Here is a 57671-nt window from a genome sequence, read left to right as displayed (position 1 = left end):
AGGTGGAGGTCCTGCGTGCCGCAGATGAACCGGACGCTCGCCATGCCGTAGCCCCACCGGTCGAGGGCGTCCTTCGCCGCGTCGACGAGATCGCTGGAGTCGGCCAGCCCGAGGTAGTTGTTCGCGCAGAAGTTCAGCAGCGGAGCACCGTCCGCCTCGATCGCCGCACGCTGCGGACCGGCGATGCCGCGCTCCCGCTTCGTGAGCCCGGCAGCCTCGATGCCCGCCAGCTCGGCCGTCAGGTGGTCCTTGATCGCGCCGTACATCAGATCTCCGTCCAGTCGATGACGACCTTGCCGCCGTCCGCGCTCGCCGCCGCGGCGAACGCTGCCTCCCAGTCACGCGCCGCGAAGCGCCCCGAGACGATCGAGGCGATGCGGTCGCGCAGCACCTCGCTCGTCTGCAGCATCGAGCTCATGGTCTGCCACGTCTCGAACATCTCGCGGCCGTAGATCCCCTTGACCGTGAGCATGTGCGTCACGACCTTGCCCCAGTCGACCGCGATCTCGCCGGTCGGGAGTCCGAGCATGGCGATCCGCCCGCCGTGGTTCATGTTGTCGACCATCGCCGGGAGGGCGGTCGGGGCGCCGGACATCTCGAAGCCGACGTCGAACCCCTCGCGCATACCGAGCTGCTCTTGCGCCGCCCGGATCGGGTCACCGGCGGCACCGACGTCGACGCCGAGGTCGGCGCCCATCGCCTCGGCCATCCGCAGTCGGTTCGCGCTGACGTCCGTGCCGACCACGAATCGGGCACCGGCGTGCCGAGCGACCGCGATCGCCATGAGGCCGATCGGCCCGCACCCGGTGACGAGCACGTCCTCGCCGACGACGGGGGACGCGAGCGCCGTGTGGACCGCGTTGCCGAGCGGGTCGAACAGGGCGCCGACCTCGGGGTCGACGTCGGCGTGGTGCACCCACACGTTCGCGCCGGGCAGCGTCAGGTACTCCGCGAAGGCGCCGTCCCGCTGCACGCCGAGGCCCTTCGTGCGGATGCACATCTGGCGTCGGCCGGCCCGGCAGTTCCGGCACGTGCCGCACACGATGTGGCCTTCGCCGGAGACCCGGTCCCCCACCGCGACGTCGCGCACGGCGGAGCCGACCTCGACCACCTCGCCGAAGAACTCGTGTCCGGGGACCAGCGGGGCCGTGACCGCTGAGGCCGCCCAGTCGTCCCACCGCCGGATGTGCAGGTCGGTCCCGCAGATCCCGGTGCGGAGGACCCGGATGAGGACCTCGTCCTCCGTCGGGACCGGTACCGGCCGCTCGGTCATGATCAGTCCCGGAGCAGCGTCCGGCTTGTACAGCGCCCTCATCGGCGTCATCCGCGTCACCTCGTCGTGCGTGATGTGTGTCGTCGGCGGCTCGTGACCGCCGTCGTCCACCCTGGCACAGGTCACGCAAGTGGGCCGTGCATGTCGCATGCACGGCGTGGACACGGTCGCGTGCGCGGCCAGTGCGTGCGCATGCGTCGACAGAACACCCGTCGATCGACGGGCGGAACGTCGGAACATGCGCACGCAGACGGTGCGTGCGCATGCGTCGACAGAACACACGTCGATCGACGGGCGGAACGTCGGAACATGCGCGCGCGGGCAACGCGCGGCACGCGGCAGGCGCCCTGGAGGCACGGCGCGGGTCCGACGCGACGGCCCGCGCCCGGCAGCGCGCGGCCGGCCGGTCAGACCTCGCTGAAGGGCTCCGCGTCGTCGAGCCGCACCCGGAGCGCCGGCGCCGCCCGACGTCGGTTCCCCCCGGGCAGCACCCGCCGCGTGGACGCACGCCGGATCACCTCGGCCTTGAGGGTCGCCGCCACCTCGGCACCGTGCGCGTACGGGAAGCGCACGATCGCACGGACGGTGCCCGGGAGCGCGTCGTCCTCGACCGGCACCGGACCGAGCACGGCGCCGACCGTGAGACCGTCGAGCGCCTCGACCGCGGCCGTCACCGCCTCGTCCGTGCCGGTCAGCGTCGCGACCCGCACGGCCGGTGGGAAGTGCAGCTCACGGCGGTCGGCGAGCTCGTCGTGCGCCGGACCGTCGAGCCGCCACAGCGCCATGGCCGTCGCGAGCTTCCCGCCGATGCCCACGAGGTACGCCTCGGCGCCCGGGGCTCCCTTGGCGGCGGCGTTCGTCCAGAAGCGCAGCACGTCCTCCTGCACGCGGAGCCCCTCACGCGCGAGCATGCGCTCCCCGTCGAGCAGGAGCACGCACGCGTACCCGCCCGGGACGCTCGGCTCGGCTCCGCGGGTGGCGACCACGACCGAGGGGCGCGCCGGGACCTCGTCGAGCGGACGGGAGCCGTCGGCCACCACGATGCGCGTGCCCGGGAACGCCCGGCCGAGCTCGTCCGCGGTGCGCTGCGCCCCCTGCCCGACCGGCTTCACCGTGCCGTTGCCGCACGTCGGGCAGCGGAACCCGACCGCCAGCGCGCCGCAGAACCGGCACTGCGGCGTCGCGCCCCGGTGCGGGCTGCCGAGCGGACCGCCGCAGATCCGGCAGTGCGCGCGCTCACCGCACTCGGCGCAGACGAGCCCGGTGCCGAACCCCGGACTGGCGACCTGCACGAGGACGGCTCCGTGCTGGCTGGCCTCGCGCGCGGCGCGCCACGCCGAGCTCGGGATGCGGGCCTGTGCCGCGTACCCCTCGGCACCGGTCTGCTGGACGGTCGGGATGACCTTGGGTGTCTTCACCCGGTACGGCGTGACCTCCTGCAGCCAGTGCAGCTCGACGAGCCGTTGCACGTCGGTGCTCCGGGCGTGCGACAGGAACAGCAGCGCGGCCCCGGACTGCGCGGCCCGGACGAGGGCGACGTCCCGGGTGTGCACGTAGGGGGCACGCGGCTCGATGAACGAGGCGTCCCCGTCGTCCCACATGGCGATGAGTCCGAGCTCGGTCGCGGGCGCGTACACCGCCGTGCGGTTGCCGATCGCGACGACCGCGTGGGTCCTCGCCTGCAGCAGGGCCTTCGCCCGCTGCCCGTTCGTCTGCTTGGCGTCGAACCGGACGACCCGTTCCGGCGGCAGCACCGCGAGGAGCGCACGCTCGAGGTCGGTGACGTCGCGGAAGTCCGGCACGGCGATCACGGCCGACTGCTCCGCGGCGACCGTGTGCGCGGCCGCCTGGGCGAGCGTGGCCGCCCACCCGGCGACCCAGACCGGCGCGTCGGCTGCACCGAGCGCTGTCGGGTGGGGGACGGCGGCGACCGCAGCGCGACCGTGGTCGGCGACCAGCGCCTCCAGGACGCCGTCGGCGTAGCCGGTGACGGGCGGCGGCTCGACCGCCGGCGGCGACCATGCGGTGTCGCGGGCCAGCCAGGCCTTCTCGGCACGGACCTGGCGCGTCGGCACGGCGAGCCGGAGCACGTCGGACGCGACCCCCGCAGCACGGTCGGCCACGGCGCGCGCGAGCGACCAGATCTCCGGCGCGAGGACCGGCACCGGGGAGACGACCGTCTCGATGGCACTGAGCTCGCCCGGGTACTCACCCTCGGTGACGATCTCGACCACGTAGGCGTCGGACATGCGCGCACCGGTGCGGAGCGGCACCTTGACCCGCACCCCCGGCACGCAGTCGTCCTCGAGCCCGTCCGGCACCCGGTAGTCGAACAGACGGTCCAACTGCGGGAGCGGCGAGTCGAGGACGACGCGCGCGACGGTGGTCACGCCGAGGCCTCAGACGGCAGCGGCGACGAGTCCTGCGGCGGCGCGGAGTTCCTCGACGCGGTCGAGCTGCTCCCAGGTGAACCCGGGGAGCTCGCGGCCGAAGTGCCCGTACGTCGCGGTCTTCGCGTAGACCGGACGGAGCAGGTCGAGGTCGCGGATGATCGCGGCCGGCCGGAGGTCGAAGACCTGCAGGATCGCGGCCTCGATCGTGGCGTCGTCGACGTGTCCGGTGCCGAACGACTCGACGTAGAGCCCGACGGGCTTCGCGCGGCCGATCGCGTAGGCGACCTGCACCTCGAGCCGGTCGGCGAGGCCCGCGGCGACCGCGTTCTTCGCGACCCAGCGCAGCGCGTAGGCGGCCGAGCGGTCGACCTTCGAGGGGTCCTTGCCGCTGAAGGCGCCGCCACCGTGGCGGGAGGCACCGCCGTAGGTGTCGACGATGACCTTGCGTCCGGTGAGGCCGGCGTCGCCCTGGGGGCCGCCGATCTCGAACCGGCCGGTCGGGTTCACGATGACGTCGACGTGCGACGAGTCGAGGTCGACCTGGGCGAGCACCGGACGGATCACGTGCTCGGTCACCGCGGCGGTGAGCTCGTCGAGCGTGACGGACGGCGAGTGCTGCGTGGAGAGCACGACGGTCTCGACGGTCTTCGGCACCACGCCGTCGTACCCGACCGTGACCTGGGTCTTGCCGTCGGGACGCAGGAACGACAGCTCGCCGGACTTGCGGACCGCGGCCAGCCGCTCGGCCAGGCGGTGCGCCAGCCAGATCGCGACCGGCATGTACTCGGGGGTCTCGTTCGTCGCGAAGCCGAACATGATCCCCTGGTCGCCGGCGCCCTGGCGGTCGAGCGGGTCCACGCCGGCGCCGGAGCGCGCGTCGAGGGACTCGTCGACACCCTGGGCGATGTCGGGAGACTGCGCACCGATCGAGACCTCGACGCCGCAGGTGTGGCCGTCGAAGGAGACCTCGGACGAGTTGTAGCCGATGCCCGTGATGACGTCACGGACGAGCTTCGGGATCTCGACGTAGCCCGAGGTCGTGACCTCGCCGGCGACGTGCACGAGTCCGGTGGTGACCATCGTCTCCACCGCGACGCGTGCGTGCGGGTCGACGGTCAACAGCGCGTCGAGGATCGTGTCCGAGATCTGGTCGCAGATCTTGTCGGGGTGCCCCTCCGTCACCGACTCGGACGTGAAGAGGCGCAGGCTGCTACTGGTCACCGCGGTCAGTCGGTGGGCTGCTGCTGCTTGGTGACGGTGAGCTTGTCCTCGTTGATCTCGTGCAGTGCGACGGACAGCGGCTTGTCGTCGATCGTCGAGTCGACCAGCGGGCCGACGTTGTCGAACAGCGAACCCTCGTGCAGGTCGGCGTAGTAGTCGTTGATCTGTCGCGCGCGCTTCGAGGCGAAGATGACGAGCGCGTACTTCGACTCCACCTTGGCGAGCAGGTCGTCGATGGGCGGGTCGATGATGCCCTGGGGGTTGGCCATGGTGTCTCCAGTCGACGGAACGGGGGGACGCCCGGTCAGGGCGCAGTGAACAAGTCTACGACCTCACGCGCCGCGGTGCCGACATCGGAGTTCACGATGCGCACGTCGAACTCGTCCTGGGCGGCGAGTTCGACCTTGGCGGTGTCGAGCCGGCGTGCCTGTTCCTCGGCCGATTCGGTGCCCCGGCCGATCAGTCGGCGCACGAGTTCCTCCCACGACGGGGGCAGCAGGAAGACGAGCACCGCGTCGGGCATGGCGTCCCGGACCTGGCGTGCGCCCTGCAGGTCGATCTCGAGCATCACCTTGTCGCCGGCGTCGAGCGCGCGGTCGATCGGCGGCCGGGGCGTGCCGTACCGGTACGAGTTGTGGACGGTGGCCCACTCGAGGAGTTCGCGGTCGCGGATCATCCGGTCGAACTCGGCGTCGTCCACGAAGTAGTAGTGCACGCCGTCGACCTCGCCCGGACGGGGCTTGCGGGTCGTCGCCGAGACGCTGAGGTTGACGTCCGGGTACTGCTCGCGGATGTACGCGCTGACCGTGCCCTTGCCGACCGCGGTGGGGCCGGCGAGGACGACGAGCTTCGACGACCCGCGCTTGCGACCGCGGGCCGCGAGCCAGTCGGCGAGCTCCGACCGCTGCCGGGTGCCGAGGCCGCCGAGGCGCTTCGACGGCGCGATCCGCAGCTCGCCCATGATCGACTCCGCCCGTGCCGGTCCGATGCCGGGGAGGCTCGTGAGCAGGTCGCGCACCCGCAGGGACTTCTCGGCCGGTGCGTCGGCGTCCGACCAGGCGGTGCGGGCGACCTCGAGAGCGGAGCGCTCCCCCGACGCGACCGCGGCCTTGACCGCGGCCCGGGCACGACGGGCGGCCACCGCAGCGGCAGCCGCGGCGACCCGGTCGACCTCGGGTGGGTTCCGGTGTGCGGGCAGGCCGTCGCGGTCCGTCGTCATGCGGCGGCCCCCAGCGCGGCGCGGGTCCGGTCCGCACGGTCGGTCACGAGGGCTGCGACGCCGTCGGGACCGTCGGTGAGCAGACCGCGCGACTCGCTGACGAGCACCTGCTCGGCGCGGGCGCCGTACAGCGCGCGGAGGTCCTCGATGCGGGCGCCCTGGGCACCGAAGCCCGGGGCGAGGATCGGCGAGGTGCCGATGGTGCCCGCGTCGATGCCGAAGTCGTCGAGGTCGAGGGTCGCGCCGAGCACGAGCCCGACGTCGCCGAGGGGCTGGTCGCCGCCTCTCCGGTTGTCGTCTGCCACGTCCAAGACGATACCGGCAGCGACGCTCCGCCCCGAACGAGGTCCCTCGGCGAGCACCGCGGTCTGCAGCACGCGCGCCTCGGGGTTGCTCGTGGCGGCGAGCACGAAGACCCCGGCACCGTTCCGGCGCGCCACGTCGACCGTCCCGGCGAGGGAGCCGTAGCCGAGGTACGGCGACACCGTCATGGCGTCGGCGGCGAACGGACCGTCACGGTCCAGCCACGCGAGCGCGTAGTCGTCCCCCGTCGATCCGATGTCGCCGCGCTTGACGTCGGCGACGACCAGGAGGCCCGCATCGCGTGCCCGACGGATCGTCGCGTCGAGCGCACGGTAGCCCGCCACCCCCGCGGCCTCGAAGAAGGCGATCTGCGGCTTCACGACCGCGGCGCGGCCGGCGGCCGCGTCGACCAGGGTCGCGCCGAACGTGGTCAGGCCCTGCTCGTCGCGGCCGAGCCCCCACGCCGCCAGGGTGGCGGCGTGGGGGTCGATGCCGACGCAGAGGGCGGAACGCGACCCGATGGCGGACGCGAGCCGGACGCCGAAGGAGGCCGCGCCTCCCGTGCCCGGGTCGCTCACCAGGTGGCGCGCTCGAGCGCGTAGTCCTGCAGGCTCCGCACGCTGTGCGGCGACCCGATCGTCTCGATCGCCGCGACCGCGGCCCCGAGCTGCGCGATCGTCGTGAACAGCGGCTTGTCCGCCGCGACCGTCGCCGCACGGATCTCGTACCCGTCCGCACGACCGGCGGCACCCGACGGCGTGTTGATGACGATGTCGACCTCGTTCCGGGCCAGCAGGTCGACGACGCTCTCGCCGCCCTCGCTGTACTTGCCGACGAGCGTGACCTCGATGCCGTTGCGGCGCAGGATCTCCGCCGTGCCCTCGGTCGCCGTGATCGTGAAGCCGAGCTGCTGCAGCCGGTGCACCGGGAGCACGATGGCGCGCTTGTCGGTGTCGGCGACGCTCACGAACACGGTGCCGCTCGTCGGCAGACCGCCGTACGCGGCTTCCTGCGACTTGAGGAACGCGCGCGGGAAGTCGCGGTCGATGCCCATGACCTCGCCGGTGGAGCGCATCTCCGGGCTGAGCACCGAGTCGACGACCTGGCCGTCGTGGGTGCGGAACCGGCGGAAGGGCAGCACGGCCTCCTTCACGGCGATCGGGGACTGGATCGGCACGAACGCGCCGTCGCGGGCGGGCAGGAGCCCCTCGGCGACGAGCGTGTCGATCGTCGTGCCGGTCATGATCCGCGACGCCGCCTTGGCCAGCGGGATGCCGAGCGCCTTCGAGACGAACGGGACCGTGCGGCTGGCGCGCGGGTTCGCCTCGAGGACGTAGAGCACGCCCGCGCCGATGGCGAACTGCACGTTGAGCAGGCCCTGGACGCCGATGCCGCGCGCGATCTTCTCGGTCGCGTCCACGACGCCCTGGATCTCGGCACGGCCGAGGCCGACCGGCGGCAGGGTGCAGGCCGAGTCGCCGGAGTGGATGCCGGCCTCTTCGAGGTGCTCCATGATCCCGCCGATGTAGAGCCGCTCGCCGTCGAAGAGCGCGTCGACGTCGATCTCCACCGCGTCGTCGAGGAAGCGGTCGACCAGCAGCGGGAGCTCCGGGCCGATGATCGCCTGGTCGGCCATCCGGTCGAAGTAGTCCGCGAGCGACGGGGAGTCGTACAGGATCTCCATGCCGCGGCCGCCGAGCACGAAGGACGGGCGGACGAGGACGGGGTAGCCGATCTCCTCGGCCACCGCGGTCGCGCTGGCAAGGTCGTGGGCGGTGCCGTTCCGGGGCGCGAGCAGGCCCGCAGCGTCGAGGATGGCGGAGAACTGGCCGCGCTCCTCGGCGGAGTCGATCGCGCTCGGGCTGGTGCCGAGGATCGGGATGCCCGCAGCCTCGAGCGGCTTCGCGAGCCCGAGGGCCGTCTGGCCGCCGAGCTGCACGACCACGCCGACGAGCTCACCGGACGCCGCCTCGGCCTCGATGACCTCGAGGACGTCCTCGGTGGTCAGCGGCTCGAAGTACAGGCGGTCCGAGGTGTCGTAGTCGGTCGAGACCGTCTCCGGGTTGCAGTTGATCATGATCGTCTCGAACCCGGCGGCGCTCAGCGCGAAGGACGCGTGCACGCAGGAGTAGTCGAACTCGACGCCCTGCCCGATGCGGTTCGGGCCGGAGCCGAGGATGACGACCTTCTTGCGGTCGCTCGGGGCGACCTCGGTCTCGGCGTCGTACGACGAGTAGTGGTACGGCGTCAGGGCCGGGAACTCGCCGGCGCAGGTGTCGACGGTCTTGAACACCGGGCGGATGCCCTCGGCGTGACGGGCGTCACGGGCCTGCTGCTCGGTGATCCCGCGCAGCGACGCGATCTGCGCGTCGCTGAAGCCGTGCTCCTTGGCCCAGCGGAGGGTGTCGGCGTCGAGGGTCTCGGCGTTCTTGACCTCCAGAGCGACTTCGTTGATCAACACGATCTGGTCGATGAACCACGGGTCGATCTTGGTGGCCTCGAAGACCTCGTCGGCGGTGGCGCCCGCGACGAGCGCCTGCTGCACGGTGACGATGCGACCGTCGGTCGGGATCGCCGACTTCTGCAGCAGCGCGTTCTTGTCGAGCTCGGCCGCCGGGGTGTCCCAGTGGAACGACGAGCCGCGCTTCTCGAGCGAGCGGAGCGACTTCTGCAGCGCCGTCGCGTAGTTGCGGCCGATCGCCATCGCCTCGCCGACGCTCTTCATCGTCGTGGTGAGCGTGGCGTCCGCCGCGGGGAACTTCTCGAACGCGAACCGCGGGGTCTTCACGACCACGTAGTCGAGCGTCGGCTCGAAGCTGGCCGGGGTGACGCGGGTGATGTCGTTCTCGATCTCGTCGAGGCGGTACCCGATCGCGAGCTTCGCGGCGATCTTCGCGATCGGGAAGCCCGTCGCCTTCGACGCGAGCGCCGAGGAGCGGGAGACGCGCGGGTTCATCTCGATGACGATGACGCGGCCGTTCGACGGGTCGACGGCGAACTGGATGTTGCAGCCGCCGGTGTCGACGCCGACGCGACGGATGATGTCGATGCCGATGTCGCGCATGTTCTGGTACTCGCGGTCGGTCAGCGTCAGCGCGGGGGCGACGGTGATCGAGTCGCCGGTGTGGACGCCCACGGGGTCGACGTTCTCGATCGAGCAGATCACGACGGTGTTGTCGTAGTTGTCGCGCATCAGCTCGAGCTCGTACTCCTTCCAGCCGAGGATCGACTCCTCGAGCAGGACCTCGGTCGTCGGGCTGGACTGCAGCCCGTCGCCGACGAAGCGGACGAGTTCTTCCTCGTTGTAGGCGAAGCCGGAGCCGAGGCCACCCATGGTGAAGGACGGACGGACGACGAGCGGGTAGCCGAGGTCCTGCGCGTACTCCTTCGCCTCTTCCAAGGTGTGCGCGATGTGGCTGCGCGCGACGTCGGCACCGGACTCGAGGACGAGCTCCTTGAAGAGCTGGCGGTCCTCACCGCGCTGGATGGCGTCGACCTTCGCGCCGATGAGCTCCACGCCGTACTTGTCGAGGATGCCCTCGGCGTCGAGCTTGATCGCGGCGTTCAGGGCGGTCTGGCCGCCGAGGGTCGGCAGCACGGCGTCCGGCTGCTCGATCTTGATGATCTCCTCGAGCGAGGCGCTCGTGATCGGCTCGATGTACGTCGCGTCGGCGAAGTCCGGGTCGGTCATGATCGTCGCCGGGTTCGGGTTGACGAGGATCACGCGGACGCCCTCGGCACGGAGGACGCGGCACGCCTGGGTGCCGGAGTAGTCGAACTCGGCGGCCTGCCCGATGACGATCGGGCCGGAGCCGATGACGAGGACGGAGTTGATGTCTGCGCGCTTCGGCATCAGTTGGCTTCCTTGGTGATGTCTGCTGCGGGGGTCGTGGCGTCGGCGGTCGCCGCGTCGAGCGGCGCCCCGTCGCGACGCTCGCGCACCAGGTCCGCGAACCGGTCGAAGAGGTACATGGAGTCGTGCGGGCCGGCCGCCGCCTCGGGGTGGTACTGCACGCTGAACGCGGGCACGTCGAGCGCGCGGAGGCCCTCGACCACCTGGTCGTTCAGGGAGTAGTGCGAGACCTCGACGCGACCGAAGCCGGCCGGTGACTCGACGACCTCGCCGAGGGGCGCGTCGACCGCGAAGCCGTGGTTCTGGCTCGTGATCTCGACCTTGCCGGTCACGGTGTCGAGCACCGGCTGGTTGATGCCGCGGTGCCCGAACGGGAGCTTGTACGTGCCGAACCCGAGGGCCCGTCCGAGCAGCTGGTTGCCGAAGCAGATGCCGAAGAACGGGCGCCCGGTCTTCAGGCTGCCCTGGAGCAGCTCGACCTGGGCGTCCGACGCGGCAGGGTCACCAGGGCCGTTCGAGTAGAAGAGCGCGTCCGGCGCGAGGGCCTCGAGCTCGTCGGCGGTGATGTCCTGCGGCACGACGTGCACCTCGAAGCCGCGCTCCGCGAGGTACCGCGTGGTCGAGGCCTTCACGCCGAGGTCGAGCACGGCCAGCGTACCGATCTGCTCGCCGACCGCGGGGACCACGTAGGTCTCGGGCGTCGACACGATCGACGAGAAGCTCGCGCCCGCCATCGTGGCCTGCGCGCGGACCGCGTCGAGCTGCTCCGACTCGGACAGCGCGGCGTCGGCGCCGCTGAACACGCCGCCCTTCATTGCGCCCGCGTCGCGGATCCGGCGGGTGAGCGCCCGGGTGTCGATCCCGGAGATGCCGACGATGCCGTCCCGCACGAGGTGGTCGTCGAGCGACGCGTTCGCGCGGTGGTTCGACACGATGCGGCTGGGGTCGCGCACGACGTACCCGGCGACCCAGATGCGACGGGACTCGGGGTCCTCGTCGTTCACACCCGTGTTGCCGATGTGCGGCGCGGTCTGCACCACGATCTGTCCGGCGTAGGAGGGGTCGGTGAGCGTCTCCTGGTACCCGGTCATGCCGGTCGCGAAGACCACCTCGCCGAGCGTGCGCCCGCGGGCGCCGTAGGCCCAGCCGTCGTACCGGGTGCCGTCCTCGAGGACCAGTACGGCCCGTTCGCGTGTCATCAGTTCGTCCCTTCGCCCGCGGTGTGCGGGTGTTCGTGCTTCGTCGACAGTCCCTGCAGGGCGGCCAGTGCTGCGCCGTCGCCCTCCGGGAACCGGAAGTAGGTGTCGAGGTCCGACGCACCTGCGGCGCCGGTCGCCGTCCATCGCAGACGGACCAGTCCCCCGGGCTCGACCACGCGGTCGATGGCCCACGTGGCGCGGTCGGCGCCGCGGACGGCGGAGGCTTCGATCCAGCGGTCCGGGGTGCCGGCGTGGTGGAGCACCACGCCGGTGTCGTGGACGGTCACGCCGCCGCGGCCCCGGAAGCCGAGTCCGCCAGCGGTGATCCGCTCGAGCGGTTGGTCGGCGCGGGTCGTCGCGACGGTGAAGCCGTCCCAGGACCCGGCCGCCGGTCCGACGTCGGTCGGCACCGGGACGGGAGGCACGGATTCCGCCTGCTTCCTCGCCCGCGTCCGCCAGGTGCGTGCCATGGCGACGAACAGCGCGACGACGAGGGCGAGGATGATCCCGCCTTCGAGCCAGCGCAGCGCGTCACCGCTCATGCCGTCGCCTCCGCCCGCGCGGCGCGCGCGTGTCCGGCGACCGTCTCGGCGTCGACGAGCTCCCCCGCCAGGAGCGTGGGGTACCCGTGGTGGAAGGTCGCGACGACCCGGCCCGGGAGCCGCATGCCGAGGTACGGCGAGTTCTGCGACTGCCCGGCGAGGTCGGCGACGGAGAACTCGCGGACGGCCGTCGGGTCGTACAGGGTGATCTCGGCCGGTGCGCCCTCGGCGATCCGCTGCCCGTGCCCCTCGACCTGGCCGATGCGCGCGGGCGCCTCGGACAGGACGCGCGCGACGTCGGCCCAGTCGAGCCGGCCGTCGTCGACCACGGCGGACTGCACGACGCTCAGCGCGGACTCGAGGCCGACCATGCCGTTCGCCGCCGCGGGCCACTCGCAGCACTTCGCCTCGGCCGTGTGCGGCGCGTGGTCGGTCGCGACGATGTCGATCGTGCCGTCGGCCAGGGCGGCCCGGAGCGCGTCGACGTCCTCGCGGGAGCGCAGCGGCGGGTTGACCTTGTACCGGGCGTCGTAGCCGGGAGCGCCGTCGTGCCCGGCGATGAGGTCCTCGGTCAGCACCAGGTGGTGCGGCGTGACCTCGGCGGTGACGTCGATGCCGCGGGACTTCGCCCAGCGGATCACCTCGACGCTGCCGGCGGTCGAGACGTGGCACACGTGCAGCCGGGCCCCGACGTGGTCGGCGAGCAGGACGTCGCGGGCGATGATCGCCTCTTCCGCGACCGCGGGCCAACCGGCGAGCCCGAGCTCCGACGACAGCCGCCCCTCGTTCATCTGGGCGCCGATGGTCAGCCTCGGCTCCTGTGCGTGCTGCGCGAGCACCCCGCCGAAGCCCTTGATGTACTCGAGCGCCCGGCGCATGAGGAGCGGGTCGGACACGCACGAACCGTCGTCCGAGAAGACCCGGACCTTCGCCCGGCTCGTCGCCATGGCGCCGATCTCAGACAGGTGGGTGCCCTGGAGTCCCTGGGAGACCGCGCCGATCGGGCGCACCGTGACGTACCCGGCGTCGTCGCCGAGCGCCTGCACCTGCTCGACCACACCGGCGGTGTCCGCCACCGGCGACGAGTTCGCCATCGCGTTGACGGCGGTGAAGCCGCCAGCGGCCGCGGCACGCGAGCCGGTGAGGACCGTCTCCGACTCCTCGAAGCCGGGCTCGCGCAGGTGGGTGTGGAGGTCCACGAGACCGGGCAGGGCGATCAGACCGTCCGCGTCGACGACCGTGGCGCCGGCCGCGTCGAGACCGGAGCCGACCGCGGTGATGCGCCGCGCCTCCAGGCGGATGTCGGCACGCGTGCCGTCGACCAGCTGCGCGCCGCGGATGAGGTGGGCGGTCATGCGACGGTCTCCTTCGTTGCTGCGGTCGCTTCGGACCCGGTCAGGGCCAGGTAGAGCACGGCCATCCGGACCGACACGCCGTTCTCGACCTGCTCGACGACCGTCGAGCGGGGGTCGTCGGCGGCGACGCCGGCGATCTCGAGCCCGCGGTTCATCGGGCCCGGGTGCATGATCAGCGTGCGCTCGTCGAGCCGGGCGAACCGGCTCGCCGTGAGGCCCCAGTGCCGGGTGTACTCGCGCGGGTTCGGGAAGAACGCGTCGTTCATCCGCTCCTGCTGGATGCGCAGGGTCATCACGACGTCCGGGTCCTCGGCGAGGGCGACGTCGAGGTCGTGGTGCACCGCGGCGCCGAACGGCGTGCTCGCGACCGGGAGCAGGGTCGGCGGCGCGGCGAACGTGACGCTCGCGCCGAGGGTCTGCAGGAGCCAGGCGTTGCTCCGAGCGACCCGGCTGTGCAGCACGTCGCCGACGATGAGCACTCGGACGCCGTCGAGGCCCTGGCCCCGACTGCCGGCACCGTGCAGGCGCCGACGCATCGTGAACGCGTCGAGCAGGGCCTGCGTGGGGTGCTCGTGCGTGCCGTCACCGGCGTTGACGACCGGGACGTCGATCCAGTCGGCGTCGGCGAGGACCCGCGGCGCACCGGACGCGCCGTGGCGCATCACGATGCCGTCGATGCCCATCGCGCCGAGGGTCTGCACGGTGTCCTTGAGGGACTCGCCCTTGGAGACGCTCGAGCCCTTCGCCGCGAAGTTGAGGACGTCGGCGGAGAGGCGCTTGGCGGCCGCCTCGAACGAGATCCGGGTGCGCGTGGAGTCCTCGAAGAAGAGGTTCACGACGGTCTTGCCGCGCAGCGCGGGGAGCTTGCGGACCTCGCGCGTGTTGACCTCGGCCATCTCCTCGGCGACGTCGAGGATGTGGATCGCCTCGGCGCGGGAGAGGTCGGCGGTGGAGAGGAGGTGCTTCACGCTGCACCCCCGTCGCCCTGCTCGATGACGACCTCGTCGGTGCCGTCGGTCTCGGTCAGCCGGAGCGTCACCCGCTCGTCGGAGGCCGTCGGCAGGTTCTTGCCGACGTGGTCCGCGCGGATCGGGAGCTCGCGGTGGCCCCGGTCGACGAGCACGGCGAGCCGGACCGCCCGCGGGCGACCGATGCCCTGGAGCGCGTCGAGCGCCGCCCGGACCGTGCGACCGGAGTACAGGACGTCGTCGACGAGGACCACGACCTTGCCGTCGATGCCGCTCGCCGGGATGGTCGTCCGGTGCGGCGCGCGACCGATGCCGTGGCCGAGGTCGTCGCGGTGCATCGTGACGTCGAGCGTGCCGACGCGGTGCGACCTGCCGGCGTCCGCGCCGGTCGCTGCCGGTTCGCTCGTCCGCTCGGGCTCGATGTCCGCCCACTCGGGCTCGATGTCCGCCAGGATGCGGTCGAGCCGCTCGGCCAGGACGGCACCCCGCGTCGGGATGCCCAGGAGCACGAGGTCCGAGGCACCGTGGTTGGCCTCGAGGATCTCGTGCGCGATGCGTGTCAGAGCACGCGTGATGTCGGAGTGCTGCAGGACCGTTCTGGTGCCCACGCCGACCTCCTTCCCCGCCTCACCGGACGGCATTAAAGGATGCTGACGTGGTCAACCCTACCGGGACTCCTGGTCCTCTGCGACCGTCCGACCGGACGGTGCACCGCTCGACTTCTCGCCCGGCGCGCGGCCGCCGGCGACGGCCCCGAGCACACCGTTGACGAACCCGGCGGACTCCTCCGTCGAGAGCGACTGGGCCAGCTCGACCGCCTCGGCGATCGCGACCGCGTCGGGGACCTCGGGGTTGAACCGGAGCTCCCAGACGCCCATGCGCAGGATGCAGCGGTCGAGCACCGGCATGCGGGCGATCGACCAGCCCTGGGCGTGCTCGACGATCACGGCGTCGATCTCGTGGCGGGCGTCGTCGACACCCGTGACGATCTGGCGGGCGTAGTCCCAGCTGGAGGCACGCTCCGGCTGGTCGAGGTGCCGGACGGTCTCGGTCGCGAGGACGTCCGCGATCGGGAGCTCACGCACCTCGGCCACGTACAGCATGTCGAGGGCGCGCTTGCGGGCCTTCGAACGAGCACTCATACGGGCGTCGCCTAGGAGTTGACGCGGCCGAGGAAGCTGCCGTCGCGCGTGTCGATCTTCACCGTGGTGCCGCTCTCGAGGTAGAGCGGGACCTGGATGCGGTGGCCGGTCGCGATGATCGTCGCGTCCTTCGTGCCACCGGACGAGCGGTCGCCCTGCAGGCCGGGCTCGGTCTCGACCTCGGTCACGATCGACGTCGGGAGCTCGACGTAGAGCGGGTTGCCCTCGTTCATCGCGATGGTGACCATCGCGGACTCGAGCAGGTAGTTCTTCGCGTCGCCGACGACCGTCGCCGAGACCGGGATCTGGTCGTAGGTGTCGGTGTCCATGAACACGTAGGAGTCGCCGTCCTCGTAGAGGAACTGGTAGTCACGGCGGTCGACCGTCGCGGTGTCGATCTTCGCGCCCGCGTTGAAGGTGCGGTCGACGACCTTGCCCGACACGACGTTCTTCAGCTTGGTGCGGACGAACGCGCCGCCCTTGCCCGGCTTGACGTGCTGGAACTCGACGACCGACCAGAGCTGCCCGTCGATGATGAGAACGGCGCCGTTCTTGATGTCAGTGGTACTGGCCATGAGTCTTCGATGTCCCGTTCGATCGTCTTGTGAAGGTCTGCGGACCGCGCTGGGTCCCGGACGAGTGTAGCGGACGGGTCGTGGCGTCCCCGCGCAGTGCTTGTACGGTCACTCTCGTCGCCGCGCGCGGATCGCGTCGACCGCCGCCCAGGCGAGCAGCACCACCGCCGCTCCCCCGAGCAGCGCTCCGGCCACCCCGGTCGAGATGACCGCCGTCGGCCGGGCCGGCAGCGCGAGGTACACGATCGACAGGATGCCGGCCCCGGCGCCGAGCAGCACGAGCAGCACCCGCCGGACCACCCCGTTCAGCGTCCGTCGGTCCCGCCGGTCCGCGAACAGCCGGATGTTGACCGACAGCTTGCCGGTCTCGATCGCCTCGCCGATGCGGTCCACCCGGCGCGGCAGCCGGCGTGCGGCCGTCACCGCGCCGAACAGCTCGCGCACCGCCACGTCCCGGAGCTTGCCCGGCCGCAGCTGGTCGCGGATCTGTTCGGAGGCGAGTCCGCGTGACTCCTCGAGCAGGTCGAACGAGGGGGCGAGCGTGCGCAGCGTCCCCTCGAAGATCGCCAGGGCGCGCGCGGCGGCGACGAAGTCCGGCGGCGCCTTCAACCGGTACCGCCCGAACACCGCGACGGCGTCGTCCACCGTGTCGACGCCGATCCGGGCACCCGGACCGAGCTCGTCCGCGACGAAGCGCGCGATGTCCCGGCGGAAGTCGGGTTCGTCCTGGGCGTCCCGGACCGGTGCCATCCGGAGCACCGCGTCGGCGATCCGCGACGTGTCGTCCTGGATGTACGCGGCGAGCAGCTCCTGCACGATGTCCCGCAGGCCGGGGTCGAGCCTGCCCACCGATCCGAAGTCGATGAGCGCCGGCCGGCCGTCGGGCAGCAGCAGGACGTTCCCGGGGTGGAGGTCACCGTGGTACACCCCGTCGAACACCACCTGCCGGAGGAACGCCCGGAGGATCGACCGCATCGGCTGGTCGAGGTCGCGGTCGCTCCGCTCGGCCCGGATCGCGCTGAGGGTGTCCCCCTCGAGGAACTCCATCACGAGCACGCGCCGACCGGAGAGCTCCGGGTACGGGTCCGGGAAGCGCACCTCGTCGGGGCGGGCGCTCCGGCGCTGGGCAGCCCGCAGTGCCTCGAGGTTCCGGAGCTCCGAGCTGAAGTCGACCTGCCGCACGAGGTCGTCGGCGTACTGCTGGGCCACGTCCTGCACGCCGACCTGACGGGCCTCGACCGACCAGCGCGCCATGAACCGCACGACGCGGAGGGCGATGTCGACGTCGCGCCGCACGGCCTGGTCGATGCCGGGCCGCTGCACCTTGACGGCGACGCTCGTGCCGTCGGCGAGGCGGGCTCGGTGGACCTGTGCGATCGACGCCGCGGCCACCGGGACCGGGTCGAAGGCCGCGAAGACCTCGTCCACGGGGGCGCCGAGTTCACGTTCGAGCAGCGCTGCGACCTCGTCCGCGGGTGCCGGGGACACGTTCCGCTGCAGGTGTGCGAGTCCCTCGGTCCACTCCTCGGGGAGCAGGTCGTCGCGGGTCGAGAGAAGTTGTCCCATCTTCACGAACCCGCCGCCGGCCTCCTCGAGCGCACGGCGCAGGTGCTCGGCCTGGCTGCGGCGGAGGTCCGAGGTCGCCGGGTCGTGCGAGAAGTCCAGGCGCCGGAACGGGACGAGGCCGTGCCGGCGTGCGATCGACAGCAGCTCGGTGAACCGGCGGGCACGGGACCGGACGGTCCCGGGGTCGGTCGCGTCCGGTGTGGACAGGTCGCTCAGGCGTGGCGGGGTGGGCACGGTTCCAGTCTGCTCCCCCGCCCTGCGTGGTCGGTTCCTCCACAGCCTGGAGGCGCGGCTCGCCGTCCCCAGGTCGGCCGACGCCCGTCCTGCGGCCGCCTCCACTGCGTCAGGCTGCGACCGATTCACCTGGTCCGTCTCGCAGCACCAGGGTGATCAGACATACGACATCTCGGCAACTGTGCTCCGGGGACTCGCCGACGTATCGTGGTGGTCCAAGGCGGACCGGCGGCTCGCAGACCGCGCGTTGCGCCGCCGCGTCCCTCGGAGCAGGCCGACCGTCGACACGAAGGAGCCGGAGTGATGCCGATCTTCAGACGCCTCCCGGATGCGCTCGATCCCGACCGCGACGACGACGCGTACTGGGCATGGGAGAACGGAGCGACCATCGCCGAGTTCCACGAATGGAAGCGGACGGATGTCCTCACCGTGTCGATGCGGGTGAAGTGGTGGTGGCGACGGACCCGCCGCGTCCTCCGCTGAGCTAGACCCCGACCTCCTGGTAGGCGGTGAAGAGCAGGTGGTCCTCGGGTCCCTCGAGCGTGACCGGCTTGCCGACACCGTCGAGGATGATGAACCGGAGCATGCCGGCGCGGGCCTTCTTGTCTCGACGCATCGTGGCGAGGAGACCCTCCCAGCGGCCGATCCCGTAGGTCGTCGGCAGCTCGAGCGACTCGAGGATCGCGCGGTGCCGGTCCACCGTGGCGTCGTCGAGGTGTCCGGTGAGGCGCGCGAGCTCGGCGGCGAAGACCATGCCGACCGCGACGGCCGCTCCGTGTCGCCACTGGTACCGCTCGGCGTGCTCGATGGCGTGCCCGAGGGTGTGCCCGTAGTTCAGGATCTCGCGGCGGCCCTGCTCGGTGAAGTCGTCCGAGACGACCTGCGCCTTGAGCTCGATCGCGAGCTCGACGACGCGACGGAACTCCGGCGTGGTCGGGTCGGTGACGCGGTCGACGTCGGCCTCGATGATGTCGAGGATCTCCGGGACGGCGATGAAGCCGGCCTTCACGATCTCGGCGAAGCCAGTGAGGATCTCGTTGCGGGGCAGCGTGGCGACGAGGTCGATGTCGGCGACGACCGCGCGGGGTGCGTAGAAGGCGCCGACGAGGTTCTTGCCCTCGTTGGTGTTGATGCCGGTCTTGCCGCCGACGCTCGCGTCCACCATGCCGAGGACGCTCGTGGGGATCGCGACGTACGGCACCCCGCGCAGCCAGGTCGCCGCGACGAACCCGGCGAGGTCGGTCACGGCACCGCCGCCGAGGCCGATGACGGCGTCGGTGCGGGTGAAGTCGGACTGCCCCATGATCTGCCAGCAGAACGCGGCGACCTCGACGCGCTTGGCGCCCTCGGCGTCCGGGACCTCGGCGATGAGGGCCTCGAGGCCGGCGTCGACGAGCAGGTCGCGCAGCGCGTTCGCCCGGGCGCCGAGCGTCGGGGCGTGCACGATCAGGACCTTGGCGACACGGGGGCCGAGGAGCGCCGGCACCGAGCCGAGCAGGCCGTTGCCGACGGCCACGACGTAGCCGTCCGCGCCGCCGACGCGGATCTCGGTGGTGCCCTCGGGGAGGACGGACTGGGTCGGGTCGGTCACGCTGTTCCTTCGCTCGTGGGTGCACCGGTGCGGGCCGGAGGGGTCTCGTTGCGCAGCCACGCGACGACGTCGTCGACGACGCGCGACATCGGCCGGCGCGAGGTGTCGAACACCGCGTGCGCGAGCTCGGCGTAGGTCGCCGCTCGCGCGTCCATGATCGTCTGCCACGCGTCGATGCCGCCGTTCGCCAGGAGCGGGCGGTCGCTGCCGGCGATCCGGTCGGCGACGGCCTCGGGCGAGACGGTCAGCAGGACGATGCGCGCTCCGGCCATGGCCTCGCGCGTGTCGACGTGGGTGACGGCCCCGCCACCGACGGCGATGACGCCCCCGGTCGACAGCGCTGCCCGGACGGCTGCCGCCTCGAGTTCACGGAAGGCGGCCTCGCCGCGGTCCGCGAAGATCCCGGGGATCGGACCGTGCTCGCGGACGATCACCCGGTCGGTGTCGGTGAACGGGACGCCCAGCGCCTTCGCCACGCGCTTGCCGACGCTGGACTTGCCGGCGCCCATCGGCCCGATGATGACGACCGGGGCTGCGGGACCGGCCGACGGCGACGCCGCCGCCGGCTCGGGTGTGTGCGTCACCAGGCCGAGGAGTGCTCGGCGGCCTCGGTGCTGCGGGTGCGCAGCGTCTCCGGGATCGACGCGAGGTACGCGTCGAGGTTCCGCTTCGTCTCGACGACGTTGTCGCCACCGAACTTCTCGAGCACGGCGTCGGCGAGGACGAGCGCGACCATGGCCTCGGCCACGACACCGGCGGCCGGCACGGCACAGACGTCGGAGCGCTGGTGGTGCGCCGAGGCGTCCTCACCCGTGGCGACGTCGATGGTGTGCAGCGCGTGCGGGACGGTCGCGATCGGCTTCATGCCGGCGCGGACGCGGAGCACGGTGCCCGTGGACATGCCACCCTCGGTGCCGCCGGCGCGGTCGGACGTGCGGTAGATCTCGCCGTCTTCGCGGAAGAGCTCGTCGTGCGCCTCGGACCCGCGGCGGGCAGCGGTCGCGAAGCCGTCGCCGACCTCGACGCCCTTGATCGCCTGGATGCCCATGATCGCCGCGGCGAGGCGGGCGTCGAGCCGGCGGTCCCACTGCACGTGCGATCCGAGTCCGGGCGGGACGCCGTAGAACAGCACCTCGACGACGCCGCCGAGGGTGTCGCCGTCCTTCTTCGCGGCTTCGACCTCGGTCACCATGCGGGCGGAGGTCTCGGCATCGAAGCACCGCAGCTGGTCGTCGTCGAGGCGGTCGACGTCGTCCGGCAGGGGCAGCGCGGTGCCGTCGGGGACGCGGACGGTGCCGACCTGCAGCGTGTGCGCGACCGATCGGATGCCGAGCTCGGCCAGGAAGGACTTCGCGACGGCGCCGAGCGCGACCCGGGCCGCGGTCTCGCGAGCGCTCGCGCGTTCGAGGATCGGGCGGGCCTCGTCGAAGCCGTACTTCTGCATGCCGACGAGGTCGGCGTGCCCCGGACGCGGACGGGTGAGCGGGGCGCTCCGACCACGGGAGAGGTCGGTCTGCTCGACGGGCTCGGGGTTCATGACCTCGACCCACTTCGGCCACTCGGTGTTGCCGATGCGGATCGCGATCGGGCTGCCGAGGGAGTAGCCGTGCCGGACGCCGCCGGAGACGTGCAGTTCGTCCTGCTCGAACTTCATGCGGGAGCCGCGGCCGTAGCCGAGCTTGCGTCGCGCGAGATCGGTACGGATGGACTCGAACGACACCGGGACACCCGCGGGCAGGCCCTCGAGCATCGCGATCAGTTCGGGTCCGTGGGACTCACCAGCAGTCAACCAACGAAGCATGGTGTCCATCTTCCCACAGCCCGGGCCCCGTGCGACGCCGCTCGACTACTGGTAGTCGGGGTGTGCCCGGAGCCACGCCTGGAACTGGTCGACCGCGACGAGGTGCTGCGCGTACGTGTCGGAGAACACTGTCTCACCGGTCTCGAGGTTCACCGTCACGAAGTACAGCCACTTCCCCTGCGCCATGTTCGTGACGGCCTTGATCGCGATGTCACCGGGGTTCGAGATCGGCGCCGGCGGCAGGCCGTCGTGCACGTAGGTGTTGTACTTGTTCGACGCATCCTTGCGCTCAGCGTCGGTCGTCGTCACCCGGTGGGTGTTGCCCGTGCCGTAGGCGACCGTCGCGTCGGACTGCAGCGGCATGTCGATGTCGAGCCGGTTCTGGAACACCCGCGCGACCTTCGGGTAGTCGGCGGCGAGGCCGGCCTCCTTCTGCACGAGCGAGGCGAAGACGATCACGCGCTCCTGGTCGGCCTCGGCCACACCGGCGGCCGAGAGGTGCTCCTTCATCGTGTCGACCATCGACTTGAAGTACTCCGTCGCGCTCCACCCCGGGTTGATCGGGTAGGTCGCGGGGAACAGCCAGCCCTCGAGCGTGGTCGTGTTCGCCGGCAGGTCGTACGCGGAGAGGTCCTTCGCCGCAGCGGAGACCTCGGCGGCGGAGAGCCCCGCCTTCGAGACCATGCCGGCCTCGATGTCCTTGAGCGCCGTGCCCTCGGGGATCACGATGGAGGCCTGGACGCGGTTGTCCTTGTCCTGCAGCGCCGCGAGGGCCGCCTTCGAGCTCATCTTCTTCTTGAGCGCGTACGACCCCGGCTGGAACTGGACGTCCGGCGAGGCGAGCAGGAGCTTGTAGAAGACCTTCGAGTCCTTCACGACACCGCTGCGCTGCAGGGTCGCGGCGACGTTCTCGCCGATGTCGCCCTGCTTGATGGTGATCGTCACCTTGCTGGTGCCGTCGCCGGAGTAGTCGTCGGGCTCCTGCGAACCGCTGATGGCGGCGACGAGCTGCTGGACCTTGGGCGCCGCGAAGGAGTACGCGGACACCCCGACCGCGAGGACCACCGCGACGATGACGATGCCCGCGATGAGCGGGCCGCGACGACGCTTCGGACGCGGCTCACGCGGGCCGCGTGGCGACCTGGAGGCGCCCCCACGTCCACCGCGACCGCCGCGTCCACCGTCTCCCGCGCCTCCGGGGCCGTTGCCGGGCTGGTCGGGACCACCTGCGCCGGCACCCGCGCCGGCGGCCGTGGCCGTGCCGGCGTCACCGCCGCGTGCCGCGGCACGCGCGTCGTCGTCGACGTGGAGTTCGCCGGTGAGGAGCGCGTGCACGTCCGGGTGCAGCTCGTCGGGTGACGACGCCGCCGGGGCGTCCGCCGCGGCGGCGCGACGGTCGTCGTCGGCCCGGCCGAGGTCGGGACGGTCGGTGCTCGACCCGGCCGCGTCGGTGGTGGCCGGGCTCGCGTCCGCGGGGCCCGCTTCGGCGCGTGCCCGCGCGGCTTCGGCGGCGCGTGCTTCGCGTCGGGACATCGGTCGACCGGTCGCGTCCGGGGCGCCGTTCCGCGCACCGGTGGTCTCGCCCGCGTCACCGCGTGCGTCGGGGGTCTCCGCACGGTCGGAAGTCGTCTTCCGCCGCTCGGCGTCGTTGCCGGGCGCGATGATCGCGTTCCAGTCCAGGTCGTCTGCCAACGGTCCTCGGGTCTCTCGGTCGGGAACTCCGTCTGGGCTCGGGGTGCTGGGCGACGGTGTGGCAGCCGCGTTCAGGCGAGCACTGCGGTGGTCCGCAGTTTCAGGGGAGCGTGGCCCCGGGTGGGGCACTGGCCGCACGCTCGTGGTCGAGCGCGTGTTGCAGAATGATAACAGCGGCCGCTTGGTCGATCACGGCGCGGGACTTCTTCGTGTTCTTGCCGGCCTGGTGCAGGCCGCGCTGGGCCGTCACGGTCGAGAGTCGTTCGTCGACCAGACGCACCGGACGGTGTTCCGCCAGGCGCCCGGCGAACTCCCGGGCGTCCGCCGTGGACGGGGTGTCCCCGCCCGACATCGAGAGCGGCAGCCCGACGACGATCTCGAGGACGTCGTACTCCTCCGCGATCTCGAGGATCCGCCGGACGTCCGTGGCGTCGTGCCGGGCGACGGTCTCGACGGGCGTCGCGAGGAGCCCGTCACGGTCGCACACGGCGACCCCGATCCGGGCGCGGCCGACGTCGACACCGAGCCGGCGCCCGGAACGGATCGCCACGATCAGGCCGCGAGCCGGTCGGTGACCGCGCGGAGGGCCGCCGGGAGCGCGGACGCGTCGGTGCCACCGCCCTGCGCGAGGTCCGGCTTGCCGCCGCCACCACCACCGAGGACGCCGGCGGCCTCCTTCGCGAGCGGTCCCGCCTGCACACCGGCGGCGCGGGCGGCGTCGTTCGTCGCGACGATGACCACCGGCTTGTCGTTGATGACCGCGCCGAGCACCACGACGGCGGCACCGTCGCCGAGCTGGCTGCGGACACCGGTCGCGAGCGCGCGGAGGTCGTCACCGGACTGGAGTCCCTGGACGGACTCGGCCACGACGGTCGTCGCGCCCACCGTCGTCGCCTGGCGTGCGATCGCCGGGACGCGCTGCTGGAGGTTGGCGGACTCGAACTCGGCGACGCGCTTCTGCGCCGTCCGCAGGTCCTCCATCAGGGACTGCACGCGGGTCGGCAGGTCCTCTCGGGGGGCCTTGAGCGCGCTCGACAGCTGGGACACGATGGTCCGCTCGACGGCGAGGTCGCGGAAGCCCTCGAGCCCGACGAGCGCCTCGACGCGGCGGTTGGTCGAACCGACGCTCGACTCCCCCACGAGGTTGACGAGCCCGACCTGGGCGCTGGACGCCACGTGCGTGCCACCGCAGAGCTCACGGGACCACGGGCCGCCGATGTCGACCATGCGGACCTCGGAGCCGTACTTCTCGCCGAACAGCGCCTGCGCGCCGAGCGACTTGGCCTCGTCGAGCGGGAGCACGCGCGTCGAGACCTCGAGGTCGGAGCGGATCGCGTTGTTCACGACCTCCTCGATCTCGGAACGGGTCTCGAGCGAGACCGGCTGCGACCACGAGAAGTCGAGCCGCATGTAGCCCGACTTGTTGTACGAACCGGCCTGGAGCGCCTCCGGGCCGAGGATGTCGCGCAGTGCGGCGTTCACGAGGTGCGTCGCCGAGTGCGCCTGGGTCGCACCGCGGCGGTACTCGGCGTCGACCACGGTCGTCGCCGGCGCACCGACACCGACCTCGCCCGAGCGCACCTGGACCGTGTGGCTCCACAGACCGGCGACGGGACGCTGGACGTCGAGCACCTCGAGGTCGAAGCCGTTGCCGACGATCGAGCCCTGGTCGGCGTCCTGACCACCGGACTCGGCGTAGAGGGAGGTCTCGCCGAGGATGACCTCGGCGATGTCGCCCGCGACCGCACGGTCGACGCTCACGCCGTCCACGATGATGCCGAGGATGTTCGTCTCGGCCTCGAGCGCGTCGTAGCCGAGGAAGACGGTCTCGCCCTTCGCCCGGAACGCGCTGTAGACGCTGAGGTCGGCGAGTGCGGTCTTCTTGCTCTTGGCGTCCGCCTTCGCCCGCGCCCGCTGCTCGGACATCAGGGTCTCGAACGCGGACCGGTCGACCTGGACGCCGGCTTCCTCAGCCATCTCCATCGTGAGGTCGATCGGGAAGCCGAAGGTGTCGTGCAGGAGGAACGCCGTGTCCCCGCCGATCGCGGGCGCGCCGTCCTGCTTCGCGCGCTCGACCGCGACATCGAGGATCGTCGTGCCCTGCGCGAGCGTGCGGAGGAAGGTCTCCTCTTCCGCGTAGGCGATGCGTGCGATGCGGTCGTAGTCGCTGCCGACCTCGGGGTAGGCGTCGCGCATGGCGTCACGCGACGCGGGGAAGAGCCGGGGGAAGGTCGCGCCCTCGACGCCGAGCAGGCGCATCGCGCGCACGGTGCGGCGGAGCAGGCGACGGAGGATGTAGCCGCGGCCCTCGTTCGACGGGGAGACGCCGTCGGCGATGAGCATGAGCGCCGACCGGACGTGGTCCGCGATGACGCGCATGCGGACGTCGTCCTCGTGCACGGCGCCGTACCGACGACCGGAGATCGCCGCCGCCTCGTCGAGGACCGGGCGCACCTGGTCGATCTCGTACATGTTGTCGACGCCCTGCTTGATGAAGGCGACGCGCTCGAGCCCCATGCCGGTGTCGATGTTCTTGTTCGGCAGCTCGCCCGTGATCTCGAAGTCGTACTTCGAACGGACGTCGGCGATCTGGTACTGCATGAACACGAGGTTCCAGATCTCGACGTAGCGGTCGTCGTCGGTCGCCGGACCGCCGTCGATGCCGTACTCCGGACCGCGGTCGAAGAAGATCTCGGAGCAGGGCCCCGCCGGCCCGGGCTGCCCGGTCGACCAGTAGTTGGTGTCCTTGCCGAGCCGCTGGATCCGGTCGTCGGGGAGCGAGGAGTGCTGCTTCCAGAAGGCGATCGCCTCGTCGTCGTCCTCGTACACGGTGACCCAGAGGTCGTCGGGCGAGAAGCCGAGCCCACCGTCCGGCTCGGGCGTCGTCAGGAACTGCCAGGCGTACTCGATCGCCTGCTCCTTGAAGTAGTCGCCGAACGAGAAGTTGCCGTTCATCTGGAAGAACGTGCCGTGCCGCGGGGTCTTGCCGACCTCTTCGATGTCGTTCGTGCGGATGCACTTCTGGACACTCGTGGCGCGGGGGTACGGCGCGGGGACGAGCCCGGTCAGGTACGGGATGAACGGCACCATGCCGGCGACCGTGAACAGGAGCGAGGGGTCGTCCGAGACGAGCGAGGCGGACGGGACGACGGTGTGGCCGCGGTCACCGAAGAACTGGAGCCAACGGCGGCGGATCTCTGCGGTCTGCATGGTGCTTCCTGGTTTCAGGTCGTGTGCGTGGGAGGGGTCGTCGGTCAGACGTCGGTGCGGAGCTCGGCCTCGCGAGAGCGGTAGCCCTCGGCGACGGCACCACGGAAGGCTTCCGCGCGAGCGTTCACGTCGGCGAAGAACCGCGCGCCACCGGGGGTGTTCGCGACCTTGTGCGCGACGGCGAACCCGATGACGACGCCGACGGCGACGAAGAACAGCTGCTTCACGGTGCCTCTCCCTCTCGTGCACGCGAGCGGTGCGTGCCCAGACGATCTTACCGACGACACCGGCCACCGACGCCGAACGGCGGGCCGCCCTCGTGAGAGGACGACCCGCCGTTCGGGTGTGATCAGTGGATCAGCGAGCTGCGTAGTACTCGACGACGAGCTGCACTTCACAGGTCACGGGGACCTCGGCGCGCTTCGGACGACGGACCAGGCGGGCCTGGAGCTTGTCGATCTCGACCTCGAGGTAGCCCGGGACCTTCGGCAGGACTTCCTGGTGCCCACCGGCGGCGGCGACCTGGAAGGGCTCGAGGGACTCGGAGCGCTGCTTCACGTGGATGAGCTGCCCCTCCTTCACGCGGAAGGACGGACGGTCGACGAGCTTGCCGTCGACCAGGATGTGACGGTGCACGATCAGCTGACGGGCCTGCGCGGTGGTGCGGGCGAAGCCGGCACGGAGCACGAGGGCGTCGAGGCGCTGCTCGAGGAGCTCGACCAGGTTCTCACCGGTCAGGCCCTTCGTCTTGCGGGCCTCTTCGAAGACGATCCGGAGCTGCTTCTCGCGGATGCCGTACTGGGCGCGCAGACGCTGCTTCTCACGGAGGCGGACGGCGTAGTCGCTGTCCGCACGACGGCGGGTGCGGCCGTGCTCACCGGGGCCGTAGGGGCGCTTCTCGAGGTAACGGGCCGCCTTCGGCGTCAGCGGGATGCCGAGCGCGCGCGAGAGGCGGGTCTTGCTGCGGGTACGTGACTTGGTAGACACAGGGTCCTTTTCTCTGTCTGAACTGAATGACTCGAGGGGATCCGTCCGACCGTGGGCAACGAGACACACGGAAGGGATCGGTCCCGACGACGGGATCCAGAGGGATGAGCCTGTGGGATCGGACGGCTACAGTCCGAACCTCTGCCCCCGTACCACCGGAGTGGCACTCTGTCCTCGACGCAGCCGTGCTCGAGGACCAGGACGTAGGCCCGGCAATGCTAGCAGGAACTCGGGGCGGCCACTACTCGCCGCGGGTGATCTTCCGGAGGCGCTCGAGTCGCGGCCCGACCTCGCGCTCGAAGCCGTTCGCCGTCGGGGTGTAGTACTCGGTGCCCTCGAGCGCGTCGGGCAGGTACTGCTGCTCGGCGACACCGTGCTCGGCGTCGTGCGAGTAGACGTAGCCCTTGCCGTGGCCGAGCCGCTTCGCGCCGGGGTAGTGCGCGTCGCGGAGGTGCATCGGCACGACCCCGAGCCGCCCGGCCTTGACGTCGGCGATCGCGGCGTTCACCCCGTTGTAGGCGGCGTTCGACTTCGGCGCGGTCGCCAGGTAGACGACCGCCTCGGCCAGGGGGATCCGGCCCTCGGGCATGCCGATGAGCTGGACGGCCTGTGCGGCCGCGACCGCGATGGGCAGGGCCTGGGGATCGGCCATGCCGATGTCCTCGGACGCCGAGATGATGATGCGACGGGCGATGAACCGCGGGTCCTCGCCCGCCTCGATCATGCGCGCCAGGTAGTGGAGTGCGGCGTCGACGTCGCTCCCCCGGACCGACTTGATGAACGCGCTGATGACGTCGTAGTGCTCGTCGCCCTGGCGGTCGTAGCGGAGCAGTGCCCGGTCGACCGCTGCGGCGACGGTGTCGGCGTCGACGACCGGGACGGTGTCGACACCGTCGAGGGTCCCGTCCGCGTCGTCGTCGGCCTGCGCCGCGACGGCCGAGGACGCCGCGGCCTCGAGCGCGGTGAGTGCCCGACGGGCGTCGCCGGAGGACAGCCGCACGATGGCGCTGCGGGCCTCGTCGCCGAGGACGACCGATCCGCCGAGGCCCCGCGGGTCCTCGACCGCGCGGTCGACGAGCATGCCGAGGTCCTCGTCGGTGAGGGGCTTGAGCGTGAGCAGCAGGGAGCGGGACAGCAGCGGCGAGATGACCGAGAACGACGGGTTCTCGGTCGTCGCCGCGATGAGGATGACCCAGCCGTTCTCGACGCCGGGCAGCAGGGCGTCCTGCTGGGCCTTGCTGAAGCGGTGGATCTCGTCGAGGAAGAGGACCGTGGTCGAGCCGTAGAGGTCGCGGTGCGTGAGCGCCTTCTCCATGACCTCGCGCACGTCCTTCACGCCGGCGGTCACGGCCGACAGCTCGACGAACTCGCGACCGGACTGCCGCGCGATCGCCTGCGCCAGGGTCGTCTTGCCGGTGCCGGGCGGTCCCCACAGGATCACCGAGACGCCGCCGGGGTTCTCGCGCGTGCCCGTCGCGAGCTGCACGAGGGGGCTGCCGCGGCCGAGCAGGTGCTGCTGGCCGGCGACCTCGTCGAGGCTGGTCGGCCGCATCCGCACCGCGAGCGGGACGGACCCCTGCGCCAGCCCGGCGCGACCGCCGGTGGTGGGCGCACGCATGCCCGAACGGTCCGCTGCCATGTGACCAATCGTAGGCCGACCCACCGACAGGGGCGTGCCTCCAGGCCTCCGACAGGGCCGTTTACAGTACGCTCGTCGCACACTCGACGAGAGGTACGACCAGCACCGTGGCACCGAAGAACCAGGCGCGTGACAACCGGGAGGCGCGCGAGCGCCTCCGCCTCTACACGGCACGGCAGGGCCTGCACGAACGGCAGCGGCGTCGCCGGGTGCGGGACAACGTCGTCGGCGCCGGTGTCCTAGTCCTCGTCGCGGCGTTGGCGACCGGTTCGCAGCTCGCCTTCGCCGGGTCGCAGGGCGGCGGGGCGGACGCGAGCGCGAGTGCCTCAGCGACCGCGACGCCGACCCCGTCCGCGAGTGCCACCGCCGCGAACACGGGCGACGTCCCGAGCAAGTCCATCGCGAAGGACTCCACCTGGACCGGATCGCTCACCCTGAACAAGGACGTGAAGCTCGGCATCGAGCTGGACGGCGAGAAGGCACCCCAGGCCGCGAGCGTCGAGATCAAGCTCATCCAGGAGCAGTTCTACAACGGCACCACCTGCCACCGACTCGCCGACAGCACCGGGTTCGAGTTCCTGCAGTGCGGCTCCGCGAACGGCGACGGCACCGGTGACGCCGGCTTCCAGTACGGCCCGCTCGAGAACGTCCCGAGCGACGGCAAGTACACCAAGGGGACCATCGCGATCGCCCGCAGCTCGTCGGCGTACTCGCAGACCACGCAGTTCTTCATCGTCTACGGCGACACCACGCTGGACGGCTCCACCGGCGGCTACACCGTCGTCGGGAAGGTCACCAGCGGCCTCGACGAACTCGAGTCGAAGATCACGTCGAAGGGCATCTCCTCCGCCGGCAGCGACGGCACCGGCGAGCCGAAGGTGGCGACCAAGATCACCGGCGCGACGATCGAGCAGGAGAAGTAGTCCACAGGCGCGCCGACCCGGCGGGTCGCAGATGCTCTCCGTGCAATAGGCTGACGACCTGACCGTGCCGACGGCGACGTCGGTGATGCACGACCACGATCGAGGCGAGACCTGTGGGACCTGACGAAGCAACGACCTGGGGGCGGGTCGACGAGAACGGGACGGTGTACGTCCGGTACGAGGACACCGAGAAAGCCGTCGGTGAGTACCCGGACGCGACACCCGACGAAGCCCTCGCCTACTTCGCGCGGAAGTACGCCGACCTCGAGGGGCAGGTGAAGATCGCCGAGCAGCGCGTCCAGCGTGGTGCCTCGGCGAACGACGTCGCCCGCACGGTGGAGCACCTGCAGGCCCTCGTGGCCGAGGCCCGGGTCGTCGGCGACCTCAAGTCGCTCGAGACCCGCGTCGCCGCCCTGACCGAGCAGCTCGGCTCCCTGACGAAGGAGCAGGCCGAGCAGGCACAGCAGGCCCTCGCGGACGCCCTGGCGCACCGCACCGCCCTGGTGGAAGAAGCCGAGGCCCTCGCCGCGGTCGACCCGGCACGGGCGCAGTGGAAGCAGATCACCGCGCAGCTCGACGACGTCTTCGCGCGGTGGCAGCAGCACCAGCACGACGGCCCGCGCATCCCCAAGAACGAGGCGAACGAGCTCTGGAAGCGTTTCCGCGCGGCCCGATCCACCGTCGACCAGCACCGTCGCGCGTTCTACTCCGAGCTCGACGCGCAGCACCGCGACGCCCGCAACCGCAAGCAGGAGCTCGTCCAGCAGGCCGAGGCGCTCGCTCCCCGCGGGTCCGACGCGATCCCGGCGTACCGCGAACTGCTCGACGACTGGAAGGGCGCGGGGCGGGCCGGCAAGCGGCACGACGACGCACTCTGGGCGCGATTCAAGGCCGCGGGTGACGTGCTGTTCGAGCAGCGCCACGCCGAAGCCGCCGCCGAGAACGTCGAGTACTCGGCCAACCTCGAAGCGAAGCAGGCCCTCCTGACCGAGGCCGAGCCGCTCCTGAAGGTGACCGACCGGGCCGCCGCACGCAAGACCCTCACGGGCATCCAGCGCCGGTGGGACGAGATCGGCAAGGTCCCCCGCGGCGACGTCCGGCGCATCGAGGACCGTCTGCGCGCGGTCGAGGACCACGTGCGCAGCCTCGAGGACGAGCACTGGAAGGCGTCCGACCCGGAGCGCAAGGCCCGTCAGACCGGTCTCGCGAGCCAGCTCGAGGACGCGATCGGCAAGCTCGAAGCGGAGCTCGCCGATGCCCAGGCCTCGGGCGACGCCCGCAAGATCAAGGACGCGCAGGAAGCGCTCGACGCCCGCAAGATCTGGCTCGACGCCCTCGGCGGCTGATCCGCCCCGTACGACGAAGCCCCCGCGACCGTTCGGTCGCGGGGGCTTCGACGTGCGGTCGCAGGGCTTGGGGGACGTCCGCAGTGTGCGAGGTCCCGCACACCGTGGGACGCGGATGCCCTCGCACCGAGGCCGGAACCTCGCACACTGCGACAACTGGTCAGACGACGGCGGGGAGCCCCAGCAGCGTCCGGATGTCACGGTCGTCCTGCCGCATCTGCTCGGCGAGCTCGTCCATCGAGTCGAACTTCACCATGCCCCGCACGTACGAGACGAACAGCACCGAGATCGTGTCGCCGTAGAGGTCGATGTCCACGTCGAGCAGGTGCGCCTCGATCTGCTTCGCCGGCACGCCCTCGAACGTCGGGTTGTTGCCGACCGAGACGGCAGCCGGGTACACCGTGCCGTCGTGCAGCACCCGTGCGGCGTAGACGCCGTCGGCGGGGACGAAGCCCTCGGACGCCGGGTCGAGGTTCGCCGTCGGGTAGCCCATCGCCCGACCGCGCTCGTTCCCGTGCACGACGACGCTCCGCACCGCGTGTTCACGGCCGAGCAGGCGCGCGGCTTCGGCGACGCGGCCGTCCCCGAGGAGCTCGCGGATCCACGTCGAGGACACCCGTCGCTCGCCGTCCGGCCGGACGTCGTCGACCAGGTCGACGTCGTCGATGAGCTCGACGGTGAAGCCGTGCTGCTCCCCCAGCTCGCGCAGGAGGGCGACGTCGCCGGCGCCCTTCGCCCCGAACCGGAAGTCGCTGCCGACGAACACGAGCTGGGCGTGCAGGGTGTCGACGAGGATCTCGGACACGAAGGCCTCTGGTGCCTTCGACTGGAGCTCGTGGTCGAACCGGAGCAGCAGGGTGGCGTCGACCCCGACGTCGTCGAGCAGCTCGCGCCGCTGGGCGATGCTCGTCAGGGCGGGCGGCACCTTGTCCGGGTCGATCACGTCGAGCGGGTGGCGGTCGAACGTCACGACCGTGGACACGAGGCCGTGCTCGCGCGCCGCACGCTCGAGGTGCGCGATGACCGCACGGTGTCCGACGTGGACCCCGTCGAACTTCCCGATGGTGACCGCGCTCGGCCCGAAGCCCTGCGCCACGTCGGCGGTGTCGTCGTAGTACTGCACGTCGGTCCCTACTCGCCGGCCGGTACGGCGGACGGGGTCGTCTCGGTCGCGGTGGCGGTGCGGTGGTGCTTGCGGAGCCACCAGAGTCCGGCCACCGGCAGCACCAGCGGCGCGAAGGCGTAGCCCATGCCGTAGTACGACCAGATGGTGTCGTCGGGGAACAGCTGCCGGTCGAAGAGCGACAGCGTGCCGATCACGAGCACGCCGGTCATCTCGAAGACGATCGTGACGCAGGCCACGCGGTACCAGAACCGACCCGGCACGATGAGGGCGATCATCGCGACGATGTACACGACCGCGGCGACGGCGCTGAGGGTGTACGCGAACGGTGCGAACGAGAACTTCTCGATGATCTGCACGACGCTGCGTCCCGTCGCTGCCAGCGCGAGGATGCCGTAGACGGCGATGAGGACGCGGCCGATGCCGGTCGCGAGGGAGGATCTGGTCGCCATTGCACCGATTCTACCGACGGCGGGCGGCCAGGATGACGCACCACGACGAACGCGCAGTCGCCGAGGGCACGCGAGCGGGTCAGTTCAGGGCGAACCAGATCTGGTACATCCGGTAGACCATCACCGCGACCGTGAACGCACCGGCCCCGAGGACCACCGTGCTCCACTTCGTCCGGTCGATGAGCGCCCAGACGATGGTCGCCGGCGGGACGAGGAGCACCGAGACCGCGTACACGCCGAACTCGAGCGCGTTGCCGACCGGCGGGCTGCCCGTGGCCGGCAGGACGAGGGAGATCACACCCTGGGCGAGGAGCAGCAGCTCGATGAGCGCGAGCGACCCGACCGTGTAGTCGTTCGGCTTCCAACCGATGAACCCCACGACGACCGCGAAGAGCCCGGCGAGCACGGCGATGACGAGCTGCACCCACATGAACCACTCGATCACGCGCCCACCCCCGGTGCCGTCGGGAAGTTGGTGATGACGCGCAGCAGTCCGCGTCGCACCGAGACGAGCCCGACGAGCCGGTCCCCCTCGGTGGCGACGGCCGCGACCGGGCCGTCGGTGTCCGGGTGGTCCGCCGCGACGCGCTTGCCGTCGGCGAGGTCCTTCGCCGCGGCCGGGTCGAGCGGCACGGACGGGAACAGGGTGCGGGCGACGTCGACCGGTCGGGCGAGTGCAGCCCGGACGTCGACGGACTCGTCCTCGAGGTCGATCGCGTCGTCGACGCTGAAGGGGCCGACCTCGGTGCGGCGGAGCGCGGTGAGGTGGGCGCCGGTGCCGAGTGCGGCGCCGACGTCACGGGCCAGCGCGCGCACGTAGGTGCCGGACGAGCACGACACGACGACGTCGAGGTCGATCACGGCCACGTCCTCGCCGTCGACCGAGACGACGCGGTCGCCCCGGCCGGTGACGTCGAACCGCGACACCGTCACGGTCCGGGACTGCAGGACGACCGCTTCACCCTTGCGCGCGAGGTCGTAGGCGCGGCGGCCGTCGACCTTGATGGCGCTGACGGTCGACGGCACCTGCGAGATCTGTCCGCGCTGCGCGGCGACGGCCCGCTCGACGGCGGCCTCGGACACGTCCGCCGAGGACGTGCCCACGGCTGCGGTGGGGGTCCCGTCGGCGTCGTCCGAGTCGGTCGAGACCCCGAGACGGATCGTGGCGGTGTAGGTCTTGCCGAGCCCGACGAGGTGGGTCAGGAGCCGGGTCGACGGGCCGATCCCGAGCAGGAGCAGGCCGGTCGCCATCGGGTCGAGCGTGCCGGCGTGGCCGACCTTCTTCAGGCCCAGCCGACGTCGGGCGATGGAGACGACCCGGTGGCTGGAGATCCCCTGCGGCTTGTCGACGAGGAGGATGCCGTCGGGCGCGGTTTCGAGCACCAGAGGAGATTACCAGCGCTCCGGCGACTCAGCAGGCGTCGTTCCACTCGCGACGCGGGTGCTCGGGGTCGGTGACGTCCAGCACCGCGGACGCGGCGATCTTGACGTCCGCGCGGCGTTCGAGGCGCCCGGACTCCTGCTCCACCCACAGCGACCAGCGCCAGAGCCGGTGGGCACCGTGTGCCAGCACCCCGTGTCCGTGCACCACGAGGATGCCAGGGCCCTCGCCGGTGGACCGGAACGGCGCGACGAGGTCGGCCCGCAGCGCGTCGACGTCGCTCGACGGTGCGGCAGCGGCCATCGCGGACACCCCGTGCTGCTGGAAGCCGTCGACGAGCCCGGAGGCCACGCGTTCGAGGTCGACGCCGTCCTGTCCGTCGATGCCGACGACCGTCCGGTTCGTGCCGACCTGCGCGATCACCTCGGCCGCGATCGCGGCCATGGTGTCGGTCTCCTGGGGTGCCCAACGTGCCATGCACCCACCGTAGGCTGTCGTGGTGAACGCGAGTCGTGCCTCCAGTCCGAATGTGGACAACCCGACCCGTCCACAGGACGCGACCCCACGAACGGACATCGCGACGCCGCTCATCGCGTGGTTCCGCGCCGAGGCGCGCGACCTGCCGTGGCGGCGTCCCGGGTTCCCCGCGTGGGGCACGCTGGTCAGCGAGATCATGTTGCAGCAGACGCAGGTCGCGCGCGTCGTGCCCCGCCTGGAGGCATGGCTCACCCGCTGGCCGACGCCTGCGGACCTCGCGGCCTCACCCCCGGCGGACGCGGTGCGTGCCTGGGACCGGCTCGGCTACCCGAGACGGGCGCTCGCGCTGCACGCGGCCGCGACGGGGATCGCCGAGCAGCACGACAACGTGGTGCCCCGGGACGTGGACGCGCTGCTCGCGCTGCCCGGGATCGGGGACTACACGGCCCGGGCGGTCGCCGTGTTCGCGTACGGCGACCGGCACCCGGTCGTCGACGTGAACGTCCGGCGCGTCCTCGCCCGCGCCCTGCTCGGCCAGGGCGAACCGGGCCCGGCGAAGGCGAAGCAGGACCTCCCGCTGATGGAGTCGGTGCTGCCGGACGACCGTGACGACGCCGCAGCGACGAACGCCGCGGTGATGGAGCTCGGCGCGCTCGTCTGCGTCGCCAGCTCCCCCGCGTGCGACAGGTGCCCGATCGCCGACCGCTGCGCGTGGCGGGCCGCCGACTACCCGGAGCACGACGGCCCACGCGCGCCGAAGCAGGCGAAGTTCGCCGGCAGCGACCGGCAGGTGCGCGGGCTCATCATGGCGGAGCTCCGCGCGAGCGACGTCCCCGTCACGCGCGACGAGATCGAACCGGTGTGGCCCGACGCGGAGCAGCGGGACCGGGCGCTCGCGTCGCTCCTGCGCGACGGACTGGCCGTCGGGGACGACGCGAGCGGCTACCGGCTGCCCGAGGGCTGATCGGACGGGTCAGGCGCGCGCCGCGTCGGCGTCGTCCTCGTCCTCGTCCTCGTCGTGCTTGTACGGGTCGGCGTCGCCGGCGTAGGTCGCGCCGGCCGCGGCTGCACGGACCTGCTCGTCGCGCACCTGGGCCTGCACGAGCAGGTCCTCCATGTGCGCCGAGGTCTCCGGCAGGGCGTCGGCGATGAATTCGAGCGACGGGGTCAGACGAGCGGTGATGTTCTTGCCGACCTCGGACCGGAGCATCCCGGTCGCGGCCTTGAGCGCCGCGGCGGAGTCGGCACGCTCCTCGTCGGTGCCGTACACGGTGTAGAAGATCGACGCGTGCTGCAGGTCACCGGTCACACGGACGTCGGTGATCGTCACGAACCCGAGTCGCGGGTCGCGAAGGCCCTTGTCGAGTCGGCGTGCGACGACTTCCTTGATGCGGTCCGCCATCTTGCGTGCGCGCTGCGGATCGGCCATGGGTGCCTCCTGTGGAGATGTCTTGCTCTGGAACGGGGCTGGGCCCCGACCTCCCGTGAAGGAAGCCGGGGCCCAGGGTAGTCACGCGATCAGTCGCGCGGCTTCTCGACGAGCTCGGTGGTCTCGATCTCGTCGCCGATCTGGATGTCGTTGAACTTGCCCAGACCGATACCGGCTTCGAAGTCCGTGCGGACCTCGGTCACGTCGTCCTTGAAGCGACGCAGCGACTCGATGGCCAGACCATCGGCGAGCACCACGCCTTCGCGGATGACGCGCGCCTTGGCGTTGCGCGTGATCGTGCCGGAGCGGACGATGACACCCGCGATGTTGCCGAACTTCGAGGAACGGAACACCTCGCGGATCTCGGCGACACCCGACTGGACCTCTTCGTACTCGGGCTTGAGCATGCCCTTGAGGGACTGCTCGATGTCCTCGAGTGCGTTGTAGATGACCGAGTAGAAGCGCACGTCGATGCCTTCGCGCGCTGCACGCTCGCGGGCCTTGACGTCCGGGCGGACGTTGAAGCCGACGACGATCGCGTTGTCGATCGTGGCCAGGTCGATGTCCGACTCCGTGATCGCACCGACGCCGCGGTGCAGGATCCGGAGCTGGACGCTGTCGTCGACCTCGATGTCCAGGAGCGACTGCTCGAGTGCCTCGACGGCACCGGAGACGTCACCCTTGATGATGAGGTTGAGCGAGTCGACCTTGCCCTCTTCGAGTGCACGGGTGAAGTCCTCGAGCGAGATGCGCTTACGGGCCTTGGCCAGCTGGGCGTTGCGCTCGGCGGCTTCACGCTTCTCGGCGATCTGACGTGCCGTGCGGTCCTCTTCGGTGACGAGGAAGGTGTCACCGGCGCGGGGCACCGAGGACAGACCCTGCACCTGGACCGGACGGCTCGGCGTCGCGGCCTTGACCGCCACGCCGTTCTCGTCGGTCATCGCACGGACGCGGCCGTAAGCCGTCCCCGCCACGATGGCGTCGCCGACGTGCAGTGTGCCGGACTGGATGAGCACGGTCGCAACCGAACCACGGCCCTTGTCGAGGCGTGCTTCGATCGCCACACCGCGGGCGTCCTTGTCGGGGTTCGCACGCAGGTCGAGACCGGCGTCGGCCGTGAGCAGCACGGCGTCCAGGAGGTCCTGGATGCCGATGTTCTGACGAGCCGACACGTCGACGAACATGACATCGCCGCCGTACTCCTCGGCCACCAGGTTGTACTCGGTGAGCTGCTGGCGGACCTTGGCCGGGTTCGCGCCTTCCTTGTCGATCTTGTTCACCGCGACCACGATCGGCACACCGGCCGACTGCGCGTGGTTCAGTGCCTCGATCGTCTGGGGCATGATGCCGTCGTCCGCCGCGACCACGAGGATCGCGATGTCCGTCACCTGGGCACCACGGGCACGCATGGCCGTGAAGGCCTCGTGACCCGGGGTGTCGATGAAGGTGATCGGGCGCTCGATGCCCTCGTGCTCGGTGACGATCTGGTACGCACCGATGTGCTGGGTGATGCCACCGGCTTCGCCCTCGACGACCTTCGAGTTGCGGATCGCGTCGAGCAGGCGGGTCTTGCCGTGGTCGACGTGACCCATGACGGTGACCACCGGGGGCCGCTGCTGCAGCACCGAGTCGTCCTCGTCGTCCAGCTCGGCTTCGAGGTCGATGTCGAAGCCCTCGAGGAGCTCCTTGTCCTCGTCTTCCGGCGAGACGATCTGGATCTTGTAGCCCAGCTCCTCGCCGAGGACCTCGAACGTGGCCTCGTCCAGCGACTCGGTCGCGGTCGCCATCTCACCGAGGTGGAACAGCACCGTCACCAGGTTGCCGGGGCTCGCGTCGATCTTGTCGGCGAAGTCCGAGATGCTCGCACCGCGACGCAGACGGACGACCGTGTTGCCGTCGCCACGAGGGACCTGCACACCGCCGAGCGACGGCGCCTGCCGCATCTCGTACTCGGCGCGCTTCGTCCGCTTCGACTTGCGGGCACGGCTCTTGCCGCCACCGCGACCGAACGCACCAGCGGTACCGCCACCGGGGCCACGACCGCGGCCACCGCCACCGGCGGGACGCGGGCCGCTGAAGGCCGGACGCGGGAAGCCGCCACCGGCACCACCGGCACCGCCCGGACGACCACCGGGGCCGCCACGACCGCCGCCACCCTGGCCCGGGCGCTGCCCGAAGCCGTTCGGACGGCCTGCCTGGCCGGGACCACCGGGACGCGGAGCGCCCGGACGGGGAGCACCCGGACGCGGCGGGGCCGGACGCGGGATGCCGTTGCCGCCACCGGCGCCGGCGGCGGGGCGTTGGCCCATGCCCTGGTTGGACGAGTACGGGTTGTTGCCCGGACGCGGCGGGCGCGAGCCCATGCCCTGGCTCGACGCGTAGGGGTTGTTGCCGGGACGTGCGCCCGGCTTCGGGCCACCCGGCTTGGGGCCGGCTGCGGCACCGGGCTTCGGTGCGCCGCCGGGCTTGACGGCGTCGTCCTTCGGCTCGGCTGCTGCGTCGGGGCCGGCGTCGCCGGACTTCTCGGCAGCGGCCTTGTCGGCAGCGGCGGCCTTGCGAGCAGCCTCGGCCTCGGCCTGTCGCTGGGCGACGGACTTCGGGGCGGCCGGCGTCGGCACGTCGGCGGCGGGCGCCTGCACCTCGGGCTCGGGCTCGGGGGTGGGTGCCGGACGGGCCGGACCCGGGCGGGGGCCGCCGGGCTTCGGTGCGCCCGACTTCGGCGCCGCGGTCTTGGCCGGCGCGCTCGGGGTCTGTGCCGCAGCGGGCTTCGACGCCGAGGCGCCGTCAGCCTGCAGCGCAGCACGGAGCTTGCGCGCTACGGGGGGTTCGACACTGGAGCTCGGGCCCTTGACGAACTCGCCGAGTTCCTTGAGCTTCTCCATTGCGGTCTTGCTGTCGACACCGAGTTCGGATGCGATCTCGTGTACGCGTGGTTTTGCCACTGTTCTCCTTCACGGGTCCCACCCCGTGGAGGGGCAGGACTCAATGGATGACGGGTCTCATTTCGAGCCGCTCATCAGTTGTCCATAAGCCGTTCAGCCTGTTCTGTCATGTCCTGGTCGCGTGCCTGTGGTTCGGGGCGCCGGAGCGCTTCGAGGTAGTCACGCACCGCGGACGTGTCCGGTTCATGATCGAGCCGGAGCGCCCGGCGGTACGCCTTGCGCTTGACGGCCTGATCATGTGCTTCGACGGTCGGGGTGAGCCACGCTCCCCGCCCCGGCATGACTGCCTTCGGGTCCGCCACGACACGACCGTCGCTCAGGGCGACGACACGGAGGAGGGAGGACCGGGGAGCACGACGGCGACTGCCGATGCATGTTCTGACGGGAACCACCTTACTCCTCCCTCTCGACGACCGCGATCCGGCACGCCCGGACCGGACGTGCCACGAGCGAAACCGTCAGTCCTCGCCGTCCAGGATCGAGTCCGGCTGGATGTCGATCCGGGCGCCCGTGAGCTTCGCGGCGAGGCGGGCGTTCTGCCCTTCCTTGCCGATCGCGAGCGACAGCTGGTAGTCCGGCACGAGGGCGCGGACGGCCTTCGTCGAGGCGTCGAGCACGAAGGCGCTCGTCACCTTGGCCGGCGACAGGGCGCTGGCGACGAACGAGGCCAGGTCGGACGAGTAGTCGACGATGTCGATCTTCTCGGCGCCGAGCTCCGTCGTCACGGCACGGACGCGGGCACCGAGTTCGCCGATGCACGCACCCTTCGCGTTCACACCGGGCTCGTTCGCCTTGACCGCGATCTTCGTGCGGTGGCCGGCCTCGCGCGCGAGGGAGGTGATCTCCACGACGCCGGACGCGATCTCCGGGACCTCGAGCGCGAACAGCTTGCGGACCAGGCCGGGGTGGGTGCGCGAGACCGTGATCTGCGGACCCTTCATGCCGCGGCCGACGCTCGTCACGTAGACGCGCAGCCGTGCACCGTGCTTGTAGTCCTCGCCGGGCACCTGCTCCTCCGGCGGCAGGATCGCCTCGACGGTGCCGAGGTCGACGTGCACCATCTTCGGGTTCGGGCCCTGCTGGACGATGCCCGCGACGATGTCGCCTTCCTTGCCGCGGAACTCGCCGAGGATCTTGTCGTCGCCGATGTCGCGCAGGCGCTGGTTGATGACCTGCTTGGCGGCGAACGCGGCGATGCGACCGAAGTCGCTGGGCTGGTCGACGGCCTCGCCGATCACGGTGCCCTCGTCGTCGCGCTCGGGCACGTAGACCGAGACCTCGCCCGACTTGCGGTCGAGCTCGACGCGGACGTCCGCTTCGACGGGCTCCTCGTTCTCGGTGCGGTGCTTCTGGTACGCCGTCAGGATGGCCTGTTCGATGATCTGGACGAGTTCGTCGAACGGGATCTCCCGCTCACGCTCCATGAGTCGCAGGACTGCGAGATCGATCTTCACCGAGGGCCTCCGTATTCAGATGAGTCGCTCCCGCGGATGGAACCGCGCGGAAGTCGGCGACCAGACTACCGCACTGCGGGTCGCGGACCCGGCCGGACGACGGACGGGAGGCACGGTGCCAGCTGGCACCGCGCCTCCCGTCCGTCGTGTCGTCACGTCGGGGGCGTGACCCGCTAGATCGCGCGGACCGCCTCGAGCAGCTCGGCGACCGGCACGTCGCGGCGTTCGCCGCTCGCCCGGTTCCACAGCTCGACGACGCCGTCGGCGGCGCCGCGACCGGCGACGACGACGATCGGCATGCCGAGCAGCTCGGCGTCGCGCAGCTTCACGCCGGGCGAGACCTTCGGACGGTCGTCGTAGAGGACCTCGAACCGCTCACCCTCGAGCTCGGCGACGATCGACGTGGCCAGGTCGTAGGCGACCTCGTCCTTGCCGGTCGCGACGACGTGCACGTCGAACGGTGCGACGTTCTTCGGCCAGGCGAGGCCCTTCTCGTCGTTGTGCGCCTCGGCGAGGATCGCGAGGATGCGCGTCACGCCGATGCCGTACGAGCCCATCGTGACCGTGGCGAGCTTGCCGTTCTCGTCCTGCACCTTGAGGCCGAGCGCCTCGGCGTACTTGCGGCCGAGCTGGAAGACGTGGCCGATCTCCATGCCGCGCGCGGTCTCGAGCGGACCGGAGCCGTCGGGGGCCGGGTCGCCGGCGCGGACGTCGGACACCTCGGCGACGCCGTCGGCCACGAAGTCACGACCGGCGACGAGCCCGGAGACGTGCACGCCGCGCTCGTTCGCGCCCGTGATCCACGCGGTGCCGTCGACCACGCGGGGGTCGACGAAGTAGCGGATGCCCGTCGTGCTCTCGGCGCCGAGGACCTGCGGGCCGATGTAGCCCTTGACCAGGCCCGTGTGCTTGCGGAAGTCGTCGTCACCGGCGGGCTCGACCTCGGCCGGGGCGAAGGCCACCTCGGCGCGCTTCAGGTCGACGTCGCGGTCACCGGGGAGCCCGACGACGACGATCTCGCGCGTGCCGTCGAGGTGCGTCAGGGCGAGCACGACGTTCTTCAGCGTGTCGGCGGCCGTCCAAGGTGCGCCGTCGCGCGGTGCGATCTCGTTCGCGTGCGCCACGAGCGTCTCGATCGTCGGGGTGTCCGACGCGGGCAGGAGCACGGGTTCGGGCTGTCCCTCGATCGGCAGGGCGTCCGGCACCGGGGTGACGTAGGCCTCGACGTTGGCCGCGTAGCCGCCGGCACTGCGGACGAAAGTGTCCTCGCCGACGCCGATCGGGTGCAGGAACTCCTCGGACTTCGAGCCGCCCATCGCGCCGGCGTCCGCCTTGACGATGACGTACTCGAGACCGAGTCGGGCGAAGATCTTCTCGTAGGCGTCGCGCATGATCTGGTAGCTGCGCTCGAGGCCCTCGTCGGTGAGGTCGAACGAGTACGCGTCCTTCATGGTGAACTCGCGGCCGCGCAGGAGTCCGGCGCGGGGGCGTGCCTCGTCGCGGTACTTGTCCTGGATCTGGAACAGCGTGACGGGGAGGTCCTTGTACGAGCCGTACAGGTCCTTCACCAGGAGCGCGAACATCTCCTCGTGCGTGGGCGCGAGCAGGTAGTCGGCACCCTTGCGGTCCTGCAGGCGGAACATGCCGTCGCCGTACTCGGTCCAGCGGTTCGTCGCCTCGTACGGCTCGCGCGGCAGGAGCGCCGGGAGCAGGACCTCCTGCGCGCCGGCGGCGACCATCTCGTCGCGGATGATCGCCTCGATGCGGGCGCGGACCTTCAGACCGAGCGGCAACCACGCGAAGATCCCCGGGGACTGGCGACGGACGTAGCCGGCGCGGACGAGGAGCTTCGCGCTCGTCACCTCGGCGTCGGAGGGGTCGTCGCGGAGCGTACGGAGGAACAGATGCGAAAGCCGTGTGACCACGGGGCAAGCCTAGCGGCGCGTGGGAGTGGGTGCGGCGGGCGTCTGCGGTCGGGAGGCGCGGTGCGGGCTGGCACCGTGCCTCCCGTCCTGCGTTCGGTCCGGTGTGCGGCACTTCGTGAGCAGAAGAGGTCGGGTGCGTTCGCGCGACCCGACCTCTTCTGCTCACGAAAGCGCTGCGCGCGCCCGCGCGCGCTGCCCGCGCGCGCGCCTACGACGTGACGACGAGCGGCTTGCCGGTGCCGGCCGCCGGCCCCATCTCGTCGGCGAGACGGTTCGCCTCGGTGATCAGGGTCTCGACGATCTCGGCCTCGGGAACCGTCTTGATGACCTCGCCCTTGACGAAGATCTGCCCCTTGCCGTTGCCGGACGCGACGCCGAGGTCGGCCTCACGCGCCTCGCCCGGGCCGTTCACGACACAGCCCATGACGGCGACGCGGAGCGGCACGGTCATGCCCTCGAGCCCCTTCGTCACGTCGTTCGCCAGCTGGTAGACGTCGACCTGGGCCCGGCCGCAGCTGGGGCACGAGACGATCTCGAGCTTGCGCTCGCGGAGGTTGAGTGACTGCAGGATCTGCAGGCCGACCTTGACCTCTTGCGCAGGCGGGGCGGAGAGGGACACGCGGATGGTGTCGCCGATGCCCTCGGCCAGCAGGATGCCGAACGCCGTGGCGCTCTTGATGGTGCCCTGGAACTCCGGGCCGGCCTCGGTCACGCCGAGGTGCAGCGGCCAGTCCCCCGCCGCTGCGAGCTGCCGGTAGGCCTTCACCATGACGATCGGGTCGTTGTGCTTGACCGAGATCTTGAAGTCGTGGAAGTCGTGCTCCTCGAACAGGGAGGCTTCCCACACGGCGGACTCGACGAGCGCCTCGGGCGTGGCCTTGCCGTACTTCTGCAGCAGGGTCGGCTCGAGGGAACCGGCGTTGACGCCGATGCGGAGTGAGACGCCGGCGTCCTTCGCGGCCTTGGCGATGGCGCCGACCTGGTCGTCGAACTTCCGGATGTTGCCCGGGTTCACACGGACCGCGGCGCACCCGGCGTCGATGGCCTGGAAGACGTACTTCGGCTGGAAGTGGATGTCGGCGATGACCGGGATCTGCGACTTCTTCGCGATGATCGGCAGCGCGTCGGCGTCGTCCTGGCTCGGCACCGCCACGCGGACGATGTCGCAACCGGACGCCGTGAGCTCGGCGATCTGCTGGAGGGTCGCGTTGATGTTCGTCGTCGGCGTCGTGGTCATCGACTGGACGGACACCGGCGCATCGCCGCCCACGAGCACCTTGCCGACCCGGATCTGCCGGGACTTGCGGCGCGGGCTCAGGGTTTCGGGGACTTTCGGCAGACCGAGGTTCACTGCAGGCACGAGGTGCACTCTACCCGCTCCCGGTGACGCCCAGCCCCGCGCACGCGTGATGCTCAGACGACGGTGATGAGCGGCGCGTAGAGCCGCATCGCCGCGAGGGCGCGCTCGTGGTCCTCGTCGCTCGCCCCGGCGCACGCGTCCGCCACGACGGTCACCGTCGCGCCGGCGTCCGCGGCCGCCAGCGCGGTCGACAGGACGCAGCAGTCGGTGGACACCCCGACCAGGACGAGGTGCGGGTGGTCGCCGGTGACGGCCTGGAGGCGCGTCCCCCACTTGCCGAAGGTCGTCTCGGTGACGACGGCGTCGCGTCGGTCCGCGGCTGCCGTCGCGAAGGGCTCGGTCAGGTCCCAGAGCGGGTCGGTGTCCGGCACGAGCGCGAACGACCAGTCCCGGTAGTAGGGCACCCAGGCACCCCGCGGGTGCTCCGGAGCGACGAAGCGGGTGAACACGGTGCGGCCGGTGAACCGCGGGAGCAGGCGCTCGATCCCGGCGGCGGCGTGGTCGAAGCGCCCGGTGGCCCAGGGGCTCTCGCCCGTGAAGACCTCCTGCATGTCCACGACGACGAGCCACGCGTCGTCCGGTACCCCGGCGACGGCGGCCTCGACCGCGCTCATGCCTGCTCCTGCCGGCGGACCGAGCCGCGGGCGAACAGCAGGGTGCCGAGGAACCCGACGACGAGCGCCACGAGCACCCCGAGGTTCGCGTACGCCCAGGCACCAGTGCGCCCGCCGAGGCCGAACGGCTCGAGCAGGTACCCCTGCCAGTTGAGCCAGGACGGCACGCCGTACGTGTTCGTCACCAGGCCCCAGCCGAGCGCGGTCCCCACGACGACGAGGCCGACGGCGAGCCAGCGCACGTCGCCGTACCGGCCACGGCGGTCCTCGAGCTCCCGCTCGGCGTACGGAGCCCGGCGGATCACGACGTCGGCGACGAAGATCCCGCACCACGCGGCGATCGGCACGCCGAGCGTCACGAGGAACGCCTGGAACGGCTGGATGAACGAGTCGGCGAAGAACACCACGTAGACGGCGCCCGCCACCATGAACACGCCGTCGACCCCGGCCGCGACGGGCCTCGGGATGCGGATGCCGGCGCTCAGCAGGGCCAGTCCGGAGCTGTAGATGTCGAGCACCGCACCGCCGACGAGCCCGAGCACGGCGACGAGGGCGAACGGGATGAGGAACCACACCGGCAGCACGGTCGTCAGCGCACCGATCGGGTCGGCGGCGATCGCCGTGTTGAGGTCCTTCGACGAGCCGGCGAGCAGGACGCCGAGGACGACGAGCACGATCGGCGCGAGCGCCCCGCCGAACGTGGTCCACCAGACGACCCCGCGGGTCGAGGCCGACCGTGGCAGGTAGCGCGAGTAGTCCGCGGCGGCGTTGACCCAACCGAGGCCGAACCCGGTCATCACGAGCACGAGGGCGCCGACGACGTTCTGGGCGCTCCCGGCCGGCAGTGCGGCGATCGCACCGAGGTCGATCGAGGGCAGCGCGAGCACCACGTAGACGATCGTCAGCACCGCGGTGATGACGGTGATCCACGTCTGCAGCCGCATGATCACGTCGAACCCGGCGATGCCCGCACCGACGACGAGTGCAGCGACGACCACGAGTGCGACGAGCTTCGTCAGGACGCCGCCGTCCCACCCGAGCTCCCGGAACACCGTCGACGTGGCCAGGACCGCCGCCGACGCGAGCGCGGTCTCCCACCCGACGGTGAGGATCCAGCTGAGGAACGCCGGCAGCCGGTTCCCCCGGACGCCGAACGCCGCGCGGCCGAGCACCATCGTCGGTGCCGAGCCCCGTTTGCCGGCGATGGCGACGATCCCGCACAGCAGGAACGAGAACGCGACCCCGATGACGGAGACGATCGTGGCCTGCCAGAAGGAGATGCCGAACCCGAGGACGAACGAGCCGTACGACAGGCCGAGCACCGAGATGTTCGCCGCGAACCACGGCCAGAAGAGGTCCCTCGGACGTCCCTTCCGGTCGGACTCGGCGATGACGTCGGTGCCCTGCCGCTCGACCGTGCGGACTTCCGGAGCTGTGCTCATGTGCGAAAGCGTAGTGCGCGGCCGAGACCTCGTCGCTACCCGAACAGGTTCACGGGGCGCACGATGTCGGCGTAGATGAGCAGTGCGCTCATGCCCGCGAGCAGGACCACGACGACCATCGTCAGCGGCATCGTCTTCGCGAGGTCGATCGGCCCCGGGTCCGCCTTGCCGACCAACTTGAAGGAGCGGCGCTTCACGGCCTCCCACAGGGCGCCGGCGATGTGGCCGCCGTCGAGCGGCAGGAGCGGCACCATGTTCAGGACGAACAGGCCGATGTTCAGCGAGGCGAGCAGCCCGAGGATCGTGTACGCCTTGTCGACCACCGGCACGCCGCTCATCGACGAGACCTCGCCGATCGCGCGGCCGACGCCGACGACCGACACCGGGCTGTCCTGCGACCGCTCCTGCGAGCCGAACGCCGCGTTCCACACCGCGACCAGCCGCTGCGGCAGGTCGATGATGAGGTGCGCCGAGGCCGAGATCTGCGCCCCGGTGGCCGGCAGCACCGCGGCCGGCGACTGCCGCACGAGCGACTGGCCGATGCTCACGCCGACGACGCCGACCTGCTGCGTCTTCGTGCTGCCGTCGTCGTTCTTCGCGACCGTGCCGTCGGCGGTGTAGACGTCCCGCGTGGCGGTCGTCGGCGTGATGTGCAGCGTCTTCTCGGCGCCGTCGCGGGACACCACGACGGTGACGTCCTCGCCGGCGGACCGCTGGAAGACCTCGGAGACCTGGGCGATCGTCGGGTCCTGCTTCCCGTCGACCGAGAGCACGACGTCACCAGACCGGATGCCGGCCTGCTTCGCCGGCGAGACGGCGTCCCCGGAGGTGCACGTCGTCGCCTGGCTCGTCGGCAGCACGCAGTCGACGCTCGACGTGAACGTGGTCGTCGGCGCACCGAACCCGACGAGCAGCACCCCGAACAGCACGATGCCGATCACGAGGTTCATCGCCGGACCAGCGACCATCACGATGATCCGCTTCCACGGGGTCAACCGGTAGAACGCACGCGAGTCGTCGCCGCCGGAGTCCGCGATCTGCTCGGCGCTCGCCTGCCGGGCGTCCTGCACGAAGGCGCCGTACATGCCCGTGTTCGTGATCGCACTCGGTCGCCCGGACGCCCGCGGCTTGAGCATGCCGACCATCGAGATGTAGCCGCCGAGCAGGATCGGGCGGATGCCGTACTCGGTCTCGCCCCGCCTGAACGACCAGATCGCCTTGCCGAAGCCCAGCGAGTACTGGGTCACCTTGACGTTGAACAGCTTCGCGAAGGACAGGTGCCCCAGCTCGTGGAGTCCGATCGAGACCAGCAGGCCGATGATGAAGACGACCACGCCGAGGACGAAGAGCAGGACGGTTTCGACGGTCACCGGGAAAGGGTACGGGACGGTTCCCATGACCGAGCCGAGCGCACCCTGGGAGGTGCGCCGCGCCTCCTGGACCGCCCGGTCCGTCTGCTCCCGCAGCCGTGCTGACGGACGGGAGGCGCGACTCGCCTCAGCGGGAGAGCATGCGGTCGGCCGCGGTGCGCGCCCAGCGCTCCGCTGCCAGCACGCCCTCGAGGGAGGGGTCCCCCGCCGTGTGCTCGTCGACCACGCGCTCGACCGTGTCGACGATGTCGAGGAAACCGATCGCTCCCGCGTGGAACGCGGCCACGGCCTGCTCGTTCGCCGCGTTGAACACGGCCGGGAACGTGCCCCCGAGCTGCCCGACGCGCTTCGCGAGGGCGACAGCACCGAAGGCCTCGTCGTCGAGGGGCTCGAACGTCCAGGTGCTCGCCGACGTCCAGTCGAGCGGCACCCCGACGCCCGGGACCCGGTCGGGCCACGCGAGACCGAGGGCGATGGGCAGCCGCATGTCCGGCGGCGACGCCTGTGCGATCGTGGAGCCGTCGACGAACTCGACCATCGAGTGCACGATCGACTGCGCGTGCACCGTCACGTCGATGCGGTCGTAGGGGACGCCGAAGAGCAGGTGGGCCTCGATGACCTCGAGGCCCTTGTTGACGAGCGTCGCGGAGTTCGTCGTGACCACGAGCCCCATGTCCCACGTCGGGTGCGCGAGCGCCTCGGCCGGGGTGACGTCCGTGAGGTCCGCGCGCGACCGCCCGCGGAACGGGCCGCCGCTCGCGGTGAGCACGAGCCGGCGGACCTCGTCCGTCGTGCCGGAGCGGAGCGCCTGGGCGATGGCGGAGTGCTCGCTGTCGACCGGGACGATCTGGCCGGGTGCCGCGGCGGCCTGCACGAGCGGGCCGCCCACGATGAGGCTCTCCTTGTTCGCCAGCGCCAGCGTGGCGCCGGACTCGAGCGCGGCCAGGGTGGGGCCGAGGCCGACCGACCCGGTGATGCCGTTGAGGACGACGTCGGCCTCGACGCTGCGGACCAGGCGTTCGGTGTCCGCGGCGCCGAACGCGGTGTCACGGACGCCGAAGCGTTCGGCCTGCTCGGCGACCACGGTGCGGTTGCTGCCGGCGGTGAGGCCGACGACCTCGAAGCGGTCGGGGTTGCGGGCGACGACGTCGAGTGCCTGGGTGCCGATCGAGCCGGTGCTGCCGAGGATCGCGATGCGCCGCTTCTGGCGCACGGTCAGCCCTTGGCGAGGATGTCGACGACGAAGACGAGCGTGGCGTTCTTCGGGATGCCCGAGCCCTCCTGCGGGTTCGCGCCGTAGCCGTCCTCCGGCGTGACGACGATGAGGACCTGCGAGCCGACCTTCTGGCCGACCAGCCCGGTCACGAAGCCCTTGATGAGCGAGCCCTCGGAGATGGTGAAGGTCGTCGGGACGCCCTTCGACCACGAGGAGTCGAACTCCTTGCCGGTGTCGTAGACGACGCCCTTGTACTGCACGAGCGCGGTGTCGCCGTCGGCGATGACGTCGCCGGTGCCCTGCTTGATGACCTCGGGCGTGGTCTTCGACGGTGCCGCGACGCCCTTGGGGATCGTGATCTCCGGCTCGCCGTCCGCCTTGTCCTGCACGGTCGGGAGCTTCGGGTCCTGCTCCTGGGCCTTCCCGGTGGCCTTCGTCGGGGTCTGCGCCACGACGTCGGCGACGACGACGATCTCGCCGCCGGTGTTGAAGCCGAGCGCCGACGACTGACCGACCGCAGCGATGCGGTCACCGACCTTCGAGCACGCCAGGAGGGCGCCGAAGCCCGAACCGCCCACCGAGAGGACCTGCGGGTTGCCCTGGTCGAAGCCGACCGTGCCGAGCTTCTTCGCGTCCGACGCCTGGTACACGCTGTACGAGACCTGCGCGTAGTCGCCCTCGTCCAGCGAGGCACCCTTGCCGCGCACGACCGTGCTCGCCTGGGGCTTGCTCGCGGTGAGGCCGCCCGTGAACTTCACCGTCGGTGCCGTGCTGCCGCCGAACGCGCCGGACACCGTGATCGCCTTCGACGCCGAACCCGGGTCGGGGCAGGACGTGATGGCCGCGGCGGTCGCGCTCGACGACGCACTCGGGGTGGCGGTCGAGTCGCTCGACCCGGATCCGGAGCACGCGGCGAGTCCCAGCACGACGGCGGGGACGAGGGCGATCGGGAGGAGACGCAGACGCTTCACGAGGACCTAGTCTGCCGCACGGACCTTGGTGTGCGGGACGTGGTGCACAGGAAAGGCCACCGAGCGTGCGATGAAGCAGAGGCTGTTCGCAGTGGCGTGCGCGGCCTCGGCGTCGGCGACGCGGTCCGCCTCGAGGATGGTGACCACCGGGTGCAGCGTCGCCTCGGTGAGCTCCCCGGAGCCGTCGCGGTTGAGGTTGAGGCTGGCCGTGGCGCGGTCCTCGTAGTCGACGACGGTGAAGCCCTCGGTCACGGCGACGTGGAGGTAGCTCAGCATGTGGCACTGGGCGAGGGACGCGACGACGAGCTCCTCGGGGTTCCAGCGGTCGCGGTCCCCGCGGAACGTCGGGTCGGCGGAGCCCTCGATGCCGTGCTTGCCCGCGGCGCGGACGTCGTGGTCGCGCCCGTAGTCGCGGTAGCCGCTCGTTCCGGTGCCGCGGTCGCCGGTCCAGTGGACGGAGACCTCGTAGGAGTGGTCGGACACGGTGGGCTCCTCACAGGATCAGTACGATTGCGGCATGACGGTGCTCTCCGACGTCCACACTGACCGCCATCCTCTCACCGCCGAGGGGTCGGTCGAACTGGCGGTCCTCGACCGCAACGGGTTCGACGAGAGCCGACACGTCGGTGCCGGGGTCGTCGTCGCCGCGGACGGCACCGTGATCGACGCCGTCGGTGACGTGCAGGCCAGCGTCTACCCCCGCTCCACGATGAAGCCCTTCCAGGCGCTCGCGGTCCGCCGTGCCGGAGCCGTGTTCTCCGACGAGGAGCTCGTCCTCACCACCGCGAGCCACGCCGGCACCCCCGCGCACCAGGCCATCGCGCTGCACATGCTCGAGTCGTACGACCACGTCGAGTCGGACCTCGGCTGCCCGCCGGACATGCCGTTCGACCGCGCCACCGCCCGCACCATGACCGAGCCGAGGCGCCTCGCGATGAACTGCTCCGGCAAGCACGCGGGCATGCTCGCGGCGTGCCGGGTGAACGGCTGGGACGAGGAGACCTACCTCGAGATGGCGCACCCGCTGCAGCAGCGCGTCCGCGAGACCGTCGAGGAGTTCACCCACGAGACCGTCGACGTCGTCGGGACCGACGGGTGCGGGGCCCCGGTGTTCCCCCTGACGCTGGCCGGACTCGCCCGGGGCTTCGCCGGTGTCGTCGCGCGCGCCGAGTCCGACACGGCAGCGCTCACCGACGCGGTGCTCGACCACCCGTGGGCCATCGACGGCATCGGACGGGCGAACACGGTGACGATCGAGCGACTCCGGGTGCTGGCGAAGCTCGGTGCCGAGGGCGTCATGGTGATGGGCCTGCCCGGTGGTGCAGCGGTCGCGGTCAAGACCCTCGACGGCGCGCAGCGGTCCGGGACGCTCGCGGCCCTCACGCTGCTCGAGCGCAACGGCATCGTGGACGCGGCAGGGGTCGCGGACGTCATGGCGGCCACGGGCGAGCAGGTGCTCGGTGGCGGGGTGCCGGTGGGGACGCTGCGGGCGGGGTCCGGGCTGCGCTGAGGGCGGGGTCGTGGGAAGACCCCGTGCCGGGGTCATCCGGGTTCGTCCAGCTGCAGTTGCGGGAGTGCCGGTGCCACGGGGGTACCCCGCCGTTCGTGCGGGTGTCGGACGGTGCATCCGTGGCGGGTGACCTCGACGGCGACGTCCCAGTGCCGGGGCAGGACGCTGAGGCCGGGTACGAGGACCACGGTCGTGCGGGTCGGCGGGCACGCCCGGTCCGGGCGCTCGGGGCTCGCTGCGTGGGCTGGGCCGTTCGGGCTCCCTGCGCGGTCTGCGTCGTCGGGATGCGCTGCACGGTCCGGGTGGTCGGCCTTCGCTGCACGGGATGCGTGGTCGGGGCTCGCTGCGTGGGCCGGGCGGTCGACGACGACCGCGGCCGTGCCGGAGGGCATCGCCGGGCAGTGATCGGCCCCCGCAGCCACCACCGCGCGCGCTTCGGCACCGCACGCGGCTCGGACCTCGTCGTCCGGACCGGCCGCGGCGCGGACCTGCGACACGACGGCCCGGAACACCGCCAGCGCGAGCACGCCGGACCCGATCACGACGATGTGGGGCCGCGACCGGTCGTCGACGGCGACCTCACGGCCGTTCGACGCCGTGCCGAGGACGATGGGCCGCCGGTGCGTCCCCGTCCCGACGGTCCCGTCCACGGGGCCCGACTGTCCGGACGGTGTCGGCACCAGGACCACCACGTCCGCCACGTCCGCCCCGCACTCGGCGCCGCGGGAGCGACGGACCCTGGTCGCGCGGACCACGAGGACGTCGAGCACCGCGCAACACCCCGCCGCTCCGAGGAGCACCGCGCGCGACGGCCACTCGACCGGCACGACGAGCCCCACCACGAGCAGCACCACCGCTGCGCCGACCAGGGTGCAGCGGGCGGTGAAGGGGGTCATGCCTCCAGAGCACCACATGGCCCCGGGGCCCCGACGCTCAGCCACCGAACTGTGGAGAGCACTGACGATCACACCGCTGTGGAGGACTCCCCCGCCGTCACTGCACGAGGAAGAACTGCTCCCCGATGTCGACGCGAGCGCCGCGCTCGACCCGGTACCGGCGGCCCGGCTCGCAGCGACGGATCGACCCGTCGATGTGCCGGACGACGGTGCCGTTGCCCGAGAACCGGTCGGACACCCACAGGTCGTCGCCGTCGCGCCCGAGCTCGAGGTGGGTCTTCGACACGGACTTGCCCGGGTCGTGGACGGTCAGCAGGTCGTCGAACCGTTCCCCGGGCTGGGGGCGCGGGAGTCGTCCGACGAGGCCGGTGCCGTGCACGCCGAAGCGCTCCCCGGTGCTGAAGTGCAGCACGAAGGGCGCGTGGGTCGGGGTCGCGGAGACGATGCGGGTCTCGTCGACGTCGTCCTCGAGGTCGCCGTCGGCGCTCGTCGGAGCGTCGGTCGTCGAAGGAGCCGGGCGCACGGCATCGTCCGCCCCGGGCAACGGCGGCAGCGGCGCGGCCATCGGTACTCCGATCGCGCCGCTGTCCTGTGCTGAGGGTGCCGACGACGGGACGGTCGCGGAACCGGGAGCGGGCGGGACGAAGGGTGTGCCGACGGCTGGTGACTCGGGCTCCGGGGCCGCGTGCAGACCGCGCGGTCGGGGCGGGGTGTCGCCGGCCGGTGCACCGTCGCCGCCACCGTTCACCCACGAGGGGAGCACACCGGCGGAGCCCTCGGCGCCGTCGTCGGCGACCGCAGGCTCCGGCAGCGCATCGTCGTCGCGCACGACGTCCGGAGCAGCGTCGTCCGACACCTCGGCGACGTCGTCGTCGGTGACCTCGTCATCCGGAGCGTCCGCCGCGTCGTCCGGAGCGTCAACCGCGTCGTCGGGAGTCTCGGCGGCGTCGTCCGCCGCCCAGTCGGGTCGGTCCATCGGGAGCGGCACGATGGGTCCGGTGAACGCCGCGGTCACTGCGGGCCGCACGGCGCCGCACTCAGCACAGAAGATGTCGTCGGGCTCGAGACGGTGCCCGCACACGTGGCACGTCGTCGCCTGCGAGCCCGGAGTGACCAGCGGTGCCGGGCGCGGCGGGCGTCGGTCGACCAAGGGCTCGACGACCGCGGTGTCACCGGGCTGCGGCGGGGAGACGACCGCGTCCGGAGCACCGGCGGTGTCGGGAGTCGCGTCCGCGGCGTCCGCAGCGGAGTCGTTCGCAGCCGTGGATCGTCCGACCCACCACGAGGGCCCGGACGGCGCCGGTGCAGCGGCCTGCTCTGCTGGCGGCGCCCAGCGCTGGGCGGCTGGGCGCTCGGCGATGCGGGTGACCTCGGGGTCCTCCCCCTCTGGCGACGAGACGGACTTCGCGTCCGCGTCGGCGACGGCGTCGGCGTCGGACGGGTACGCGTCCGGGTCGAGCGGCGGCTCGGGCGGCTGCGGGGTGAACGGCACCTCGGGCGCACGCGGAGCGATCGGCTCGTCGGTCTGGGACGGCTCCGACGGCTCCGCCGGACGGGCGGGCTCCGACGGGCCGACCCCACCCGGCTGCTGCCCGGACCAGTCGGTCAGCCCGGAACCGCTCCCGTGCACGTGGCTCGGTGCCGTCCGGGGCGTGAAGTCGTCGGGACGCTCGACCGGCACGGCCGCGGGCTGCTGCTCGCCGCCACGGTCCGCACCCGTCAGCCAGGCACGGGTCGCGGGGTCGAGGGTCGATTCGGGCAGCCAGGCTTCGGCCGCCGGGTCCTGACGGCGTCCGTGCAGGTCCGGCTGCTGGAGCGGGGGCGGCGGTGCCTGCTCGACGGGGGGCGTCGCGACCGGGCGCCGACTCGCCGCAGCGGTCACGGCGCGTCCGCACTCACCGCAGAAGATGGCTCCGTCCGGGAGCGTCGATCCGCAGTGTTCGCATCTGATCACGTGTTCCGCCTGTCCTCACTCGGCCGTCCACGACGCTCGCCGGCCTGCACGCCATCGTAGTCGCGCCCTCCAGCGGCTCCCTGGCCACCTGTGGAGCGTCCGCCCCGGACCGTCACCGCGGAGGCGACCGATGCCCGCGCAGACCGGGTGGCGTCCACGACGCGGAGCGAGCGCAGGGACACCGCCGCGCGGATCCGTTCCTTGCGGGTCCGACCGGCCCGCAGGCTCGTGATCGCGTCGTCCGTCGCCGACCACATCCGGTCGGCAGCGGTGCCGTCGGCCTCGCTCGGCCCGAAGACGGACCGGTCGGCCAACGCCGCGAGTCCGGTGCCGCCCTCCCCCGGAGCTCCCACGACGGCCTCGCGGCGGGTCGCTGCCCGCGCGACGTCGTGACCCCGGTCGACCAGGGCGTCGCGGTACTCGTCCCACGCCCCGACGATCCGTGCACGTGGCGTCGGGGCTCGGCGCCGGCGACGACGACGGATCCGTTTGAGCAGCACGATGACGCCGAACGGCAGCAGCACGAGCGCGGCGAGCCCCAGCACCGCGAGCGCCCACGGCAGCACGGCGAGCAGGATCTGCAACCAGAGCGGCTGCACCGGCGGCGTGTTGCGGTCGCTCTGCGGCGGCGCCTGCTGCGACTGGTCCTGCTGCTCGGCCGGGGGCGGCGGCACGACCGTCTCCGGGCGCGTGACCGGCTGCGGCGTCTGCTGCTGCTCGTCCGGGATCTCACGGACGGCGGGGTTCGGGTCGATCATGACCCACCCCCACTGCGCCGTGTCGACCTCCACCCGCGCGGTGACGTCGGACCCGCGGAACGTCGTCGTCCCGCCCGAGGTCGCGCTCCGGCCCGCTCCGCCGCCCGCGTCGCCGCCGGCGGTGAACCCCATGACCACGCGCGCCGGGAAGCCGAGCTGGTCCGCCATCAGCGCCGCCGCGGCGGCGTACTGCTCCTGGTCGCCGATCATCAGCGGCGACGTCAGGAGCTCTTGGATGCGATCGGCACCGTGCCCGGAACGACTCGCTCGGTCGTCGCCGACGCCGTGGCTGACGTACCCGTTGCGCTTGAGCGCCTGCACCATCGCCACGAGCTTCGCACCGTCGGTGTCGGCATCGTCGGAGTAGGCGTCCACGGTGTCCCGCACCGCGTCGGGGACCGACCGCGGCGTCGGCACCGAGGCGCTCCCCGGGCGTGCGGACGCGAGCTGCTCGTCCGTCGGTTGGTCCGGCACGACGGCGGTCAGGTCGTACCGGGTTCCTTCACCGACACCACCGACGACCGCTCCGGTCGCGGTGGAGCCGTTGTAGAAGAACGCGCCACGCTCCTGCTCGGCCCCGGACCCGGTGAAGTCGACCCGCTCGAGGTCACCCACCGTCGGCAGCCACACCCCGCTGTACCCGTCGACCCGGACGCCGACGCGCACGGTCGTCCCCTCGACGCCCCGGACGTCGACCGAGGTCGGGACGCGCTCGAAGGTCCCGGACGCCGTCGATCCGTCCGACCCGCCGACGCGGTAGACGACCCCGTCGTAGGTGTCGAGCGTGGCGATCCGGACGAACCCGTTCTCCGGCAGCCCCGTGACCGTGAGCTGCGGCGTGTTCGACGCGGTGTCCTCCTCGTAGGCGCGGAAGCCGCTGAGCGGACTGACGTAGTCCCGCGGGTCGAACGGCTTCACCACGTCGGTCCGGGCGACGGTCCGGCCGACGGACGGCGGAGCGACGAGCCCCAGTCCGGTCGCGACGACCGCCGCGGCGACGATGGTCCCCGTCCCGACGAGCGCCGGCCGGATCACCGAACGCGCCACCGGCACGCGGGACCCGATGGTCGTCGCGACGGCGACGGCACGCCGCGCGTGCCGCACCGTCAGCGCCCACACCAGCGCGATCCCGGTGAGCGCGACGGCCGTCACGATCGACGTGTCGAGACGACCGGGTCCGACGACCACACCGGCCGCGAAGACCACCAGCGCCGGGATGCTGGCGAGTTCCTGCCTGGAGGCGCGGGTCGCCACGCTCACGCCGGTCACCGTGGCGACGAGCAACGTCGCGAAGTATGGCACGAGCAACGACTCGTAGGAGCCGACCGGCAGGCTGATGGTCACCAGCTGCTTCCAGCCGAGGGCGACGCCGGCGAACAGGTCGACCAGCCCCTGGCCGGTCGGCAGGATCCCGTTCGCCTCACCCGGCACCGCTGCCGGCACGCCGGTGAGCGCGAACGCTGCGACCGTGGCGACGGCGACGACCGCGGTCGGCAGCCGGAACACCGTGCCCAGGAGCGCGACGAGCGTGCCGAACACCACCGCGGTGACGGCGGCGACGATCATCGCGTCGTCGCGGTAGACGGGCCACCAGGCGACGCTCGCGACGGCGAGGACCAGCCACACCGCGAGCGTGCCACCCACCAGCCGGAAGGGTGAGAGGCGGCGAGCGACACGGCGGGCATCGCGCCGGACCGTCTTCCGTGCCCGGGTGTCCGGGCCCGCTGCGACGCTCATGCGGCCGACGCCGATCGGTGCAGTGCGTGGCGGAGGTCGTCGAGGTAGCCGATCGTCATCACCGTCAGGCCCGCCACACGCAGGAACCGGGGCTGGGCCTCGGGCTCGCAGATCACCGCGACGACCTCGACGCCGACCGGGAACCGCGTCGCGGCCAGTCGCAGCGCCGGCAGCTCGACCGTCGAGCCCACCACCAGGAAGGCCACGGAGATGCCCGCGGTGTCGGTGCCGACGATGCGCGCGACCTCGGCGATCGGCAGGCAGGCGTCGGCGAGTCCGACGGACGCGAAGTCGTCGAGCAGGCGGGTGGGCGTCACCGTGGGCAGCGGGTGCACGGCGTACACGGGGCGCTTGGCGAACTCCGGCGTCCGCTCCGACACCACCACGGTGACCTCGCGGCCGTCGCGGATCGCGCGTGCGCCGAGCGACGCTGCTGCGCTCACCGCGAGCTCGAACTCCTCGTCGTCGGCGAACTCGGCACGCGAGAGGCCGAGGGCGACCACGAGGTGCGACCGGCGGGTGTCCTCGAACTGGCGCACCATCAGCGCACCGGACTTCGCCGTGGACTTCCAGTGGATCGTGCGGGGGTCGTCACCGGGCATGTACTCCCGGATGGCGTGGAAGGCGATGTCGGACGGCGACAGGTCGGTCGTCGCCTGCCCCTCGAGGTCCCGCACCAGGCCGGTGCTCGTCGACGGGATCGCGATCGTCCGCGGGTGCACGATGACCTGCTCCCGGGCCGTCCAGACGATCTCGCGCCGGACCAGGCCGACCGGGTCCGCTCGCACACCGGTCACCGGACCGACGTCGAGCACGCCGCGCCGGACCGTCGGGACCGGGACCTCGCGCTCGAACGTGCCGCGCGGGCCGATCGACGGGATCGCCACGTCCACCAGCCCGGACCCGACCGGCACCTCGACCGTCGTCGGGACCGAGGGGAACCGCACCGGGTTCTCCGCCGTCACCACCACACCGGCGGCATCGCCCACCGCCACCCGGTGCTGCGGCAGGCGCATCCGGATCACGAGCCTCGAACGGCCGATGAGCGCGACCGCAGCGACGACGACGAGGAGCGCCCCCGCGAAGCCCACGACGACGACCTCGCGCAGGCCGAACCGGTAGCCGAGCACGAACGCGACCAGCGTGAGCGCCGCGACCGTCCACCCGAGGCCGGTGACCACGGACGAGACCTCTGCCCACCCACGCTTGACGAGCCTCCAGGCCGTCGACCAGGCCCTGGCGAGACCGACGACCGCGTCCGCTGCCACGCCGTCCCGGTCGCCCACCAGGCGCGTCCGGACGTTCGTGAGGCCGGCGACCGTCCCGGTGCGCTCGTAGGCCGTCGTGCCTCGACGCGACCGCGTCGAGGACGGACGGCGCGAGCGCGTCGAGACGGGCCGGCGGTCGGTCACGACCCGGCCCGGTCCGCCGGCGGCGGGGTCTCGACCAGCAGCTGTGCGATGACGCTCGTGGCGCTGACGCCGTCGAACTCAGCCTCGGCGTCGAGGACCAGGCGGTGCGCGAGGATCGGCACCGCGAGTGCCTTCACGTCGTCCGGCGTGACGTAGTGGCGACCGGCCAACGCCGCGAAGACGCGGGACGCGCGCATCAGGCCCATCGCACCGCGG

General features: G+C 71.8%; 52 protein-coding genes and 1 pseudogene (2 of these 53 running past the window's edge). 5 read left to right on the top strand and 48 right to left on the bottom strand.

Annotated features, from left to right (window positions below; translation table 11 throughout):
- The 16 genes from ACIPKM_RS03240 to ACIPKM_RS03165 form a co-directional block, all read right to left on the bottom strand.
- A protein-coding gene (locus tag ACIPKM_RS03240) for a glycine C-acetyltransferase (RefSeq protein ID WP_402736148.1) crosses the window boundary here: on the bottom strand, positions 1-266 show its 5' end (the start). Its footprint begins 955 nt before the window's first position; the window shows 266 of its 1221 coding nt (coding positions 1-266); the start codon lies at positions 264-266; its stop codon lies beyond the left edge, outside the window.
- Entirely contained in the window at positions 266-1315 is a 1050-nt protein-coding gene (gene tdh / locus ACIPKM_RS03235) for an L-threonine 3-dehydrogenase (RefSeq protein ID WP_070419059.1), read from the bottom strand. The genes ACIPKM_RS03240 and tdh overlap by 1 nt, the downstream gene beginning before the upstream one ends.
- A 365-nt stretch (positions 1316-1680) precedes the next feature.
- The gene (locus ACIPKM_RS03230) at positions 1681-3663 is read right to left on the bottom strand and encodes a primosomal protein N' (RefSeq protein WP_402736147.1); all 1983 of its coding nucleotides are present in this window, start codon (positions 3661-3663) and stop codon (positions 1681-1683) included.
- A 9-nt stretch (positions 3664-3672) separates the two neighbouring features.
- Positions 3673-4887 (bottom strand): methionine adenosyltransferase, encoded by a 1215-nt coding sequence (gene metK / locus ACIPKM_RS03225; protein ID WP_402736146.1) that lies wholly within the window; start codon positions 4885-4887, stop codon positions 3673-3675.
- Positions 4888-4892: 5 nt separating this feature from the next.
- The gene (gene rpoZ / locus ACIPKM_RS03220) at positions 4893-5156 is read right to left on the bottom strand and encodes a DNA-directed RNA polymerase subunit omega (protein ID WP_022906709.1); all 264 of its coding nucleotides are present in this window, start codon (positions 5154-5156) and stop codon (positions 4893-4895) included.
- Between the two features lie 35 nt (positions 5157-5191).
- A complete protein-coding gene (gmk, locus tag ACIPKM_RS03215; protein ID WP_070416248.1) occupies positions 5192-6106 on the bottom strand; it encodes a guanylate kinase in 915 nt (304 codons plus the stop codon).
- Positions 6103-6987: an orotidine-5'-phosphate decarboxylase gene (gene pyrF / locus ACIPKM_RS03210; protein ID WP_402736145.1), complete on the bottom strand. Its 885-nt coding sequence runs from the start codon at positions 6985-6987 to the stop codon at positions 6103-6105. The genes gmk and pyrF overlap by 4 nt, the downstream gene beginning before the upstream one ends.
- Entirely contained in the window at positions 6984-10262 is a 3279-nt protein-coding gene (gene carB / locus ACIPKM_RS03205) for a carbamoyl-phosphate synthase large subunit (RefSeq protein WP_402736144.1), read from the bottom strand. Before carB ends, pyrF begins: the two co-directional genes overlap by 4 nt.
- Positions 10262-11461, bottom strand: a complete 1200-nt coding sequence (gene carA / locus ACIPKM_RS03200) for a glutamine-hydrolyzing carbamoyl-phosphate synthase small subunit (RefSeq protein ID WP_402736143.1) — start codon at positions 11459-11461, stop codon at positions 10262-10264. Before carA ends, carB begins: the two co-directional genes overlap by 1 nt.
- The gene (locus ACIPKM_RS03195) at positions 11461-12003 is read right to left on the bottom strand and encodes a hypothetical protein (protein WP_071296274.1); all 543 of its coding nucleotides are present in this window, start codon (positions 12001-12003) and stop codon (positions 11461-11463) included. The genes carA and ACIPKM_RS03195 overlap by 1 nt, the downstream gene beginning before the upstream one ends.
- Positions 12000-13358: a dihydroorotase gene (locus tag ACIPKM_RS03190; protein WP_402736142.1), complete on the bottom strand. Its 1359-nt coding sequence runs from the start codon at positions 13356-13358 to the stop codon at positions 12000-12002. Before ACIPKM_RS03190 ends, ACIPKM_RS03195 begins: the two co-directional genes overlap by 4 nt.
- Positions 13355-14326 carry an aspartate carbamoyltransferase catalytic subunit gene (locus ACIPKM_RS03185; protein WP_070416253.1) on the bottom strand — a complete coding sequence of 324 codons (972 nt, stop codon included), beginning with the start codon at positions 14324-14326 and terminating at the stop codon, positions 13355-13357. Before ACIPKM_RS03185 ends, ACIPKM_RS03190 begins: the two co-directional genes overlap by 4 nt.
- Entirely contained in the window at positions 14323-14967 is a 645-nt protein-coding gene (gene pyrR, locus ACIPKM_RS03180; protein ID WP_261647007.1) for a bifunctional pyr operon transcriptional regulator/uracil phosphoribosyltransferase PyrR, read from the bottom strand. The genes ACIPKM_RS03185 and pyrR overlap by 4 nt, the downstream gene beginning before the upstream one ends.
- A 24-nt stretch (positions 14968-14991) precedes the next feature.
- Positions 14992-15468 carry a transcription antitermination factor NusB gene (nusB, locus tag ACIPKM_RS03175; RefSeq protein WP_071303729.1) on the bottom strand — a complete coding sequence of 159 codons (477 nt, stop codon included), beginning with the start codon at positions 15466-15468 and terminating at the stop codon, positions 14992-14994.
- Positions 15469-15479: 11 nt separating this feature from the next.
- The gene (gene efp / locus ACIPKM_RS03170; RefSeq protein WP_022906721.1) at positions 15480-16043 is read right to left on the bottom strand and encodes an elongation factor P; all 564 of its coding nucleotides are present in this window, start codon (positions 16041-16043) and stop codon (positions 15480-15482) included.
- A 108-nt stretch (positions 16044-16151) separates the two neighbouring features.
- On the bottom strand, positions 16152-17843 hold the full coding sequence (locus tag ACIPKM_RS03165) for an AarF/ABC1/UbiB kinase family protein (RefSeq protein WP_092386991.1): 1692 nt from the start codon (positions 17841-17843) through the stop codon (positions 16152-16154).
- 303 nt (positions 17844-18146) lie between these two features.
- Between ACIPKM_RS03165 and ACIPKM_RS03160 the strand changes: the two genes are divergently transcribed.
- Entirely contained in the window at positions 18147-18326 is a 180-nt protein-coding gene (locus ACIPKM_RS03160) for a hypothetical protein (RefSeq protein WP_071296268.1), read from the top strand.
- A 1-nt stretch (position 18327) separates the two neighbouring features.
- Here the strand turns inward: ACIPKM_RS03160 and aroB are convergent, their stop codons facing one another.
- The 9 genes from aroB to ACIPKM_RS03115 all read right to left on the bottom strand — a co-directional run bounded on the left by aroB (position 18328) and on the right by ACIPKM_RS03115 (position 28742).
- The gene (gene aroB, locus ACIPKM_RS03155; RefSeq protein ID WP_402736141.1) at positions 18328-19434 is read right to left on the bottom strand and encodes a 3-dehydroquinate synthase; all 1107 of its coding nucleotides are present in this window, start codon (positions 19432-19434) and stop codon (positions 18328-18330) included.
- Complete coding sequence (locus ACIPKM_RS03150) at positions 19431-20018, bottom strand: shikimate kinase (protein ID WP_402736140.1); 588 nt, start codon at positions 20016-20018, stop codon at positions 19431-19433. Before ACIPKM_RS03150 ends, aroB begins: the two co-directional genes overlap by 4 nt.
- Positions 20015-21235 (bottom strand): chorismate synthase, encoded by a 1221-nt coding sequence (gene aroC, locus ACIPKM_RS03145; RefSeq protein WP_071296356.1) that lies wholly within the window; start codon positions 21233-21235, stop codon positions 20015-20017. Before aroC ends, ACIPKM_RS03150 begins: the two co-directional genes overlap by 4 nt.
- Positions 21236-21280: 45 nt before the next feature.
- Positions 21281-22927, bottom strand: coding sequence for an endolytic transglycosylase MltG (gene mltG / locus ACIPKM_RS03140; RefSeq protein ID WP_402736139.1), 1647 nt, complete (start codon positions 22925-22927; stop codon positions 21281-21283).
- A 100-nt stretch (positions 22928-23027) separates the two neighbouring features.
- Positions 23028-23480, bottom strand: a complete 453-nt coding sequence (gene ruvX, locus ACIPKM_RS03135; protein WP_092386988.1) for a Holliday junction resolvase RuvX — start codon at positions 23478-23480, stop codon at positions 23028-23030.
- The gene (gene alaS / locus ACIPKM_RS03130) at positions 23480-26137 is read right to left on the bottom strand and encodes an alanine--tRNA ligase (RefSeq protein WP_402736138.1); all 2658 of its coding nucleotides are present in this window, start codon (positions 26135-26137) and stop codon (positions 23480-23482) included. Before alaS ends, ruvX begins: the two co-directional genes overlap by 1 nt.
- A gap of 44 nt (positions 26138-26181) precedes the next feature.
- Positions 26182-26364, bottom strand: coding sequence for a hypothetical protein (locus ACIPKM_RS03125; protein ID WP_070416260.1), 183 nt, complete (start codon positions 26362-26364; stop codon positions 26182-26184).
- A gap of 130 nt (positions 26365-26494) precedes the next feature.
- On the bottom strand, positions 26495-27124 hold the full coding sequence (rpsD, locus tag ACIPKM_RS03120; RefSeq protein ID WP_058726527.1) for a 30S ribosomal protein S4: 630 nt from the start codon (positions 27122-27124) through the stop codon (positions 26495-26497).
- A gap of 241 nt (positions 27125-27365) precedes the next feature.
- Positions 27366-28742: a replication-associated recombination protein A gene (locus tag ACIPKM_RS03115; protein ID WP_031261054.1), complete on the bottom strand. Its 1377-nt coding sequence runs from the start codon at positions 28740-28742 to the stop codon at positions 27366-27368.
- 128 nt (positions 28743-28870) lie between these two features.
- Here ACIPKM_RS03115 and ACIPKM_RS03110 point away from each other — a divergent pair, with 128 nt between their 5' ends.
- Both ACIPKM_RS03110 and ACIPKM_RS03105 read left to right on the top strand, forming a co-directional pair.
- Positions 28871-29686 carry a peptidylprolyl isomerase gene (locus ACIPKM_RS03110; RefSeq protein ID WP_402736137.1) on the top strand — a complete coding sequence of 272 codons (816 nt, stop codon included), beginning with the start codon at positions 28871-28873 and terminating at the stop codon, positions 29684-29686.
- 113 nt (positions 29687-29799) lie between these two features.
- The gene (locus ACIPKM_RS03105) at positions 29800-31032 is read left to right on the top strand and encodes a DUF349 domain-containing protein (RefSeq protein ID WP_175473779.1); all 1233 of its coding nucleotides are present in this window, start codon (positions 29800-29802) and stop codon (positions 31030-31032) included.
- A 160-nt stretch (positions 31033-31192) separates the two neighbouring features.
- Here ACIPKM_RS03105 and ACIPKM_RS03100 read toward each other — a convergent pair whose 3' ends face one another.
- From ACIPKM_RS03100 to ACIPKM_RS03080, 5 genes are all read right to left on the bottom strand, one after another.
- Entirely contained in the window at positions 31193-32155 is a 963-nt protein-coding gene (locus ACIPKM_RS03100) for a bifunctional riboflavin kinase/FAD synthetase (RefSeq protein ID WP_070416262.1), read from the bottom strand.
- A gap of 8 nt (positions 32156-32163) precedes the next feature.
- Positions 32164-32607 carry a hypothetical protein gene (locus ACIPKM_RS03095; protein ID WP_070416263.1) on the bottom strand — a complete coding sequence of 148 codons (444 nt, stop codon included), beginning with the start codon at positions 32605-32607 and terminating at the stop codon, positions 32164-32166.
- Between the two features lie 79 nt (positions 32608-32686).
- The gene (locus tag ACIPKM_RS03090) at positions 32687-33052 is read right to left on the bottom strand and encodes a hypothetical protein (protein ID WP_070416264.1); all 366 of its coding nucleotides are present in this window, start codon (positions 33050-33052) and stop codon (positions 32687-32689) included.
- The gene (truB, locus tag ACIPKM_RS03085; protein ID WP_402736136.1) at positions 33049-33990 is read right to left on the bottom strand and encodes a tRNA pseudouridine(55) synthase TruB; all 942 of its coding nucleotides are present in this window, start codon (positions 33988-33990) and stop codon (positions 33049-33051) included. The genes ACIPKM_RS03090 and truB overlap by 4 nt, the downstream gene beginning before the upstream one ends.
- Positions 33991-34018: 28 nt before the next feature.
- Positions 34019-34465 (bottom strand): hypothetical protein, encoded by a 447-nt coding sequence (locus ACIPKM_RS03080; RefSeq protein ID WP_092386977.1) that lies wholly within the window; start codon positions 34463-34465, stop codon positions 34019-34021.
- A gap of 52 nt (positions 34466-34517) precedes the next feature.
- Here ACIPKM_RS03080 and ACIPKM_RS03075 point away from each other — a divergent pair, with 52 nt between their 5' ends.
- Positions 34518-35429, top strand: a complete 912-nt coding sequence (locus tag ACIPKM_RS03075; RefSeq protein ID WP_402736135.1) for an A/G-specific adenine glycosylase — start codon at positions 34518-34520, stop codon at positions 35427-35429.
- A 9-nt stretch (positions 35430-35438) separates the two neighbouring features.
- Here ACIPKM_RS03075 and rbfA read toward each other — a convergent pair whose 3' ends face one another.
- The 12 genes from rbfA to ACIPKM_RS03015 form a co-directional block, all read right to left on the bottom strand.
- The gene (gene rbfA, locus ACIPKM_RS03070; RefSeq protein WP_071303737.1) at positions 35439-35894 is read right to left on the bottom strand and encodes a 30S ribosome-binding factor RbfA; all 456 of its coding nucleotides are present in this window, start codon (positions 35892-35894) and stop codon (positions 35439-35441) included.
- A gap of 89 nt (positions 35895-35983) precedes the next feature.
- Positions 35984-38836, bottom strand: a complete 2853-nt coding sequence (gene infB, locus ACIPKM_RS03065; protein WP_402736134.1) for a translation initiation factor IF-2 — start codon at positions 38834-38836, stop codon at positions 35984-35986.
- A 74-nt stretch (positions 38837-38910) separates the two neighbouring features.
- Positions 38911-39228, bottom strand: coding sequence for a YlxR family protein (locus ACIPKM_RS03060; RefSeq protein WP_083294949.1), 318 nt, complete (start codon positions 39226-39228; stop codon positions 38911-38913).
- 66 nt (positions 39229-39294) lie between these two features.
- On the bottom strand, positions 39295-40290 hold the full coding sequence (gene nusA / locus ACIPKM_RS03055) for a transcription termination factor NusA (protein ID WP_402736133.1): 996 nt from the start codon (positions 40288-40290) through the stop codon (positions 39295-39297).
- Positions 40291-40463: 173 nt separating this feature from the next.
- Positions 40464-42215, bottom strand: a complete 1752-nt coding sequence (locus ACIPKM_RS03050; protein ID WP_402736132.1) for a proline--tRNA ligase — start codon at positions 42213-42215, stop codon at positions 40464-40466.
- A gap of 208 nt (positions 42216-42423) precedes the next feature.
- Entirely contained in the window at positions 42424-43554 is a 1131-nt protein-coding gene (ispG, locus tag ACIPKM_RS03045) for a flavodoxin-dependent (E)-4-hydroxy-3-methylbut-2-enyl-diphosphate synthase (RefSeq protein ID WP_402736177.1), read from the bottom strand.
- Positions 43555-43628: 74 nt separating this feature from the next.
- On the bottom strand, positions 43629-44189 hold the full coding sequence (locus tag ACIPKM_RS03040) for a cysteine hydrolase family protein (protein ID WP_402736131.1): 561 nt from the start codon (positions 44187-44189) through the stop codon (positions 43629-43631).
- Positions 44186-45631, bottom strand: coding sequence for a cytosine permease (locus tag ACIPKM_RS03035; protein WP_092386971.1), 1446 nt, complete (start codon positions 45629-45631; stop codon positions 44186-44188). The genes ACIPKM_RS03040 and ACIPKM_RS03035 overlap by 4 nt, the downstream gene beginning before the upstream one ends.
- A gap of 35 nt (positions 45632-45666) precedes the next feature.
- Positions 45667-47001 (bottom strand): M50 family metallopeptidase, encoded by a 1335-nt coding sequence (locus ACIPKM_RS03030; protein ID WP_402736130.1) that lies wholly within the window; start codon positions 46999-47001, stop codon positions 45667-45669.
- Positions 47002-47128: 127 nt separating this feature from the next.
- A complete protein-coding gene (dxr, locus tag ACIPKM_RS03025; RefSeq protein ID WP_071296253.1) occupies positions 47129-48214 on the bottom strand; it encodes a 1-deoxy-D-xylulose-5-phosphate reductoisomerase in 1086 nt (361 codons plus the stop codon).
- 2 nt (positions 48215-48216) lie between these two features.
- Positions 48217-49188, bottom strand: a complete 972-nt coding sequence (locus ACIPKM_RS03020; protein WP_261646937.1) for an FKBP-type peptidyl-prolyl cis-trans isomerase — start codon at positions 49186-49188, stop codon at positions 48217-48219.
- 6 nt (positions 49189-49194) lie between these two features.
- Positions 49195-49671 carry an OsmC family protein gene (locus ACIPKM_RS03015; protein WP_070419068.1) on the bottom strand — a complete coding sequence of 159 codons (477 nt, stop codon included), beginning with the start codon at positions 49669-49671 and terminating at the stop codon, positions 49195-49197.
- Positions 49672-49705: 34 nt separating this feature from the next.
- On the opposite strand from ACIPKM_RS03015, the gene ACIPKM_RS03010 reads away from it, so the two are divergent.
- Positions 49706-50698, top strand: coding sequence for an asparaginase (locus ACIPKM_RS03010; protein ID WP_071296251.1), 993 nt, complete (start codon positions 49706-49708; stop codon positions 50696-50698).
- Positions 50699-50730: 32 nt separating this feature from the next.
- On the opposite strand, the gene ACIPKM_RS03005 is transcribed toward ACIPKM_RS03010, so the two are convergent.
- The 6 genes and pseudogenes from ACIPKM_RS03005 to ACIPKM_RS02980 form a co-directional block, all read right to left on the bottom strand.
- Positions 50731-51594: a hypothetical protein gene (locus ACIPKM_RS03005; protein ID WP_071296250.1), complete on the bottom strand. Its 864-nt coding sequence runs from the start codon at positions 51592-51594 to the stop codon at positions 50731-50733.
- 97 nt (positions 51595-51691) lie between these two features.
- On the bottom strand, positions 51692-53476 hold the full coding sequence (locus tag ACIPKM_RS03000) for an FHA domain-containing protein (RefSeq protein WP_071296249.1): 1785 nt from the start codon (positions 53474-53476) through the stop codon (positions 51692-51694).
- A gap of 3 nt (positions 53477-53479) precedes the next feature.
- Positions 53480-53548 (bottom strand): annotated as a pseudogene (locus ACIPKM_RS02995) (zinc-ribbon domain-containing protein); the annotation flags it as partial.
- The gene (locus ACIPKM_RS02990; protein WP_071296248.1) at positions 53545-56043 is read right to left on the bottom strand and encodes a transglutaminaseTgpA domain-containing protein; all 2499 of its coding nucleotides are present in this window, start codon (positions 56041-56043) and stop codon (positions 53545-53547) included. The pseudogene ACIPKM_RS02995 and the gene ACIPKM_RS02990, both read right to left, overlap by 4 nt.
- Complete coding sequence (locus ACIPKM_RS02985) at positions 56040-57455, bottom strand: DUF58 domain-containing protein (RefSeq protein ID WP_083403467.1); 1416 nt, start codon at positions 57453-57455, stop codon at positions 56040-56042. Before ACIPKM_RS02985 ends, ACIPKM_RS02990 begins: the two co-directional genes overlap by 4 nt.
- Positions 57452-57671 carry the 3' portion of a MoxR family ATPase gene (locus ACIPKM_RS02980; RefSeq protein WP_070416281.1) on the bottom strand. It continues 752 nt past the right edge of the window, so only the last 220 of its 972 coding nucleotides appear in the window; the start codon falls outside the window, past its right edge; the stop codon is at positions 57452-57454. Before ACIPKM_RS02980 ends, ACIPKM_RS02985 begins: the two co-directional genes overlap by 4 nt.

This window comes from Curtobacterium sp. NPDC086286 (assembly GCF_044746255.1).
GTDB lineage: Bacteria > Actinomycetota > Actinomycetes > Actinomycetales > Microbacteriaceae > Curtobacterium.
Note: the sequence above shows the minus strand (reverse complement) of the source record. Positions and strands in the feature narration are given on the sequence as shown.

Excerpts from the sequence above, each read along its gene's own strand:
- tdh (WP_070419059.1), bottom strand. The coding sequence starts at position 1,315 with ATGAGGGCGCTGTACAAGCCGGACGCTGCTCCGGGACTGATCATGACC.
- rpoZ (WP_022906709.1), bottom strand. The coding sequence starts at position 5,156 with ATGGCCAACCCCCAGGGCATCATCGACCCGCCCATCGACGACCTGCTC.
- gmk (WP_070416248.1), bottom strand. The coding sequence starts at position 6,106 with ATGACGACGGACCGCGACGGCCTGCCCGCACACCGGAACCCACCCGAG.
- carB (WP_402736144.1), bottom strand. The coding sequence starts at position 10,262 with ATGCCGAAGCGCGCAGACATCAACTCCGTCCTCGTCATCGGCTCCGGC.
- carA (WP_402736143.1), bottom strand. The coding sequence starts at position 11,461 with ATGACACGCGAACGGGCCGTACTGGTCCTCGAGGACGGCACCCGGTAC.
- ACIPKM_RS03195 (WP_071296274.1), bottom strand. The coding sequence starts at position 12,003 with ATGAGCGGTGACGCGCTGCGCTGGCTCGAAGGCGGGATCATCCTCGCC.
- ACIPKM_RS03190 (WP_402736142.1), bottom strand. The coding sequence starts at position 13,358 with ATGACCGCCCACCTCATCCGCGGCGCGCAGCTGGTCGACGGCACGCGT.
- pyrR (WP_261647007.1), bottom strand. The coding sequence starts at position 14,967 with ATGCCGTCCGGTGAGGCGGGGAAGGAGGTCGGCGTGGGCACCAGAACG.
- nusB (WP_071303729.1), bottom strand. The coding sequence starts at position 15,468 with ATGAGTGCTCGTTCGAAGGCCCGCAAGCGCGCCCTCGACATGCTGTAC.
- efp (WP_022906721.1), bottom strand. The coding sequence starts at position 16,043 with ATGGCCAGTACCACTGACATCAAGAACGGCGCCGTTCTCATCATCGAC.
- ACIPKM_RS03160 (WP_071296268.1), top strand. The coding sequence starts at position 18,147 with ATGCCGATCTTCAGACGCCTCCCGGATGCGCTCGATCCCGACCGCGAC.
- aroC (WP_071296356.1), bottom strand. The coding sequence starts at position 21,235 with ATGCTTCGTTGGTTGACTGCTGGTGAGTCCCACGGACCCGAACTGATC.
- alaS (WP_402736138.1), bottom strand. The coding sequence starts at position 26,137 with ATGCAGACCGCAGAGATCCGCCGCCGTTGGCTCCAGTTCTTCGGTGAC.
- ACIPKM_RS03115 (WP_031261054.1), bottom strand. The coding sequence starts at position 28,742 with ATGCGTGCGCCCACCACCGGCGGTCGCGCCGGGCTGGCGCAGGGGTCC.
- ACIPKM_RS03095 (WP_070416263.1), bottom strand. The coding sequence starts at position 32,607 with ATGGCGACCAGATCCTCCCTCGCGACCGGCATCGGCCGCGTCCTCATC.
- ACIPKM_RS03080 (WP_092386977.1), bottom strand. The coding sequence starts at position 34,465 with ATGGCACGTTGGGCACCCCAGGAGACCGACACCATGGCCGCGATCGCG.
- rbfA (WP_071303737.1), bottom strand. The coding sequence starts at position 35,894 with ATGGCCGATCCGCAGCGCGCACGCAAGATGGCGGACCGCATCAAGGAA.
- ACIPKM_RS03040 (WP_402736131.1), bottom strand. The coding sequence starts at position 44,189 with ATGAGCGCGGTCGAGGCCGCCGTCGCCGGGGTACCGGACGACGCGTGG.
- ACIPKM_RS03035 (WP_092386971.1), bottom strand. The coding sequence starts at position 45,631 with ATGAGCACAGCTCCGGAAGTCCGCACGGTCGAGCGGCAGGGCACCGAC.
- ACIPKM_RS03010 (WP_071296251.1), top strand. The coding sequence starts at position 49,706 with ATGACGGTGCTCTCCGACGTCCACACTGACCGCCATCCTCTCACCGCC.
- ACIPKM_RS03005 (WP_071296250.1), bottom strand. The coding sequence starts at position 51,594 with ATGACCCCCTTCACCGCCCGCTGCACCCTGGTCGGCGCAGCGGTGGTG.
- ACIPKM_RS02990 (WP_071296248.1), bottom strand. The coding sequence starts at position 56,043 with ATGAGCGTCGCAGCGGGCCCGGACACCCGGGCACGGAAGACGGTCCGG.